This is a genomic window from Novosphingobium aquimarinum (genome assembly GCF_009746585.1).
In the GTDB taxonomy this organism is placed as follows: Bacteria; Pseudomonadota; Alphaproteobacteria; order Sphingomonadales; family Sphingomonadaceae; genus Novosphingobium; species Novosphingobium aquimarinum.
The window spans coordinates 1-56579 of sequence record NZ_WRPO01000012.1 but is presented as its reverse complement, the minus strand read 5'-3'; the positions used below and the strand labels follow the sequence as shown (position 1 = coordinate 56579).

Sequence of the window (56579 nt, the reverse complement as noted above, 5' to 3'; positions counted from 1 at the left end):
GTCGAGCCCTTCGCCGATCGCGGCGTAAAGCACTTCGAGCACATCGCCGGCCAGCGACTCTGCGGCTTCGCCATTGGGCGCCGCGCACACGGCATAGACGGGATAGCGCCGCCCCGCCTTGTCCGCAGACGGGCTGACTGCGCCCGCGTGCCAGCCGGCATCGTCGCACCCTGCGAACAACCAGGGCGCGGCGCGATCGAACCGGTCGCGCCAGTCGTCCGCGAACCGCTCCTGCGCCGCAATGAGCGAGTCCGAAAGCCATGCGTCGATTGCCGCCTGGGCTTGCCCATCGAAGCCCCGGCAGACGAAATCGCCATGCGCCGGCAGCTTGCCGAAGAGCGCGGCGCCGCTCACAGCGTCGTCGGGCAGCGGAACGACCAGAGGCCGCCGCGGCTGAACGGGTTCGATTCGCCGGGCAGAGTGATGGCGAAGCGCGCGGACTGGCCGTTGCGGTCAAAAGTGACGGTGATCCGCCGCTCCCCGTCATTGCTCATCCGGCCTGCGTCCATCAGCCGGAACAGCGCCCAGGGCCCGTCGGTCTCGATTTTCGCCGTCTCCTTGAGCGGAGCGGGGGCGCCGCCCTCGGCCCCCTCGCTTGCTTCGGGCGCAAAGAAGGTGACCGAGGCTTCGGGCAAGCTGCCGGCGCCGGCCCACACGATGTTACGGGGCGTGCCGCCGGTCTCCTTGAAACGGTAGGTCGTACCGCCCGAGGAGAACTGAACTTCGGAAACATCGGCGGATTTGCCCGTCAGTTGCACCTTGAGCGGCACGCCGGAGAGCAGCAGATCGCGCACCGCCAGCGCCTTGGCGAAGCTTTGCGGGCTGGTGGGATCGAGCGAAGCGGTCAGCGGGTCATCGCGCACCCAGCGCCAGACGGGGCCCTCGCGATCGATCAGCGGAGCCAGCCTGTCCGAAACGAAGCCGTCGATCAGGCCCCCGCTGCCGAACACGCGCTGGAGGTCGGCGAGGGAGGCATCCTCGTCCGACGATCCGAAAAAGGGTATTTGTCCGTGGCGACCTCCCGGCACGCCGGCATCACGGATTGGGTATAGGCGTCCGTGATCGCGCCCGTGGCAGCGCTGATCCGCGCGGTGCTGCCGCGCTGCGTCGCCTCTTTGACAAATTCCTGAAGTTGCGGCGGGGCGCCGGCGGCGGCGGCCTGCACTTCGGCCATCGCCGAGGCCGCGCCCGCCTGCGTCGCATCGGCCCCGCCGCCGCCGCCGATGGATTCGGCCGCGATGATCGCCTTGCCCGCCTGCTTGATTGCATCGACCAGTTCGTCGACTTCGCCGGCGCGCTTGCCGTCGCCGGTGTAATCGTGGAGCGGGCGGAAGTAGGCAGTGATCTCGCTTGCCGCATCGAGCCCGCTCGGCCCGTCGGTGCGCAAGTTGCGCGCGAGGCGGCCAGTGGAGGAACGCGCCAGCCCGCGATCGACCAGCTGCTTGCCAAGCGCGGTCGCGCCGCCTTCGAAAATGGTGTTCTTGCGCAGTTCGGACAGGACCTTCTTGAGCGGCGACGGGCTCTTGGTGATCGCACCGAAGGCGACCGGATCGGAGAAGTAGGCGCCCGGCTCGAGCGAGGTTATGGTCTTGTCCCAGGCCGCGATGTAATCGGTGGCATAGAGGTTGGCGATGCCGGGGCGCAGATCGCCGATCTCGGACAGCAAGCCTTCGTTCTTCGCGTCCGGCCCGAACATCCACAAGTCCTTGCGCAAGTCGGCGGCGACCGTGGCGAGGCCGACGATATAACGCTGCTCGTACCCGGCCCGCGTGAAGAAGAACGGAATCTGGATCGCCATGACTCGGTTCGGGTCGGCGAAGGCCAGTGCATCACCTTGCGAGAGCACGTTCGACATCCGCCACGGCGACTTGCCGGCATTGGCCTGCTGCCGCATCAGCGCATAGCCGCGCTCGGCAGCGGACAGGGTCAGGATGCTGGCGCGCGATGCGGCGACCAGTTCGCCGTCGAGTGGCGCGCTGCGTCCGGCCCATACGGTGGTGAGGTTGCGGTCGGTCAGCAGCGCCTTGAGATGCGCGTTGAGCTGCTGGCGTTCGCGCGCACGGTCGGCGCCCGGATAGACTTCGGTCGCCCAGTCGCGCATCACCCAGGCTTCCACCGCATCCTCGTCCATCGGGCCCTTGCCGCCGAGGATGAGGTAGGTCTTGAGTGGCTCGTAGAGCGCCAGCGGGTCCTGCCGGTTGCTGCGCATGTAGTCTTCGAGCCGCAGGATCAGGCGGGGCAGCATGACTCGGCGCAGCGCGTCGCGATAGGTTTCGGCGGCCTGGTCGGCGAGCCCTTCCTGGAACAGCCCGAAACGCATGGTCCAGGGCGGCCCGCCCTCCAGTTGGCTGGCATAGCCGTATGGCAGGTTGCGCAGCGCATTGAGCAGCGGCAGCGCGCTCGCGAGATCGGCGTCGCTGGCGCGGACTTGCCGCATGTCGATGCCTTGCTCGCCCTTGATCCGCTCGGCCGCCGCGGCCTGCGCGACGAGATCGTTCTGGAACGTGCGGTTCTTGGCGAAGCTGACGCCCCAGGCGACCAGCGTCAGCGCGGTGAACACGCCGATCGCGCCGAGGATCGAGGCGAGGATCGCGCGGTTCCGCGCCTGCGCCTTGGGGTCAGTGACGACCAGCCCGGCCTCGGGGATCATCACTTCGCGCACGAGCCGGTTGAGGAAGTAGGCGCGGCCCTGCTGCGGGTTCGAGACGACCTGATCGACGTCGTAGACTTCGGCCATGCTCGACATGATGCGGTCGAGCGGCGTGCCTTCCTGGACGCCACTGGCGAAGTAGAACCCCCGCAGCCGTCCGGTCTGCGCCTCGGGCGCATCGAGGAAAGCCCCGTCGATGAAGCGCATCACCCGCGCGCGGATCGATTGCAGCTGCGACGGGAATCCCAGGATCAGGCTGCGGCGGTTCTGGTCGGGTTCCTCGAGCAGGCGCTTGGGCTGGCGGTCGATCGCGGCCTGGGCCATCTCGTCGAAGGCCTTGGCGATCTGGCTGGAATTGTAGCGGCCCGCAGCATAGTCGAAGGTCGAGCCAAGCACCGCGCGCCGGCCCTCGACATCGAGATCGGCGTAGTACTCGGTCATCCCGGCGAGCAAGTCGGCCTTGGTGATAACGAGGTAGATCGGTGGCGCGACTTCCAGCGTGCGGCGCAGTTCGGCGAGGCGGCGGCGCACGGCGGCGGCGTGGCGATCGATCGCGGCGCAATCGGCACCGACCAGTTCGTCGACACCGATCGCGACGAGAATGCCGTTCACCGGCTGCAGCGGACGGTGCTTCTTGAGCAGCCCGAGGAACCGGCCCCAACCGCGGCTGTCGACCTCCTCGTCCGAATCCTGCGAGGTGTAGCGGCCGGCGGTATCGACCAGCACGGCTTCGTCGGCGAACCAGAAATCGAGATTGCGGGTCCCGCCAAGGCCCTTGGCCGATTGTTCGGCGAAGGGGAACCGCAGGCCCGAATTGAGCAGCGCGGTCGTCTTGCCGGCGCCGGGCGGGCCGATGATGACGTACCAGGGGCGGTTGTAGAGGTAATTGCGGCGCTCGCCAGTCGCTTCGCGCAGCGAGGCCAGCGCCTTGCCCATGCGCTCGCCAAGCAGCTTTTCTTCCTCGTCAGCGGCGCTTGGCGGATTGAGTTCCTGTTCCAGCGCCTTGGCCGCCGTGCGCGCCTTGCGGATGCGCAGGAACACGAAGATCAGCCAGATGCCGATCACCGCACCCGAAAGGCTCAGCCGGATCCACAGCGGCTGCATTTGCGGCAGCACCATCGGCAGCCCGACCGACAGCGTCAGGCACAGCAGCACGACGACCGTGATCGTCAGCACCCACCAGTTGGTGAAAAGCCGATGGAAGAACCCGCGGATCATTGGACGCCCTCGTTCGAGCGGCGCGGGACGACGACCTCGACGCGGCGATTGAGCGATTTGCCTTCGGCGTTGGCGTTGCTCGCGACCGGGCGAGTCTCGCCAAAGCCCTTGGGTTCGATCCTCTCCACTCTGGTGATCTCGTCGCGCAGGATCTTCGCGACCGTTTCTGCGCGCGCTTCGGACAGCGCCATGTTGTCCGGGAAGGCAAGATTGCCCGAGATCTTGTCACTGTCCGAATGGCCCTCGACCGTGACGAAGCCGCTCTTGTCCTGCTCGATCGCTTGCCCGATGCGGCGGAACAGAGCTTCGCGTCCGGGCTCGAGCTGGTCGGAACCCGATTCGAACAGCTGGCCGACGGTGGTGCGCACGCGGACGGTCTGCGAATCTTCCTCGACCTTCACCAGGCCTTGTTCGATCTCGGGCGCAAGGAAGCGTCGCAGACCGGCGGCTTGCGCGCTCGGCCCTTCGGGCGGCAGCGCGCTCGCCTCGCGGGAGAGCGAGAGCGGATCGCCTTCGTTGATGCCGCCGAGCCGATCCCACGGCGCGTCGCCCGAGAACATCAGGATCAGGCGCAAGACGATGTAGACCAGCAGCAGGAAACCCGCCGCGGCCGCCAGGCCCAGCAGCACGTAGTTCCAGAAGTTGATACGGCTTGCCGGCGCATTCTCGCCCCGCCAGCGCGGCGAGAGCTCGGTCATCGACAGCGAACGGACGTGGTCGAGCGCGCCGTTGAGCCGCGTCATGATTTCCTGCAGCCGCTGGCGACCGTCGGGCATGCGACGGAAGCGGCCTTCGAATCCGGCGGCGATGCAGGCGTGGAACAGCTCGATCAGGTCGTAATTCTCGCGCGGGCTGCGCAGCAGATCATCGACCAGTTGCCAGAAGCGGTCACCGCCGATGTTCTCGCGGAAAAACTGCACCACCATCGAGCGGCGCGCCCATTCGGCACCGTCGGTCGTCGAATAGGCAAGGTTCTGGGCGATGTCGTCGATCGTGGCGCAGACGGCGTATTTGGCGCGCTGCTTCTGCTCCTCGGTGTGGCGGGTGGAGGCCATGATCGCGCGTTCGAAGCGGGCGATCGCGGCAGTCACTTCGCGATGGAACTGCTGCATCGGCGCGCGTACGCGGCCGGCGCGGATCGAGGCGGCGAGGGACAATGCGGGCAGTGCTTCGTCGAGGATGACATTGCGCACGACGCGCGGTTCGTCGGGGAGAGGGACGTCGTCGTCGCCCAGCCGCGAGGGCGCCATGCCCGGCGGCGGCTGGTCGGGCCGCCCGGCCGGTGCCTGTGGCGGGGCGGCGGGCGCATTCCAAGGGTTCGACTGCGGCGCGGGCTGGCGGCCGAACGTGTCCGGATCGGGCGCCTGCTCGAAGCCCGCGCGCTGTGAGGCGTTGCCCCACTGGTTGTCCGCCGGAGACGGTTGCGGCGCACCCCATCCGCTCGAAGGTCCGGGGGGCGGCGGTGGCGCACCCCAGGGGTTCTGGCCGGGGGCGGGCGGTGGTGATGCGGGCGTTTGAGGTGAGGGAGGTGGCGGTGCCGGCTGCGAAGGCGACCCGCCGGGCGGGCTACCCCATCCGCCCGTTGCTGGTGCAGGCGGCGGTGGTGGCTGGGGCGGGCTGCCCCACCCACCGGGCGACGGCGGCGGTGCCGGCTGTGCCGTTCCGGACTTGGCGTTGCGCGCATTCTGCAACGGCGAGGGACGGAACACGGTCTTGTTCCGGTCGGGAGGTCCGCTCTCGTCGTTGCCGTTGCTCATCGTCCCTCACGATCCCGCACTCGTCCGGCGCAGGCCGTTTCAGCTCCTCTCGCTTTTGACACACCACAATTCGAGTTTGAGTTCGTGCCATTCTCCGGCGACGTGCATGCACAGCGCCGGGGTCTGCTGGAATTCGTCCCATTCGGGCACGCCGCGGTCGAGTTCGAAATAGACGTAGCCGGGCAGCACCCGGATCTGCGGCGGCGGGGTCGGCGCATGGCGGATCGGCACACCGACCAGCGAGGAATCGACCACCGACTGGATCTTCTGCAGCGTCGCGATCTTGACCACCGAGGGGAAGGCCGCGCGGATTTCCTCGACATTGGCAAGGGCGGAAACCGCCAGGAAGAAGTACCCGGTGCGAAACTGCGTGTGATCGGTAATCGTCGCCGCATAAGCGCCGGGGCCGACCTGCTTGAGCGGCAACTGCACCGCCGATCGATCGAACACCGCCGAAAGCATCGATTGCAGCAGACTGTAGACGACCGAGAAGCAGGTCTCCGGATTCTCGTGATCGTAGCGCGGCAGCGTCGGCGGCTTGCGATCGGAGCGGATCAGCGTCGCCAGCTCGCCCGCCATCGAGCCGAGCGACTGGTAGAGCCGTTCGGGATGAATCATCGGCATCGCTTCGAGATGCTGGAGATGCGGGATCCATCGGTTCAGCGTCTGCAGCAGCAGGAAACTGGAAAAGGTCTCCGCGCCGCCTTCGGTTGCCTCGACGGCGCGCAGGGCCAGTTCGGTGGCGCGCTGTTCGGCCCGGCCGATGATGTCGACGAGGCCGCCTTGCAGCGCCGGGGCCGAGGCGATGTCGAGCGTGGGCGGCACGTAACGATTGTCGAAGCGCAGTGCCTTGTTATCGACCTCGCGTATCCGTGCGAGCCCGAGCGTGATCCGGCCGTAGAGCTGCTCGCGCGTGACTCCGAAGCGCAAGTTGGGCCGCCCCACCTCCAAAATCTCGGACGCGCGCTCGCTCGAAAAGCTGTCGAGGATTTCGGCTTCCTCGACCAGGAAGCGGGCGTCGATCGCACGCGTCTCCTGCGCTTCGGCGAATTCGAGCGCGCCGTCCTGCCGGGCGGGAAGCGTGAGACTGACCAGCGCGTCGCGCACGTCGCCCGGAATATCGATCGGTTCGGGCGGCGGCATCGTTCCGGGAATCGAGAACGGCGTGCCGTCGGGCATGATGCCCGAACAGCGCGCGACGGCGAACTTGCCGATCCCGGCGAGTTCTTCGTCGATGACGATTTCGGTGATGCCCCAGTTCCAGGGCTGAGCGGCATTGAGGCGCATGTTGATCAGCGCCGTGAAATAACGGTCCTGTTCCTGGAAATGCTGCGGGCGCAGGAACATGCCTTCGCGCCATGCAACCCTATTGTTCTCAGACAACAGCCAACCCCCAATAGCGGCCCACCGCGAGGAGCATAGCAAGATCAGGCCCTAACGAAAGTCTCGAAACGACAAGGACTGCCAGGGAAGGGATGTTATTTTTCTCACATTGACGTGATAACTTGCAGTCATGGTTTCCTCGTCCGGTAACGACGCGAATTTCGATCCGCGCACCTGGTTGAAGTCAGGAGATGGCCTCGGCGGGGGCGCCGGACCGGATTCGAAGGAAGGGCGAGTCGGCACCTCCGACGAGGTCGCCGCCCCCGACGAGTTCGCAGCCGGGCAGGCGTCCTTCGATCCGCGCACCTGGGGCGGCGATGGTTCGCCGACCGGAGCCGAGAAGGCTACGGCAGCGACGGCCGCTTTGCACCAGTCGCGGCGGTTCGGTCTGGCGCTCGCCGGCTTGCTGGCTTGCGGGGTCATGGCAGGTGGGCTGTTGTTCTGGTCCAGTCACGCGCCGGTTTCGGACTTGCCGGCAGTTACCGGATCGGATGTGCCTCCTGCAGCGGGCAGCGAGTCCAGCAATTCAGCACCGCAACCGCAGACGTCCGGCGAAAGCCTGCGCACTCTCAAGCTCGCCTCGTCGCAAGACGTTGCCAGCTCGCTGCGAGCTGCAGGTATCGATGCCGACATGGCCGAAAAGGCCTCGGCCCTGGTCCGCGAAGCGATCGCGCCGGGAACCGAGCTCGATCTGGAGTTCGCGCTGGGAGAAGGGGAGCGGCTGCTCTGGCTGGCGGCGATGCGACCCGATGGCTCCGGCACCAGAATTACCGCGAGCGTGGCAGGCTTGCGCGCGCAGCCGCTGGCTGTGGCGGTCAAGCGCAAGGTCACGGTGGTGCGCGGTGAACTCGATACCGACAGCTTCTACAGTTCGGCGGTCTCGGCCGGCGTCGTCGACAGCCTCATCAGCGACTTCGCCAACGCCTTCGCGTTCGATTTCGACTTGCAGCGCGAGGTGTCTCCGGGCGACATTTTCGAAGTGGCCTTCGCGGAGAAGGTCAACGCGCGCGGTGAGCGGGTGGGGCGGCCCGAACTGCTCTATGTCTCGCTCGCCACGGAGGCGAAGTCCAAGGAGCTGTACCGCTTCGCGCCGCCGGGCCAGACCAAACCCGGCTGGTTCGATGCAAACGGCGTCAGCACCGTGAAAGCGTTCATGCGTACGCCGATCGACGGCGCGCGCATCACCTCGAAGTTCGGCATGCGCTTCCATCCGGTGCTCAAATATAATCGGCTTCACGGGGGCACCGATTTCGCCGCGCCGGTCGGCACGCCGATTTATGCCGCTGCGCAAGGCAGGATCATCTCGGCCTCGCCCAGCCGCTGCGCCGGCAACATGGTGATCATCGCGCACGAGAGCGGCTACGAGACGCGCTACTTCCACCTCAGCCGCTATGCCGAAGGGGCGCGCGCCGGGCAGCAAGTCGCGCAAGGCACGACGATCGGCTATGTCGGCAATACCGGTACATGCACCACGGGCCCGCACTTGCATTATGAAGTGCACATTCAGGGCAAGAAGGTGGATCCGCTCAGCATCGATACCGGCAAGAGCGAGCGCCTGGAAGGCAACGCGCTCAAGGCCTTCTTCGAGACTCGGGATGCGATCGACGTGGCGCGGGCCGACGCAGCGACCTGATCTTGAGCGTCCCTATGTGGAAGCGACCGGCCGGGTGGTTCTGTCGCGCGCGCCGGCGAGGGCGATCACGGCCAGCACGAGCACCAGCGCCGCAGTCATCGCCACGGACGCATTGAGCCCTTGAGGTCCCCCGCCGAGCCACTCGGGGCCAGCGAGGTCCAGGTCGACGAGGCTTCCGAAGACCGGCGAACCGGGATTGGGGACCAACCCAAACAGCGATTCCTCGCTCACGTTCCACACGTAGTGGAATGCGAAAGACGCCAGGATCCCGCCACTGCGAAGCGCGAGAAGCCCCATCACCAGCCCGCCGAGAAAGAGGTTCGCGATCGTCAGAAATCCCTCGGCGCCGCCCGCCAGATGTAGCAGCGCGAACGCGAGCGCGGACAGGCTGACGCCCATCGCGGGCCCCCAGGTCTCGGCGAGCACAGGCTGGACCCAGCCGCGGAAGACGACCTCCTCGGCCAGAACTTGCAGCACGCTCAGCAGCAGTGCGAGCCAGACGAAACCGGCTTGCGGCGATCCTCCACCCAGCAGAACCGCATCACCGAAGACGCAGACTGCAAGGCAGACGAGCATGCCGAACGCGCCCAGGCTCGAACCGATGGCGAGGGCGCGAGCGGGCTGGGCGCCACGATGCAGCGGCCTCACTCCGAAGAGCCGACCGCCGATCCAGCCGCACAGAAGCATTCCGCCATAGAGCAGCACGGTGAATAAGCCGACGACGGCCCGGTCGTCGTCTCCGAGCGCGCCGCTCTCGATCACGGCCGCAAAGGCGCGATTGCCCGCGAGGATGAGCAGCCATAAGGCCAATGGCGCCGCGACAAGCGTATTGATCGCGCGCCACGCGTCAGTCTCGGTCGCAACCGGCGCCGGCCCGACCTCAGGCATGATTTGCGCAGACGCCGGGCACGGTCACCCCAACCCGATGAGGACCGTGGGGTACCCGGTGACGAGCGCGCCTCCCGCGCCAGTAAGATCGGCGATGCGCGCCGCCGGCATCCCGCCGACCAGGACCGTGAACGCGCCCGTCACGATCGGATCGACGCCGGCTGTGCAGACACACACGTCGGTGATGCGAGCCTGCGGCATGCTGCCGGTGAGCACGGTCGGCCATCCGGTACTGACCGGGCCGGACGGGCAGACAGGGCAAGCGTGGATATCGGTGATCCTCGATGCGGGCATACCCACCATGGTTCTGTCTCCCCTTCAGCCAAGCGATACCGCGCGGTTCGCTTCCATCGCGCCCAATTCAGTCGATGCGTTCGACCTCGACGCGGCGGTTGCGTGGATCGTACGGCGACTTGCCGGGCAGGACTTCTTCGTAAGCGCGACCGACCGTCTCGATGCGAGAGCGATCGACGCCGACAGTCGCAAGATAGTCTGCTGCAGCATCGGCGCGTTGCTGCGACAAGCGCTGGTTGATCGCGAGACTGCCAGACTTGTCGGTATGCCCGCTGATACGGATACGTTTGTCGCGATTGGCCGGGTTATTCATCGCCGTGCCAAGATTGCGCAGATTGACCTTGGATTGCGGCGAGAGCGCATAGGACCCGAGCTTGAATTGCAGCGGCAATTCCCTCGCCTGCGCGGCGCGCGGCGTCGTGAGACCAGCCGAAGCTGGCGCAGGTCGCGCCGGGCGGGCCTTGGTGATCGCCGCCTTCGGCTGCGGTGCGGATTTCGTTTCGCCATTCGTCGGCCGGACGAATGTGAAGCCACGCGTATTGCTCGTTCGCGGGCATTTGGTCGAGGCTTCGTCGCAAGCGGAGGCTTCCTCGCCCGCCAGCAGATCTTCGGCATCCTCGGTCGAAAATTCGGCGACGTCGCGCTGGGCCGTTGCCGGGCTTGGCAAAGCCATCGATGCCGCCGCGGCGGCCAGTCCGAGAGTGATCTTGTGCATGGGCAGGTCCCATTTCTCTTCGGGGGAAAGGGACTTTAGGCATTTCGCGTGAAGTTGACAACGGCGACTTAGAATGGGGTGGGAGCGGCAACTTGCTGGATTGTACATCGCCTCGAGTTTTGTTCGCGAGTAATTCGAGCTCATGTACGCGAAGCATACTCGGATCGCGCTTTTTCCATTTTCCTACTCGCACCCAGTCCACTAAATGGTTCGGCTCCATCAGCGCGGAGCGAACTTCATGGCCATTCTCGAAACCCTGATCGGCCCTCTCGCCAGGATCCTCGACAAGATCATTGCCGATCCCGAAGAGCGCGCGCGGGCCAAGCTGGAATTGCTCAAACTGGAAAATTCGCGCGACATGGAACAGCTCCAGACGCAGCTTTCCGCGATCCTCGCGGAGGCGGGATCCAGCGATCCGTGGACCAGCCGCGCCCGCCCGAGCTTCCTCTATGTGATGTATGCGATGATCCTGTGGGCCATGCCGATGGGGCTGATCGCCGCATTCAGCCCGCACACGGCAAGCGCGATTGCGGAGGGCATGACCGGTTATCTCGGGGGACTGCCTGAACCGCTCTACGCTTTGTTCGGGACAGGCTACCTGGGCTATTCGGCGATGCGCCAGTGGGGCAAAGTGAAGGGCGCCGACCGCTGAGCGTAGGGCGGTCTTGCATCCGGGACTTTTAGCGAAACCTAACGATTGGACCTCTATAGAGCCGCAACGCGCCATGGTGGCGCCAGGCTCGAAGGGAGTGATTGCTGTGCGGCTGAACGGGGCTCGATGGCTGCTGGCTGCTTTGTGCCCGCTCGCACTGAGCGCTTGCGGCAATGAGGCTCGCGAAAAGGAATTGAGCGCGCAACTGGCCCAGGCACAGCAAGAAGCGCAGGAGGCCAAAGCCAGCGCGGCAGAGGCGCAGCGCGCCGCGGCGCAGGCGGCATCGAATGGCGCGGGCCTGTCCGACTTCTACGGTTCGGACGGCGAAGGCGACGAGGGATTCTCGCCCGAGCCGGACGATATGCCCGACGAGACCGATCCCTCCGACGGGTTCGACAGCGGCAGCGATGTCGATATTCCCTTCGCGGACGAGGCCATGAGCGACGAGAGCGTCGAGGTGGTTCCGCAAGTCTGAACCCAAATCACGTGGGCTGCGCGCTTGCCTATTGCTGGCGCCAGCGGCTAGGGCAGGGGCGCCCCAGCAGGAAAGCCCTGATGACTCAAGCTTGCGTCTACGTACTCAACGGCCCCAATCTCAATCTGCTCGGAACGCGCGAACCCGAAATCTATGGCGCGGACACGCTCGACGATATCGCGGCAAAGCTGACGGAGCGCGCCGAGGCGCTCGCCCTCACGATCGAGATGCGCCAATCCAATCACGAGGGACACTTGGTCGACTGGCTGCACGAAGCGCAGGCCGAGGATGCCGCGGCCGTGATCCTCAATGCCGGGGCCTTCACGCATACCAGCATCGCCCTACTCGACGCGATCCGCTCGATCCGCACGCCGGTGATCGAAGTCCACTTGTCGAATCCCCATGCCCGCGAGGCATTTCGCCACAAGAGCTACGTCGGGATGGCGGCCAAGGGAACGATCTGCGGGTTCGGGGCGGACAGCTATCTGCTCGCGCTCGATGCGGCGGCGAAGCTCAAATAGCGCGGGTGGGAGCGGCTCCGAAAAATGCGGAGACTGATCAGCCGAGCGGCACGCCCGGTACGTTCTTCGCGGTCCGGATCGTCAGCGAAGTCTTCACGCTGTCGACGTTTGGCGCGGGCGTCAGCTTGGACGTGAGGAATTCCTGGAAGCTCTGCAAGTCGCGGCTGACGATCTTGAGGATGAAGTCGATCTCGCCGTTGAGCATGTGGCACTCGCGCACTTCGGGAAGGCTGCCCATGTGTTCCTCGAATTGGCGCAGCGCTTCTTCGGCCTGGCTCTTGAGGCTGACGAGCGCGAAGACCGTGATCGTGAACCCCAGCTTCGAGGCATCCAGATCGGCATGATAGCCGCGAATGATGCCCTCTTCCTCCAGGCTGCGCACGCGCCGCAGGCACGGCGGCGCGGTCAGCCCGACGCGCTGAGCGAGTTCGACATTGGTGATGCGGCCCTCGCTCTGCAGCTCGGCGAGCAGCTTGCGATCGATTTCGTCAAGATTGATCATGATCTGCTATCCTAGCACCGGCGCATGTCGCACCAAGGTTTGCGATTGGAATTTCCACAGGTCATGAGCCGGGAAACTAGCAATATTATTATTTCCTAGCGAAATCGTCCCGCTTTGCAACGGCCTTTGCGCGCCATCTTCCGATCGTCGGCGGCTTTGCTAGAAGGCACGCTTGAGACAACCCACGCCCTATCGCGCTTGCCGCGTGAGAGCGGCCTGCGGAGCACTGATGCACTTCGATGATCGCCTTGCCACGGTACTGAACCTGCCGGTCCGCAGCGAGGCGCTCGCGTGGATCCAGTATCGTCAGCTGATCGACATCCTCGGCAGATGGCCCGGCGGATCGCCGGCCTCCGCCTCGCCCGCGGTCGATGCGGCCTATGCGCGGCTCGAAGCGCTGGGGCGGCGTCTGCCGTCCTCGCGCCGCGCCGCCGTGCTTGAGGAACCGGGCCTCAGCATCGCCAATCCCGAGCTGCTGGCCCGGTTAGTCCTCGATAAGCCCGAAGTGGCTGCGGCCGCCATCCGCGCCGGCGATCTCGACGAGACGCAGTGGCTGGAACTCATTCCCGCGCTTCCGGTGAGGGCGCGCGGCATTCTTCGCCATCGGCGCGATCTGCCGCCGAGAGTCGTTGCCCTGCTCGAACGTCTCGGCATCACCGATCGCGGTCTCCCGGCAGGCGAGGCAATCGTCGCGATGCCGGAACCCGAGCCGCTGGAATTGGTCGAACCGTTAGACTCTTCGATCGAGGCCGAGCCCGCTGCCGAGCCGGAGGAGATCGAACTCACGCCGCAGCCCATTCCCGCCGAATTGCGCCGCGAGAACGTCGTCGCCTTCGGCCCGCGACCCGTGGGCCGGCCGACGCTCGAACCCGGGATCGGCGACATCGTCCGGCGGATCGAGGAATTTCGCGCCAGTCGCCACAGCAAGCCCGCGCCTGTGCCGCAGTCCGATCATCCGCTGCTCCCGCTCGACGACATGCAGGCGGCGGCTTCCCCGATCGCCTGCTTCGACTTCACCACCGACGCCCACGGCCGGATCGACTGGGCGGATCCCGGGCTCGCAGCCATGGTGGTGGGCGCCGAGATCGCGCCTGCCGAAGTCTCCGCAGGCGGGATGCAGACCGGCTCTGTCCACGAGCTGTTCCGCAGGCGCCAGCCGCTGCGCAATCACTCCCTGGTCCTGGAAGGCGCGGCCGAGATCGCCGGCGACTGGCGGATCGATGCAAGCCCGCGCTTCGATGGCAGCTCGGGGCACTTCTCCGGCTATCTGGGGCGCGCCCGCCGTGCGCTTCCTGCCGTGTCCGATGCGGGCGATGCCGCGGGACGTGACAGCGAGCATGACCGGATGCGGCAGGTCTTGCACGAACTGCGCACGCCCGCCAACGCGATCCAGTTCGCGGCCGGCTTCATCCAGCAGGAAATGGGCGGCGCGATCGCGCACGATTACCGCGCGCTGGCCGCCGCGATCCTCGGCGATATCGCCCAGATCCTGGCCGGCTTCGACGAGCTCGACCGGCTGGTGCGTCTCGAAACCGGGGCAATCTCGCTGGGAGATGGGCCATGCGACATGGTGACGGTGGTGCGATCGGGCATCGCCCGCCTGGCGGCATGGTCCCAATCGAAAGGGAGCGGGTTCGAGCTGTCTGGCCGGGGGACGCTGCTTGCGGCGATCGAAGGCGGCGATGCGGAACAGCTCGTTCGCCGCATCCTGGCAGCGATGGCGTGGCACAGCGGCACGGGCGAAATCCTGCCCATTTCCTGCGAGGAATCCGAAGGCCGCGTGACGATCACGGTGGGCTTGCCGTCCGCCTTGGCCGATCCGGAAGCCTGGGACGCGGCGCTGGCCGCTGGCGGTCCGCCCTTGAACGAATCCCCGCTTACGGGCCGCTTCGGTTTCGGCTTCACGCTCCGGCTCGCGCAGGCCGAAGCGGCGGGCGCGGGCGGCACGCTCGAACGCGATGACAACACTCTCAAACTGAGCCTGCCCGGGTTGACCGCGCTGGATCACGGCCATAGCCACGCGGAATATCCGAAGTCGTCGCAGTCTGCCTGAATGGTTTGCGAGACGCGACCGCGGACGTGGGGGGCAGAGCCGTGGCGGTAACTAGTTTGCTGGATTTGCCGAAAGGAAGCGACTTCGTTTCCTTCGATCCGGCATTTGGCCAGCGCTTCGTCATCACGGTCGATGTCGAGGAAGAGTTCGATTGGTCGAAACCGATCCAGCGAGAACAGTTCGGGCTCGCGACCGTGCCGGCTTTGCGCAAGTTCCAGCAATTCTGTGAAGGTTTCGGCGTCGTGCCGATCTATATGGTCGACTTTCCGGTCGCCACATCGAAGATCGCAGCCGACATTCTCGGTGAGGCGGCGCGGGCAGGGCGCGCCGAGATCGGGGTCCAGCTCCACCCCTGGGTCAACCCGCCCTTCGACGAGGAAGTGACCGAATACAACAGCTACGCCGGCAATCTGCCGGTCGAAACCGAGCGCGCGAAGTTGCTGCATTTGCGCGATACGATCGAAAAGAACCTCGGCGTAGCACCGGTCATCTATCGCGCGGGCCGCTATGGCCTCGGGCAGCATACCGCGGGCCTGCTGCGTGAGGCGGGCATTGCCATCGACACGTCGGTCCGATCCCGGTTCGATTACAGTCAGACCGGCGGCCCGAACTATCGCAATCATCCGCTGCGGCCGTACTGGGTGGGCGAGGACCGGTCGCTCCTCGAACTGCCGCTGACCACGGTCTACTGGGGGCCGCTGCGCCAGCTCGGCCACACCATCTACCCCCAGCTGTGGCGCGCCCCGTCGCTGCGCGGCCTGCTGGCGCGTTCGGGCCTGCTCGAGCGGATCTCGCTGACGCCCGAAGGAATCACCGCGGAAGAAGCCTTGCGCGGCACCGACATCGCTCTCGACGAAGGCCTGGAAGTGCTGGTCTATTCTTTCCACAGTCCGTCCCTGGCACCCGGGCACACACCCTATGTGCGCAGCGAGGCCGATCTCGACGGCTTCTACGATTGGTGGCGCACGGTCTTCTCCCACCTCGAACGACGCGGCGCGCGCCCCGCCAGCGTTGCCGACATCATGGGTTCGGTGACGCTTGCCTAGCGAGACGAGGGGCGGTAACGGGCGTTGTCCGGCACCCGCCACGCTGGACGTGGTGTCGCGGGTCAGGGCCTGTAGCTCAGCGGTTAGAGCTGGCCGCTCATAACGGCTAGGTCGCGGGTTCGAATCCTGCCGGGCCCACCACCGCCGCGACGGCGAAGAACGGTCGGGGAGTAGCGCAGCCTGGTAGCGCATCTGCTTTGGGAGCAGAGGGTCGCAGGTTCGAATCCTGTCTCCCCGACCAACTTCGGTTTATCCTCGGCGAAGAGGCCCCGCCTGCTTCCGCATCATCAGCCGCAAAGCGTCCAAAAGCAGTGGCCGGTCGGAGGATTTCGTACCTGTCGCCTCTGGTGTGGCCCGGCTAGTTCGAGCCGGGACCGCCGTCCGAGAAGGCATCCGCGATCGAGCAGGCGGCCGGGCCGAGAATCACGATGAACAGGCACGGCAGGATGAACAGGATCAGCGGTACGGTCATGATCGCAGGCAGGCGCGCGGCCTTTTCCTCGGCGCGCATCATGCGTTCGTTGCGGAATTCGGCGGAAAGCACGCGCAGCGCCGAAGCCAGCGGGGTGCCGTAGCGCTCGGTCTGGATCATCGTCGTGACCACGCCCTTGATCGCTTCGAGATCGACGCGCCAGGCGAGATTTTCGAAGGCGGCGCGGCGTTCGGTCAGGAAGGACAACTCGATCGAGGTCAGCGAGAACTCGTCGCCCAGTTCGGGATAGGCGCGGCCCAGTTCGCGGGCGACGCGCTCGAAGGCAGCATCGACCGTGAGACCCGCCTCGGCGCAGATCACCAGCAAGTCGAGCGCGTCGGGTAGACCCTTGCGGATCGCGTCGGTGCGCTTCTTGACCAAGTTGGTGATGTAGATGTCGGGCGCCTTGTAGCCGAAGCCCAGCATCACCGCGAAGGCGGCGAACTTCTTCATCGAACCCCATTCGGGGAAATAATCGATCACGTAGATCATCAAGATCGCGGTCACGCCGAGCACGATCGGCAGCACGAGACGCCCGAAGACGACGGCGACGGCCCATTCCTTCTTGCGGATACCGGCTTGCGCCAGCCGCTGCTCGATCTGCTTGATCTGGCTGTCCTGCAGCACTTTGAGCCCGGACAGAAACTGGCCCATGCGATCGGTAGTGTCGTTCCGCCGGACGAGACTGGCGCGTTTGCGGGCGCCGACGCTAATGCCCGCCTTGAGCTGCTCGCGGCGCTCGTTGAGCGCCTTGACGCGCTTGGCCATCGGATCCTTGACGGTGACGGCTGCATAGATCGCGAGCATCGCCGCCATCGCCGCCACCATCACCAGGATAGTGCCGACGAAGATCACGTCGAAGCCAAGTAGAGTGGGGCCGGCCGGTTGGGTCGTCATGAAGTGTCCTGCCTACCCGCTCAGATCTCGAAACTGACCATCTTGGCCATGATGAAGGCGCCGATGCTCATCCAGGTGAGGCCGCCAAGCCCGGTGACGATCAGGCGATCGTCCGAAAAGAAGCCGGTGAGGTACTTGGGGTTGACCCACCAGACCATGAGGAAGACGATGAACGGCAAGGCGCCGACGATGTAGGCGGAAGCCTTCGATTCCGAGCTCATTGCCCGGATCTTGAGCTTCATCTGCGACCGCTTGCGCAGCACGTCGGCGAGGTTCGCCAGCGTCTCGGCGAGGTTGCCGCCCGTCTCACGTTGAATCGCCAGGGTAATGCAGAAGAAGTTGAACTCGGGCATCGCCAGGCGGTCCGCGGTGTCCTGCAGCGCGTCCTCCATCGTCTTGCCGATCTTGATGCGCTCGGTGATCAGCTTGAATTCCTGCCCCACCGGACCCGGCACTTCGGTCGCTACGACACTGAGCGTCTCGGTCACCGGCAGGCCCGAGCGCAAGCCGCGCACGAGCAGTTCGATCGCATCGGGAAACTTGCTGGTGAAGGTGTTGTAGCGTTTCTTGATGAGGAAGTTGACGACGAAGTGCGGGATCCCCGCGCCGCCCAGCAGTCCCACAGCCAGCGCGAGCAGCGGGGCGCCGCTCTTGAAGAAGACCACGATCGTCAGCACGGCCATGATTCCGGCCGAGGCATAGACATACTGCGTCAGTGTCCAGTCCTTGCCGGTGCGGTGGAGGCGCAGGGCCAGTGCATCGATGCGAGAGGTAGAATTGGCGGAGGCGCGCCGCTGCGGTTTGCGCGAGGCGACCGCCTTGCGCATCTGCGCTTCGACCCTGTCCTTGGCGTTGTTCGAGTGGCGAAACCGCACTGCTTGCAGGCGGCGCGCGGACTCCTTCGTGGCCGATGGGCCAGACAGCAGCACGTAACCGATGACCATGATGCTCATCACGCCGGCGGCGAACAGCAGTAGCTGGATCAGGCTCATCGGTTTCGTCCGTTACTCGTCGTTTAGCGCGGGTGGGCGGGCCGTGCGGTCGCTCACCCTTGGCGCTGTCATTCGGCCGCCTGAACGGCTGCGTTGGCGTTTTTGGCCTTGCCCTTCCGAGGCATGAGCGACTTGAGGTCGAACTTGCCCAGCAGCGAGCTCTTGGAGCTCGCGGAGATGGCGGCCTCGTCTTCGCTCGATCCCTGCACTTTGGCCGCAATCTCGCGCAGCGCGGCGGCCGCGCGTGTCGAGCGGTTGGCTTCGGCGAACGTCTGCCCCAGTTTGGCGGCGTTGCTGGCGGCCTTGAGGTCGAAAGGGATCGTCACGTCGATCGTGGTTTCGATCGAGGCCTCGAAATCGGCCTTGCTGATCTCCGCCAGGCTGGCCTGAAGCTTGTTGAGCGTGACCAGCACATGGGTTTGCGGCGCATTGGCTCTGAGCCAGGAGAGCAGGCGGATCGTATCGCGGGCGGAAGCCAGCGTCAGTTCGGTGACCAGCACCACCACGTTCACGTTGCCGAGCAGCTGCGGGAAATTGATGAGCATGTTGCGCGGCAAATCGATCACGGTCATCTCGAAGGCCTGCCGGAACTCTTCCTCGAGCTGGACGAACGCAGCGCCGTCGGTCAGCAGCGGCGAGTTGATCGGCGCTTCGGCGGAGAGGATCGCGAGATTGTCGTTCGCGCGGATCATTGCGCGTTCGATGAACAGGCCGTCGATGCGGCTGGGATTCTCGATCGCGTCGGTCAGGCCGCGCCCCGGCTCCAGGTCGAGCGAAAGTGCGCCGGTCCCGAAGTGAATGTCGAGATCGAGCAGCGCCGTCGGCAGCCGCGCGTCCTTACTGAACAGCCAGGCGAGCGAGGATGCGATGGTCGATCCGCCGACGCCGCCGCGCGTGCCGATCACCGCAGTCGTGATGTGGGTCTTGCCGCCGCCGCTGGCCTGTTCCTTCGGCGCGGCGAAGACAGCCTGGGCCTGCTGCAGCGCATCGCGCAATTGGCCCGACGAAAGCGGTTTGAGCAGATAGTCGTGAATGCCGCTGGCAATGAGGTCGCGATAGAGCCGGACGTCGTTGACCTGCCCGACCGCGACCACGATCGTGCCGGGTTCGCAGACTTCGGCCAGTCCGTTGATGTCGTTGAGCGGGTCGCCGCTCTCCGACAAGTCGACCATCAGGATGTTCGGGCTCGCCGTGATCGAGAGCGACTGGACGGCGTTGCGCAGGCCGCCCTTGTTGCACTTTTCGGGCTGCCAGCCGAGTTCGATCGCAACCGGGCGCAGCACGTCGATCGATGCCTCGTCGCAAAGGTAGGCCGCAAATTGGTCGCGTCCGCCCTGCGATCCGGGTTTAAAGGGTGCGTTCATGGATCAGTTCCCTCCGGTGCCGGTGCCGCCGCTCGCGAGCCCGCCTTCGCCGGACGGCTTCTGGCTGCGATAGCTGGTGATGGCCTTGGTCGAGCTCATCACTACGGTCTCGCCCGTGCCTTCGGCGCCGTGCAGCAGGTGCTCGGGATTGGCGACCATCGAGGCGAGGTTGGAGTTGACCGCGCAACCGTAGTTGCTGCTCGTCGCATTGCCGAGATTGACGTCGGACTTTGCCGACCAGTCCGGGCAGCCCGGCACGCTGGCCTTGTGGCGGCTGATGACGACGCGGGCGGCGCCGTTGTTGACGTATCCTGCCGTTGCCGGCGCGCCTTCGCGCTCCAGAAGAATGCCGTAGCGCGAGACGATCGTCTCGATCGCATTGCGAGTGGCGGTCGAGTTCATCGGATCGTCGATGTAGACGCGGTCCCCATAGCTCAGATCCATCGCTTCGAACCAGCCGGCGAGGCGGCGCTGCTCGCCAAAGGACATGCCGCCCGAGTTGGCGGCGACGTCGAGCGTGTAATTGACCTGCTCGACCACCGGCTGGTGGACCGAATAGAGCGAGCGGTTGCTGGGCATGCCGCCGCAACCGGCCAGCGTCAGGCCCAGCGAGAGGGCGAGGGCGATGCCCGCGATGCGCACCGTCGGCTTCCGTGCGGTCATGGTCTGGTTCATCGGCTCTCTCACTTCAGGCTGAAGCCGGGCGCGGCGGCGCTGGCGTTGCGGTCGGACTTGCGGCGCTTGGACTTGCCGGAACTGGCCTCGGGCGCAATCATGCTGACGCCGGGCGCAGGCGCGGACTGCAGCGGCGCGGCAGTTGGTTTGGGACGCTCGATATCGCCGCCTGAGCTGTCCATGTTGCCGAGGATACGCTGCAGTTCGTTAGGCGCCTTGTAGCCGTCGGTCGGCAGCTTGACGTCGTTCGCATCCACCGGATTGACGAGATACGGGGTGACGATGATCACCAGCTCGGTCTCGCCGCGGCGGTAGCTGGTCGAGCGGAACAGCGAACCCAGGATCGGCAAGTCGCCGGCACCGGGGGTCTTGTCGATCTGGTTCTGCGAATTGTTGCTCATCAGGCCCGCGATCATGAAGCTCTGGCCCGAGCCCAGTTCGACCGTGGTTTCGGCGCGGCGAATGGTCAGCGCCGGAATCTGGAAGCCGTTCAGCGTCACCGCGCCCTGGCTCGATAGCTCGGAGACTTCGGGGCGCACGCGGATCGAGATGCGGCCGTTCGAGAGCACCGTCGGCGAATAGGCCAGGCTGACGCCGTACTTGCGGTATTCGACGGCGGTGGCCCCGAGACCCTGGCTGATCGGGATCGGGAACTCGCCGCCGGCGAGGAACTCGGCGGTCTCGCCCGAAAGCGCGGTCAGGTTCGGTTGCGAGATCGTGGTGACGAGGCCCACGCGCTCGCCAAGGTCCAGCGCGGAGGAAATGTCGATCCCGGCGATCTTGCCGGCCAGATTGATTGCCGACTGCCCTTCGACAGGCTTGAAGGTATAGGCCGAACCCGAGTTGGGCAGCACGAACTGGCCCGTCGTCGTATTGAACGGCAGGCTGAGCGAGCCGGCCGGAAGGCCGTAGAGCGAAGACGCGTCGAGTTTCGGGAAGGCGCTGGTATCGAAATTACCGATCGTGCCGAAATTGCGCCCGCGCGAGAAGCCGAACTGAAATCCGCCGGTGGTGTCGCGCGTGAGGATGTTGGTCCCGATCTCGCGGACCAGCGAGCGGCTGACCTCGGCGAAGCGGACCTGCAGATTGACTTGCAGCGGCGTGGCCATGCGCAGCCGGCTGATCACGTTCGATCCCTCGCCGACATAGGCGGCAACGAGGCGCTCTGCCTCGGCGGCGTCTTCGGGCGATTTGACCGTACCGGTCAGCAGAAAGGTGTTGGTGCCCATCGACGAGACTCCGATCTGCGCTTCCGGCATCGCCAGGCGCAGCATCGAATCGACGCTGTCGAAGTTGGAGCCGACGCGCACGTTGGCCGACCAGATGACATCGCCCGAAGCGTTGCTGGCATAGACCGTCGTGGTGCCGCCGGCCTTGCCGAAGACGTAGAGCTGGCGGGTCGACTTGATCTGCACGTCCGCGATCGAATCGTTAGCGACGAAGACGTCGGCCATCGTGCCCGGCACGCTGATCAACTGGCCGTTGCCGATCGACAGCGAAATGTCGGACGCCGGCTTGATCACCGATTGCGCGGCGGCCGGGGCGGTCAGGAGAGCGCAGGGCGCGAGGGCGCAGGCCGCACTCATGAGAGCCCTGGGCAGGATCTGGGAGAGACGCGATGTCATGTTCGGGCCCTTCGTGGGGTTGGAACGCTTGATTGGGATGAGGGCCATGGTCACTTGCCCACCGGTTCTGCAGTCGTTTCCTTGCCGCGTGTCACGTTCACCACCGGTCCGCGCGGCGTCGCGGGGGCCGCCACGCCCTGCGGCGGGGTCGGGATGCCCGACGTCTGCGCCATCGCCGTCATCGCGCGGCTGACGGATTCGTCGCGCGTGCTGGGGCGTGTCGAACGCTGGAAGCGCGAGACATCGCCGCCGGTGACGTAGGTGGTCGAGCCTTCGACGGGGCGGTTGGCGGCTTCGCGCAGCAGGCGCTCTTCTTCTTCGGGCGAAGCGCCCTCGGGAACCTTGACCTGGCCGCTGGCGAGGATCTGCTCGAACTGCGCCTGGTTGTCCGCCAGCGAGCGCAGCGACAGGCTGAGCGTGCCGATGGTCTGCGCGACGGCGACCTTCTCGCCGATGCGCGGCGTCACTTCGAGCGTGACCGTGCGGAAGGCGCGGACCACCGTCTTGCCGTCGACCGATTCGGTTTCGGTCGACTGGTCGGTGGCGAGCACGCGCAGATTGCGCAGGATCGTCTCGGAAGCCTTGAGCGAATCGCCTTCGGTGCCCTTGACCTGCTGGGTCAGCACCAGATCGACATGGTCGCCCGGAAACACGAACCCGCCCACGCCGGTCTTGGCGGAGACAGGAATGGTGACGGCGCGCATGCCGGGGCCAAGCGCGGCGGCCAGGAAGCCGCGATCGCCCGGCGCGACGAGCGTCCCTTGGGTGACCGGTTGGCCGGCCGTGATCGGGAAGCGCACGACAGTGCCGAGCAGTTTGCTCATGTCGGCTTCGCCGTCGATGTAATAGGCGTCCTTGACCAGTTCCTTGGGCCAGTCCTGGAAGGAAATGGCGTCCGCCGTGATGATCGTGCCAGCCGGAAGCGCCCGCTGCGCGACGAGAACCTTGGGACCTTGCGGAACAGGAGCAACCGCCTCTGCCTTGGGGGCGGAGGCGCCCATGAATAGCGATCTGGCTGCAAGCGCCGTTCCCGCCGCAATCAGCAGCGCGAATACCAGCAGCACCAGCTTCTTCTTGTCCATGGCTTGGTCAGCCCCCTGAAAACACCGAATTTATGTGACGTACTTCGGGCAAATTGGTTAAAATCGAGTTCAACTTAAATTCGAGCCGGCAGGTCCTGCGAAAAGGAACCGGTCCGTCAGCACCCAGAGACCCGCCGCGGAGATCGCGACGCCGTAGGGAATCGACAGGTTGGATTTCTGCCGTCGCAAGATGTGCGACAGGCCAAGCGCGACGATCGCCAGGACTGCGAGCACGAGCAGCATCAGGCGCCAGCCTGCGGGTACGATCCCGGCCAGCGTGTCCGCCATGGCGGGGCTCAACCACGGCGTCCCGGTGGCAAGCCCCCAGCAGGCCGCGCCGGCGAAACCGACCCAGGCCAGGGCAGCGAAAGTCGCCGCGACTTGGCGCATCGCTTCACCGGGGCGCCGGTCCATGTTGAAGAACGCCATCGCGATCGAGGCGCCGCCGCCGATCATCGCCATCATCATGACGAGCTGGAGAAAGCTCGAAGGGACGAACCACAGCGCCAGCGCAGTGATCAGCTTGACGTCGCCGCCACCCATCTGACGCGCCGCGAACAGCGCACAGGCGACCACGAACGTGGCGAGGGCGAGGCCGATCTGGAACGCGACGCCTGCCCAGTCGAGGCCGCTCGCCAGCCAGAACAGCGGCGCGGTCGCTGCGACGGCCAGGTTGAGCCAATTGTCGATCTGCCGGCGACGAAGGTCGGTAAAGGCCGCGAAGGCGAGTGCCATTGCCAATGCCGCAAGCAGTGCGTACGAGAATAGGCCGCCGTTCATGGTCTTTGCAGTGGTCCCCCAAATAGGGAGACGATCTAGCGATCATGACTTACCAAACAGTAACCAAGCTACTGAGTCCGCAATTAAACATGGATCGAGGATCGAGCCCGGCGCCCCGCGCATTCGACCGCAGGGCGATCCCCGATGCCGCGATCGAGGGCCGCTGGAAAGCGCCTGACGGCCACGCCATCCGCCGCATCGACTGGCTGCTCCCGCGCGGTGCGCTGCGCGGTTCGCTGCTGTTCCTGCCGGGTCGCGGCGACTGCTACGAGAAATACCTCGAGGCGCTCGACGAGTGGCATGCGCGCGGCTGGCGCGTGACCGCGATCGACTGGCGTTTTCAGGCGCTGTCGGGCCGCGGCGGCGGAGATCCGTGGACCGGACATATCGACGATTTCGAGATCTGGACGACGGATCTGGTCGCGTTCTGGAAAAAGTGGGTCGCAAGCACGCCGGGGCCGCATGTGCTGATCGCGCATTCGATGGGCGGACACCTCGCGCTGCGGGCGGTGGCCGAGCGGCGAATCGATCCCGAAGCGCTGGTTCTCACCGCCCCGATGCTGGGGATCCTGCCCGATGCCGTGCCGCCCTCGCTGCTGCTGGCGACGGCGCGCCTGATCGCGCGGCTCGGCGATCCGCGCCGCCCCGCCTGGAAATCGAGCGAGAAGCCCGGTGCGTTGCCGGGTGGCCGCGAAAGCCTGCTGACCTGGGACGAAGCGCGCTACGCGGACGAGACCTGGTGGCGCGAACAGCGCCCGGATCTGGCGATGGGGCCGGCGAGCTGGGGCTGGATCGTCGCGGCCTTGCGCTCGATCCGGATGCTGGCGGAGCCGGGCGTGCTCGAAGCGGTCGAGATCCCGGTGCTGATGCTTGCGACGCGGGCCGATCGGCTGGTGTCGCACCGTGCCATCGCCGAAGCGGCGCGGCGCATTCCCCACGCGGAACTGGTCACGTACGGCCCCGAGGCCCGACACGAAATCCTGCGCGAGTCCGATCCGGTGCGCGATGCGGCGCTGGCCCGGATCGAGGAGTTCCTCGATCGCCATGCCCCGGTCGTCGACTGAAGCGATGGCGACGCGCTGCGACATCGCGGTGGTCGGAGCGGGCATGGCGGGCGCCTCGCTTGCCGCCGCGATCGGCTCGCGAGCGCGCGTGGTCATGCTCGAGGCCGAGGATCACCCCGGCTACCACACCACCGGCCGCTCCGCCGCGTTCTGGACGGAAAGCTACGGCGGCCCCGGCATCCAGCCGCTGACCACCGCCTCGGGGCCGATGTTGCACGCACTCGGGATGCTGACGCAGCGCGCGGCGCTGACCATCGGGACCGATGCGCAGTCCGACGCGATCGATGCCTTTGCCGCGCGCTTTGCCGCGCTCGGCGTCGAGGTGAAAGTTCTGGAGCGCGAGGGCCTGCTCCAATCGGTGCCCGGACTGCGTGCGACATGGACGCGCGGCGTGCTCGAACCCAGCTGCTGCGACATCGATGTCGCGGCGCTGCACCAGCATTACCTCGCCGCGGCGGGCAAGGCGGGCACCGAACTGCGCTGCCGGGCGCGACTGACGCGAGCCGAGCGCGAAGGCAGCGGCTGGCGGCTCGGCCTCGCGGACGGGACTGAGCTCACGTGCGATATCCTCGTCGATGCGGCGGGCGCCTGGGCGGATCCGGTGGCCGAGCTGGCCGGCGTGCGTCCGCTTGGGATCACACCCTTTCGTCGCACCGTGGTGCAGCTCGACGTGGAGCCCGCGACGACGGCGGACTTGCCGTTGGTGCTCGACATTGCCGAGACCTTCTACTTCAAGCCCGATGCCGGGCGCCTCTGGCTCAGTCCGCACGACGAGACCCCGAGCCCGCCGTGCGACGCGGCGCCCGAGGAGATCGACGTCGCGCTCGCGATCGAACGCTTGGGCGACGTCGTCGACTGGCGCATTCGCCGCCTCGATCGCCGCTGGGCCGGTCTGCGCAGTTTCGCTCCCGATCGTCTGCCGGTCTACGGGTTCGATCCGCGCCAACCGCGCTTCTTCTGGTGCGCGGGGCAGGGCGGCTTCGGCATCCAGACCGCACCCGCAGCGGCCGACCTGGCGGCGCGGCTGCTGCTGGGAGATGCGCCGGGCGAGGTCGATCCGGGCCCATACCTTCCGATCCGCTTCGACTGAGCAATCGCCTCAATCCGCGCTTGCCTGAACGCGCGCGACCGGGTCGGATGGCTCATCGCAAGCCTCGCGCAGATGAGATCGATGGAGAAATTGCATGGCTGAGACACATTCGACCGATGCCCACGCCGCCGGTGGTGGCGGCAACTACTGGCGCTTCATGGCGATGGTCGCGACCTCGACCGTGATCATGTTCGGGCTGATGTATCTCAACACTTACGCGCTCGATCACGTGTTCTGGAGCGAAACGCGCTTCTGGATGACCTTCGTCATGGGCGGCACGATGATGATCGTCATGCTGCTGTTCATGTGGGGCATGTACCGGGACAAGACGAAGAACGTCATTATCCTGGCGGTGGGCGCGATTGTGTTCGCCGTGGCCTTGTGGCTGGTCCGCAGCCAGGCGACCATCGACGACGAGGAATACATGTCGGCGATGATTCCCCACCATTCGATCGCCGTCATGACCAGCGCCCGCGCCAACATCAGCGACCCGCGCGTCCGCAAGCTCGCCGATGGCATCATCAAGGCTCAGGTCAAGGAAATCGCCGAGATGGAACTGCTGCTCAAGGATATCGAAGAGAACGGCAAGATGGGCGACGGCGCCCCACTGCCCGCGCGGACGACCAAGCTCACCCCGGACTTGCTGCAAGAGGCCGAGAAAGGCGTCGCGCGCTCGCTCACTCCGGGCGTCCGCAACGAAGTGACGGTGGGCCAGTGAACCACTCGGCCGCGCAACCTCGTCGAACGCTTCTTCAACCCTATCAAGCACTTCGGGGATATAGCCACTCGATGTGACAAATGTCCCGAAAACCACCTCGCCGTCGTCAGGCGCATCTGCGCACCCATCTGGTGCGCACCGTCATAACGATACGCCCTAGCCCTACAGCAATGACGCCCTTTTTGGTGTCCATTTGGGACACCGCACAGTTTGGACTTCCTTTAACGCCCACGCAGCGGCCATGCGGATGACTTCAGCAGCCACGAAGGGGAGTTCGACATGGGACTGGAGTCGTTTGGCACGCTTGTTGGCGGATCCTGCAATCCAACCGCTGTCGACGTCGCAAAAGAGTTCCATCAAGAATTTCCTCACCGGACAGTAGACCGGCGCTGCGACTGGAACAGTCGCGTGATGTTTTCCTGCGACCTGCAGGCGGTTCCGCTGCCGCTCGCCTATCGCCGCTCCTTCTATCCGCGCGTGGTCAAACCCGCCGTCGGAGCGGCGATCGCCGTCGTCATGCTGACTCTGCTTGCGCCGCTCATGGTGGCGATCGCGCTGCTGATAAAGCTGGACGACGGCGGGCCGGTGTTCTTCCGGCAGAAGCGCACCGGCTATCTCGGCCGGCGGTTCGGCATGTTCAAGTTCCGCACGATGGTGCCCGATGCAGAAGCTATGAAGGAACGGCTGCGCCAGTTGAACCAGCACGGAGCGGACGCGATCGACTTCAAGATCAAGGACGACCCGCGCATTACCCGGATGGGCCGTTTTCTGCGCAAGACCAGCCTCGACGAACTGCCGAACCTCTTCAACGTGGTGATCGGCGATATGGCGCTCGTCGGCCCGCGTCCCACGTCGTTCCATCCGCAGGAGTATCGCGAGAACCACCTGCCGCGCCTCGCCGTGAAACCGGGCATCACTGGCCTGTGGCAAGTCTCGGGGCGTGCCAACATCGATTTCGACGCGCGTTCCGCGCTCGATATCCGTTATGTCCGCTGGCAATCGCTGGGCACGGACGTAACCTTGCTGCTGCGCACCGTCCGTGCCGTGCTGAAGGGCAACGGCGCCTACTGACGAACGCGCCGGTCAGCGCGGCGACACGCGCGCTTCGAAACGGTCGAACAAGGCGCGGACTTCGGTATCGTTGCTGGTGGCGGTGATACCGAACTGCAGGCGGTCGAAACCTGCCATCCGTCCCGGCAACAGGGTGCGTCCGGTCCCCGAAAGGACCCGTGCCCCATCCAGGCGCACATCGACCGAACCCGCAGCGTCGTCTGCCGACATGACCGCATTCACGTTTATGTGATGCCAGCGGCCCTGCTGCAGGGCCGGCGCGTCGTCGTTAGCCCAGGCGTGTTCGATGCCGATCTTCGAACGGTCCACGCGCAGCCGCCCGTGGCGCAAGTACAGTCGCACGCCCGGATTGCCGGAAACGCCGCAGCTTGCGCATTCCAGATCCATGAGGTGGATCGAATTGACCGGATATCCGCGCGGCACGAACAGATCGAAGCTCGCGGTCAGCCGCGATCCCGACGGCATCCTGGCAAAGCGCGCAATCAGTCCCGCCTTCGGCACAACCGTACGCCGCGCGCCCGCTTTTGCCATCAGGACCCCGTTGCGCCCCTCCGCCTTGGCAAGAGTGATAATCTTGCCCTGGATCTGCTGCGTGTCGGCCCATGCTGCATGGGCGCAGGGCACAATGCAGGTCGTGGCAAAATCGTCCTCTATCGAGATGTCGGAGAGCGCCTCGGACCCTAGCGGCTCCTTGCCGTCGCCGGCTGCGATCCGCGCGCCTGCGGCAAGGCACGAGGTGGCAGCCAGGAGAGCCAGTCCCGACACCAAGGCCGCGCGTTTCAAGACGGCACGGCCTTGTGCGGCGTCCAAGTCGCGAAACGCCTGCCAAGGCAGAACAAGACCACTCCCGCGCCAAGCCCGAACAGATGCAGGCCCAGAACGTAGGGGATAGACAGCAAACGCGGGATCCGCCCCTCCGCCAGCCAGCCGATCAGCGCCAGCAAGGCAAGCGACAGGATCGCCGCAGCCACAGCGCCCCACAGCAGCGATCCGTTCGCCGCCAGGGCAAGCGACAGCGCGAGCACCGGCAACAGCAGCAAGGGCGACAGCCGTCGCGCGACTTTGTGCATGAAAAGCGCCGGCGCATACCATCCGGTGCGGCGGGGGTTCATCAGCGCGCGCCGCCGCCACAGCGCGGTGAGACCGCGAACCGTGATCCTGATGCGCCGCCGCAAATCCTTGCGCCCGCTCGCCATCGGCTGTTCCAGCACCTTGGCGTGGGGCGCGAAGGCAATGCGCCTCCCCGCCATCGGTGCCGCGGTGCTGATATGGAAATCGTCGGTGCCATCGGGCGGCACTTGCGGCATGAGTTCGCGCCGTATCGCATAGATGCCGCCGTCTGCCGAGACCACGCCGAACAGCCGATCCTCCGCCACGCGCAGCGCACTTTCGTATTGGCGGAAGATGCCGGCCGCACGGCCCAGCGCACCGTGCCTCCCTGCCATCACCACGTTGCCTGCGACGGCCCCCACAGCGGGATCGGCGAATGGCTGCGTCAGACGCACCAGCGTATCGTCCGCGAACAGCGGATCGGCATCAGTCAGGACCAGCACGTCCCCATCAGCCAGCATGGCCAGGCGATTGAGTGCGGCGGCTTTGCCCCCGCGCGGCAATGCCAACACCTCGACGCCTTGTCCTGTGAAACGCTGGGCGATGGCCAAGGTGGTATCGCTCGATCCGTCGTCGGCCACCATGATGCGTACCGGATTTTCGTAAACCGCCGCAGCGCGCAGGACGCTTTCGAGTTTGCCCGCCAGGTGCGCTTCCTCATTATAGGCACTGATGAGCACGCACAGCGGCGGGCGCGGACTGTCGGCTGCTTCCACCTTGTGCCACGGGCGCGGGGGCGCAAGTCGCGCCACCGCAAGCAAGGCCAGCGGAAAGCCGAGGTAAGTGAGACCGATAGCCGCGGCCAGCATCCAGGCGAGCGCTGCAATCACGGGTGCGAGCGCCTTTGCCATTTGCGCCAGGCAAATACGGCCTTTCGCGTCGCGTTCATCGCAGCGACGATCGGATACCAGTAGAAATTGCCCTGCATCAGGCGGATTTGCGCGCGCAGCAGCTGGGCATCGGCCCAGGGCCAGCGAAACCCCAGTGCCCGGTCACCCACATGCAGGCGCGAGATGACCGACGGGCTCTCGTTTGCCGTGTTGCGGCCCTTGCCTGCCGTGGTGGCGACATAGCCCGTTTGCCACGCGATTTCTCGCCCAGCCGGGCAGGCACGGTTTTCCGGCCAGCAGAATATCGCCGCGGGACGCCCCATCTCCTGCGCGACGCGTTGCCGGCTGGTGGCAAGATGATGATGCAGGCGCAGGCGCAGGTCGCTTTCGTCCTCGCGCCGCCCGTCTGTCCAGCCGCACGCAGCCAGTGCCAGCGCCGATTCCGGCACCGGGCTGCCGATGGGCACGGCAGGCGGCGCGTCGCTGCGGAACCAGTCGTGCTTGGCACCGGGCATCGCACGCCATTGCAGCCATGCATGACGGCGCCAGTTTTCCCGCGTGACCACGTCGACGGCCCGTTCGCTTGTCGGAATGCGTGAATGATCGATCCCGTGGCTTTCCACCCGCCAGCAGAATTCGTCGCGCAGACGGCGAAGTTCGCTCCAGCGCAAGTAACCGGCGGAGTCGTCATTCTGGCGCGGCGAATCCTCCGGCTCGATGAAATCCAGCGACGGGAATATGGTAGCCGAAAAACCCGCAGCCCGCGTCATCGGCGCAGCGAAAGCAAGGTTGTCGAGGTAGCCATCGTCGAAGTGAATGACGACGCAGTCCTTGGCTGGCACTTGCCCGCGCGCGCGCAAGTCCGCCATGTCCTCGTCGCCGATGGTGCGCAGATTCATCCGTCGCAGCATCGCCAGCTGCGCGGCAAAGCTGCGAGGATGCACGGTGATTTCACCCGACCACGGCAGCCATGACGGCGCATCTGTCACCGAATGATACGTGAGCACGGCCACGCCCGGCGTGCCGGTCATCGCGCGGTGCGCGGCGAACAGGAGCGCGGTGGCCAGCAGCACCTTCCCCCACAGCGGCGCGATTTCGCCCGCAAGCAGCACCGCCATCGCGGCCAGCGCTAGTGCCATGCCACAGGCAAAGCGCAGCTTGCGTTCGCGCTTACGATCGATGGTCTGACCTGGTTCGACGAGCTTCTCCATAGGCTGCGGTTCTGCACCGAATCCGACGGGTTTGGGATACGCGTGACGGGGCCGTTCCATCTTGGCACGTTAACCTCTGACCCCTCCTGACCGGCGCGATTTGGCGATAGGACACTGCGTGCAAACGGCAGGAATGGGCATGATCGAGACACGAATCGAAACAGACCTCAGCGCGGCGGACGAAGCGCGCTGGGATGCCTTCTACGGTTCGTGCCTTCATCCGGCATACCAGCAGTCGCGCCAATGGGCGCAGGCGATGGCGCGTGCAGGTCGTCACAAATACCTTTTCGCCTCGTTCGAACGGAACGGCGAACTGATCGCGACGGCCGTCATTCGCCGCAGCACACTGATCGGGCGGTACTGGCTGGCTAGTGCGCAGCGCGGCCCGCTGTTGCGCACGGCAAGCGATCTGGAGCCGGTGATCGCTTCCCTTTCCAAGGGGCTGAAGCGCCGGAATGCCGTCACCCTGCAATTCGCGCCGCGCGCCTGCAACCGCGATCTGCCCGCCCTTTCCGCAGCCTGCCGCCGCGTTGGTACGACGCCGCTCGCGGCTGATCGCCAGCCGATCCATGTCGCGACGGGCATCATTGACCTCTCCGGGACGGAGCAGGAGATCATGGCCGGGTTTGGCCAGAGCGCACGGCGCAAGATACGCAAGGCTGAAAAAGCGGGCATTTCCGTGCGCGAGGTGCGGGGCGACAAGGACATCGCCCATTTTCAGCAGACGCTGGATGCGTTTGCCGCAGCCCACCCTGATTACAGCATGGATAACCAACCCGATGCCTGCGAACAGGCCAAGCTGATCGGGGCCCTGGGCGGAGCCATCTTGCTGGCCGAATGCGACGGGCGCGTGCTTGCCGGTGCATCCTATCTTCGCAACGGGGATGAGGCGATCTGGCTCAGCCTGGCAAACACCGGCGAACGGCCGGATCTGCCCACCAATTACCTGCTGCTATGGGAAAAGATGCGCCATGCCCGCGCGGCCGGGCTCTCGGTTTTCGACATGGCCGGCATCCCGCTGGAAGAGGAAACCGCGAGCGAAGCGGAGCGCAAGCGCCTGCAGTTCAAGGCGGCATTCCGGCCTGAGCGACGCGTGCTGATGCCGCTGCAGCTGCTGCCCCTCGCGCGGCTGAGCCACGCGATCCTGTTTCCGCTGCGCCAGCATGCAAGGGCGCTGGTACGATGATGCCGGGAACGCTGGCTCGCCGCATAAGGGAACGTGGCATGACCGCCGTCGCGGCCAAGCTGTGGCGCGATCACGTCTGTGGTCGGCAGCATTTCTTCATCATGGAAAGACCGTTGCAAACAGACGGTTCCGCTTTGCCGCAACACGCCGAATCCCAATTCGTCCGTATCGACCGGGTGGGCGACCTGCCGCCACTTGGCGGCTGGCTTACTCACCGGCGGGGCGATTTCGAACGGCTGCTGGCGCGCGGTTCGCAAGGCTACATGGCGCTCAAGGATGGCATTGCGCTGGGCTGCGTCTGGTACGCACCGTCCGACACCTTCGAGGAAAGCCTCGGCGTGGAAATCCCCGTTCGCCAGGGGCAGGCCTATTTCTACGGACTGCTGATCGACCCCGAACAGCGCCGCGTCGGCCTTGGCGCGAAGCTGACCCAGTTCGTGCTGCGCGACATGGCTTCGCGCGGCTTCGACAACTTGTTCATGTATTGCGAAATCGGCAATCTCAAGAGCTTCCGCATCATGTCGTGGCTGGGCTTCCGGTGCCACGGCACGATGATCGAAGCGACACGCGTTTTCGGGCGCACCGTCGGCGTGCGCACGGTGCCTGCGATCATGGAGCATCCGAAAGGCTGGCGGGCACCGCGCAGGATCCTGGCGTGAGCACGGCGCCCAGCGCCCTTGCAGCCGGTGGATCTGTCGCCAAAGGCCATTCGAAACGGCTGGCCTTTGCTCGCTGGACCGTGGCGGTGATTGCCGCGCGGGGTATCGACGCCGTTCTCAGCTTCATGGTGGCGGTGCTGCTTGCCAATCGCTTCGGCGCCAGCGCGCAGCTTGACGCCTTCTTCATTGCTCGGCGGGCGACCACCGGGATGACCGATCTGATCCGCGAGCTCGTGCGCAAGATTGCCATGCCGTACATCGCGCCCGCCATCGACGAGGGGCGCGCGGTAAACTGGCGCACCATGCCCCGATCCATCCTCGCCATCGTGGCCGTGATGGTGGTGCTGCCCGCCCTGCTGATCGTCGAGCCCGCCTTGCTGGTCAAAGTGGTAGCGCCCGGTTTCGAAGGGGAACACGCCGCTCTCGCGACGGGGCTGGTGCGCATCCTGGTGCCGCTGCTGCCGATCGCCGTGATTACCGGCCTGTTGCTGACCTACCTGCAATCTGCCGGGGTATTTTTCGTGGGCGAGGCCAGCAAGGCCCTGCAGCGCCTTGTCCTGGTGCTCTTGCTGGTGCTGTTCGTCCCGCCGCTGGCGGTGTTCGGCGTTGCATGGACGATGTTGCTTGGCGGAATCCTTGCCGCTGGAGTTCTGGCGGGCATTGCCTTTCGCACCCACCGTCGCCGCCAGCTCGCCACCGCGCCGGAGCATCCTGCAGGCGAAGCGGAGCGGGCCGATGCGGTGCCCCCGCCACGGGGCCGGGTGCTCGCGGCGTTGCTGCTGTTCTTTTACCACCAGCTCACCGTCGTGATCGACTTTGCGTTTGCCTCGAGCTTGCAGACCGGAACGGTCGCGTCGCTGGAGTACGGCACGCGCCTCGTCTCGCTGATACCCGGCCTTGTCACGCTGAGCGTCAGCACGGTTCTTTATCCCGAAGTTGTGCGGATCATGCGCGGGAACGACGTGGGCGCAAAATCGCGGGCCATACACCAATTGATGCGCGGCTCGCTGTTCGTGCAAGTGCCCTGCTCACTGGTGCTGGCCTGCGCGGCCGCGCCGCTGGTGCAACTGCTGTTCGGCCACGGCGGCTTCGATGCGGACGCCCAGCGCGGCACCATTGTCGCGACGCAATATTACGCTGTTGCGGCGATCTTCCTGATGCCCACCAGTCTGGCGATGAACGCTATCTATTCCGATTCCGAGCATTCGCCGCTGATTGCCACGCTGGTGCTGGCCGGTGTCGGGCTGGCGCTACGTGCGGCCCTTCTGTGGGGGCTGGTGCCCGTCTATGGGCTGGCCGGCCTCGGGCTGGCGGTGGTACTGGCCACTTTCGCCATGAGCGTGCTGAGCCTGTGGGTGTGCAATCGCCGCTTCCGCGAGCTGGCCCCGGCCCGGCTGCTGCCGGAGCTGGCGCTGATCGCGGTATGTGGCCTTGCCGGGGCTAGTGCGGGCTACGGCATGGCCGGACTGATGCCGAGCAACACTACCCTTACAGAGGCGCTGGCCATCGTCGTCATTGCCGGTGCAGCGGCCGGCACGTTCACTGCGGTGGCGTTGGCGCTGCGCCAGCCGGACATGGTCGCCGCGATCGGAACGGCGCGCGAACAGTGGCTGCGCTGGAACGCGCGCTGACGATGCCAACGCCTTTGAAGGTAGCGTTCGTCCTCCCGCACCTGCGCCCCGGCGGGGCGGAGATGGCAGTGCTGAACTGGCTTTCGGCCCTGCCGCGAGACGAATTCGCGCCCGTCCTGCTTCTGAAGCGGCTGGAGGGCGCGCTGCTTTCCCGCGTGCCGGCCGATGTGCCGGTAATCGCGGTGGGCGGACGGCGGGCGGCGGGTTTCGCATGGCGACTGCAAAAAGCGCTGAATGCGCAGCAGGTTGACCTTGCCTATTCGGCCACCAGCGCGGCCAATCTGGCGCTGGCCGTCACCGGCTTGTTGCCAGGGCGCAAGGCACGTCTGTTCATCAGCGAACACACCACGCCCGCTGCTTTCACCCAGGAAGCGAAGTGGCCGTGGCTGCGCCGACTGCTTACCCGCCATTTATACCCTCGCGCCACGGCTGCCTTGGTGCCCACCGATGCGATCGCCGCAGACCTTGCCGCGATGGTCCCGCACATCCCCGTGCACGTCGTGCCGAACCCGGTCGTGGCCTTCAGGCCCGAAGAGCCCGACCGTCCGCATACCGCACAGACCGGCGGCCGGCCGTTCACCATCCTTGCCGCCGGCAGGCTGGTAAGCGCCAAGGGGTTCGACGTGCTGCTCGATGCCGCGGCCAGGCTGCGCGATCTCGGCCACGACATTCGCCTGACGATCTGCGGCGAGGGACCGCTGCGCGCGGAGCTGGAAGCGCAGGCCGAGAGCCTGCGGATTAGACCTTTTACAACGTTTGCAGGCTATTGTGCCGATCTTCCCAGCAGGATGCGCCGTTCGGATGCATTCGTCCTCTCCTCTCGCCGCGAAGGGTTCGGCAATGTCATCGTCGAAGCCATGCACGAGGGGTGTCCGGTGATCGCGGCAAACCTTCCCGGCCCCGCTGCCCTGATATGGGACAAGCGCACCGGATTGCTGGTTGAGCCTGAAGATCCGCAGTACTTCGCCGAGGCAATCGCAAGTCTCGTCAACGATCCGCAGCTGGCCCGCAGACTGGCCGTGGCCGGCAGGGACGGGACCAGGAAGTACGACATCGGAGCCTCGGCACGCATACTTGCCGAACGGTTCAGGAGCGAAGACTAGGATGACCGCACGTTGGCACACCGTTGCTCAGGCCAGGCCGCTCGCCGCAGCGCTGCTGGCGATGGTGGCCAGCGCCTGTGCGCCCAAGCTGCAGTATGATCTACCGGCATCGCTGGCGGTGGCGCAGCCTTCCGTTTCTGCTTCTGCGCAGGCCAACGCGATGCTTGATCGCTACATGAACACGCGCGGCGATTTCCATCCCAATGATCTGGTGCGGCTCAGCTTCCCCTACTTCCCGCTGCTGGACAACCAGCAGCGTGTGCAGATGTCGGGCAAGATCAGCCCCCCGCTGCTCGATCCGATCGACGTGCGCGGTCTGTCGAATACCGAATTGCAGGCCCGTCTTACCGACCTTTACAAAACAAAACTGGAGCGGCCCGCCGTCTCCATCTCGGTGCTGGAATACAACGAACCGCCGCCGCCGCGCGAAGTGTTCGTGATCGGCGAAGTTCAGAAGGCCGGGCCGATGCCGTTTCGCGAAGGGATCACCCTGCTCGAGGCCCTCTCGCGGGCCGGCGGCCGGACCAATATCGGCGATCTTTCGCAGGTCGTCGTGCTCACCCCGGCTGGCGACCGCATACAGGCCCAGCTTGTCGATCTCGAAGGGATTCTCAATGGCGCACCCGGCGCCATCGGCCAGCTCGATCCGTTCAGCATCGTCATCGTCCCCTCCACCCGCCTGGCGCGCACCGCCGACAAGGCTGAGCTGATACGTTCGATCATCGGCTTCAATGGCGTGAACCTGGGATGGAGCTTCGATCTCCTGAAATGAACGAGCCCCGCGCCATGAACCGGCCAGACGACAACATCGTCACCTATTACTGGCACGCCGCGCTGTCGCGGTGGAAACTGCTGGCGGCAGTCGTGCTTGCCGTCACGATCACCGGCTGGGCCGTCAGCGCCTTCATCCTCGCGCTCAGTCCCACCTACGAGGCGACCGCCCGGCTGAACGTGGTGCCCACCGGTGAGGAGCTGGGCTACGCTTCGCGCTTCGCGCGTGGCCAGAATGCCGATGGCGGCCTGGTAATGGCGCAAACCTATGCCGAGTCCCTGCGCTCGCGCGAGGTGCGCGAAACCGTGGTGGATCGGTGGATCGAGCGGCGCGCCTCCGCCGCCGGCATGAGCGCGGACGCTTGGCTGAAAGCCGAAGCCGCCAATGCCCCGCAATTCTCGCTCGGCTCCGTCATTTCCTATCTCAACTACGGCGCCTCGCAGGAACTGCCGCTGCGCGAGCAGCTGATCGAACACCTGGGCAAAGATACGAAGGTGGAGATCATCGAGGGCACCTTCCTGATGCAGGTGACCGTCGAGTGGGACAGCGCGCGCGATGCGGCATGGTTCGCCAATGCGCTGGCCGGCGAGGTCATCACCGAGGTCGGCGATCTTTCGGAGGAGTCTGGCGAAAGCCTGGCAGGCATCCTGCGCCAGGAACTGACCGCCAAGCAGGCCAAATTGGCCCAGCTCAAGCAGACCTCGCGCCGGCGCAAGATCGAGCTGGGCATCGTCGACATCGATGCGCAGAAGCAGGCCCTGCTCCAAGAGAAGATTGCCGAACAAAGTCGCCTCACCAGCGACCTTGCCGAAAGCCGCCGCGCCAGCGCGCAGGTTGCCGCGCTGGAGCAGCAACGCTCCGGATTGCTGGGCAAGACCCAGACTTCGATCGAGGAGCAGCTTGCGCTGACGCGCCCGACGGCCGCGGCCGCCCGCCAGTCCATTTCCGCCCGCCAGGCGCGGCTGTCGTCGATCCAGGGAGAGCTTGGACAGCTCTCGCGTGCCGAACTCGGCATCAAGACCCTGGACGACCAGATCGCGGTGCTGGAGCGCGAAGTTGCCGCTCTGCTCGATCGGCTGCGCTTCAGCGAGACGGAAAATCTCGCCAACCGCGCCACCATTCGCCTGATCGATCCGGCCCTGCCACCGCTCGTACGCGCCAGCCCCAAGGTGCTGCTGAACACCATTCTGGCGTTCGTGGCAGGCTGCGCGCTGGCGGGGATGCTGCTGCTGCTGCTCGGCCCGAAGGGTGGGCGCCCGGCAGCCGCGGCGCCGCAGACGCCCTTCGATCGGCGCAAAGGCAATGCGCCCGGTAACGGCTCCGATGGCTACTGGCGCTGGCCAGATCCGATGGCTCCGCCCACGAACCAGCCGACGTATCATTCGCCGCAGCCATTTTCCGCCAGCGGCCATGGAGACGTGCTGAACCATCCAAGCTTCCTGCGCGGCGCGCCGGACGCGGAGGGACCCCAATTTTCCCCGATGAGCACCGGTGCAAGCGTCGTCGCGCTGCGAACGCTGGAACAGGCCGTTCCGGAAGATCAGCCAAGGGTCGTCGAACAGCCCGACGTCGTCGTGGCCATGCATGAACGCCAATTTGCTATGCGCCTGCCCATGCCGGCCACCGGGCGGTTCTACGACGCGAACGAAGTCGCAGCGCACGGCCCGTCAATCCTCGCAATGCTTGCCGGGGCAGTCGCACCGGGACAGGACATCCATGTCGTATCGTCCATCGTCGAACAACAGGCCGGCCTGCGACTCACCAAGCTGCTGCTCGACACTTGCCAGAAGGCCGGAATGCCTGTGCGGGCCATCCGTGCCAATGCCCGGCGCGCCCGACAGTACCGCGCCCGGGCAGCCGATGACGCATCGCTGCGCATTTTCCTGCACGCCGATGCCGATGAAGCCCTGGTGGAGGAACTAGCCCGCAACGGCTACCGCGTGGTGGTGGCGACGATGGCAGGATCGCATGGCTTGAATGCGGCAATCGATGGAAATGCCGGACGTGTCGTTTTCTTCGGCAACGCTTGATCGGCCGGCGCCTACCGCGCGGATTGATCTGCGCCTCGTCACCAGCGCAGGCCTGATCGCTCTGGCTGCGGTGCTTGTGGCGACCCAGTTCGATGCAATCGGCAACACTTACCTCGGCTTTCTCCCGCTCTCGGTGTTCGAGCTCCTGCTCGTCGCGCTTGTCGCTCTCGGCGCGCTGGTGGTTGGCGCGACGACATCCTCTACGGCAGCCGAGGCTGCGCATGCGCCAGGCCTGCGGCTGGTTTCCGCGCTCGCCCTCTGGATGGTGATCTGCCTCGCTTTCAGCGAGCACTTGAACCAGGGTTTCGAATATCTGATCCGCGCCTGGGCCGTGATGTTGCTGGCCCTGCTGGTGCCTTTGTTCGTCCGGCGCCCCGAAGACGTGTTCGTGCTGCTGGCGGCGACAGCGGTGGCTGGCGCGATCAATGCCGGAATCGTGATTTACGAAACGCTTTTCTCCGTGCGCCTTTTCTCGACGTCGGTGGCGGCGACCGAAGCCAGCTTCGATGGCGTGATCCGGTCCGCCGGAGGATCCGATCTCAACCCGACGACCGTGGCGCAGATGGTCATGGTGTCGGCGTTGGCGGGGCTGGTTGCCGTCGTGCGCTGCGATGGCCTCGCCCGGCTTGCAGGGGTGCTGATCTTCGCGGTCTGCTCTCTGGCGGTGGTGCTGGTTTCGGCCCGCAGCGCGATCATCGGGCTTGGCGTAGGGTCTGCGATAGTGCTGTTGTCATTCTATCGCAGCCGCGCCTTTCCGCTGTTGATCCTCGGCGGATTGGTCGCGCTGGCAGGCGGCATAGCGCTGATGCCGGACGCGACTCTCGGCCGCTTTACCGCCCTTGCCGACTTTGCCAGCGACCGTTCGCTGTTCCGCCGGCTGACTTACGTCCAGATCGGCTGGGACCTGATCAAGCAGCATCCGATCTGGGGCGTGGGGCCTGGCAATTTCCCGTCGCATTACATGGACGAGGCCTATCGCTACTTGCCCGGCCGCACGCTGAACCCGCGCGAATTGCACAACACCTACCTCGATGTCATCGTCGAGTACGGGATCGTCGGCTTCGCCCTGTTCGCCGCGCTGATTGCGGCGGCCATGCATTCGGCGGTCGTCACCGCACATCGCGCGACCTCGCAGCCATTGCGCACGATCGCCTTCGCGCTTGCCACCTGCCTCGCGGCGCTGCTGGTCGCCAGCTTTTTCATGCCGCACAAGGACATGCGCTACCTTTGGCTGCTCGTTGGGCTCGCGCTGTGCTGTCGTGGCTTCCTGCAACGCGAAAGGGCCGAGCCATGAAACTGGCCATTATCGTCACCGAATTCCCCAAAGCGACCGAGACCTTCATTTATCGCGACCTGACCGCCTTCAAACAGGCGGGCTGCCAGTTGGAACTGCACCACATCGCCCCGTTTCGATCGACGCAGAAATTGCACGGGTTCGCCCGCCATCTTGTCGATAACGCACACTACATGCCTTTCGCATCAGTGGCTGCTTTCGCTGCCTTGCTGGCCGCGCTCGTGCAACAGCCGGTCTTGCTGGCAAAAACCGTCTGGCAGATAGCATGGCAGTATCGCCGTCATCCCTGGATCCTGATGAAATCGCTGGCCGTGCTTCCCAAGGCGCTGCAATTCGCCCGGCACTGCCGCGCCGCCGGGATCGACCATGTCCATGCCGAATTCGCCGGACACCCGGCGACAATGGCGTGGATTGCGCACCGCTTCGGCGGGCAGGACTATTCGGTAAGCTGCCGCGCGCACGACATCTTCCGCACGCAGGCGCTGCTGGAACAGAAACTCGGCGAGGCCAGCGCCGTTCGCACGGTGAGCAACTTTGGCCGCATCTTCCTGCGGCAAACCCTTTCCAACGGCCCGGCGCTGGATATCGAGGTCATCCACTCCAGCGTCGACACGGCCGCGATCAGAGGCGGCCCGGTCCGGATTGATCCTGCCCGCCCGCGCCTGCTTTACGTCGGTGCGCTCGAACCGAAGAAGGGTGTGGGCTATCTTCTCGACGCGCTCGGGGCGATCGACGCGCAGTTTGGCGACTGGCACCTGACAGTCATCGGTGACGGACCGAGCCGAGATGCGCTGGCGCAGCAGGCAGCAAGGCTCGGCATTGCTGCGCGTGTAGAGTTTCGCGGCGCTCTCCCGTTCGAAGATGTGGCCGAAGCCTATCGCTCTGCCGCGCTGTGCCTGTGTCCCAGCATCATCGGCCCCGGGGGGCGGATGGAAGGCATACCCAACGTCGTGATAGAGGCCTTGGCCTATCGGCGGCCCGTGGTCAGCACCGACATTTCTGGCATTCCCGAACTCGTGACCCATGGCGAACATGGCCTGCTGGTGCCGCAGCGCGATGCCGCGGCTCTAGGCAGCGCCATCCTCCAGGTGTTTGCGCAGCCGGCTGCGGCAGCGGCCATGGCTGAGCGCGGCAGGGCCAGGGTGGAGGACGATTTCGATCTTGGCCGCAATGCTGCACGCCAGCTTGCCATGTTTCGCGGCGAGCAGGCCCACTTCGGGGCGAAAGTCGTGGCGGCATGAACGCGCCCGTCACCATCGTCGCCGATCCGCTGGCAGCACTGCATCGCGAACTGGCACAGTCGCGCGCGCTTCCCTCGCTTGCTTGCTGGCGCAATCTCGTCGACGATGCGGCAGAGCCTAACGTGTTCTTCACGCCGGAAATGCTGTTGCCAGCGCTCGCCCACTTCGATCCGGCGAACGAGGTTACTCTGTTCTGCGCGCTGGAAAGGGCTGAACCGCGACCGGGCAAGCTGCCCCGGCTGATCGGTCTGGTGCCGCTCATCAGCGTTGCGCGCTACCGGGGGCTGCCTGCGCGGCATTTGGCAGTATGGCGGCACAATCACAGCTTCCTCGGCACCCCGCTGATCGCCAGGGGGCATGAAGACGATTTCTGGCAACAACTGCTGCGATTTGCGGACCAGTCCGTTCGTGCACCCTTCCTGCGCATCGAAAAATTGCACGCGGATGGATGCGTGGCCCAATCCCTGGCGAGGGTTGCCACGGGCCAGCGTCGCCCCGTCACCACGACTTCCATTGCCCAACGCGCCCTGCTGCAGAGCGACCTCGACCCGGAAGCCTACTTGGCCAAGGCCACGCGCGCCAAGAAGCGAAAGGAATTGCGCCGGATGATGCACCGGCTGCGTGATATCGGCGAGATCACCTTCCAACGCCACCGAAGCGATGATGGGCTGGACCCTTGGTTGTCGGAATTTCTCGAACTGGAGGCCGGCGGCTGGAAGCAGCGCGAAGGCACCGCGATTGCGTGCCGCCCGCAGGAGGAGCGCTTCTTCCGACAAGCGATGTCCGCCTGCGCGGATCGCGGCATGCTGGAGCGGATCGACATGCGGCTCGATGGTCGGCCCCTCGCGATGTTGCTCAACCTGCACTGCGCGCCGGGCGCATTCGGCTTCAAGACGTCATATGACGAGGAGTGGTCCCGATACTCCCCCGGCGTGCAACTCCAGATAGAGAACCTCGAAGTGCTGGCCGATCCTGCCGTCGAATGGATGGACAGCTGCGCGGCGGAAAATCATCCGATGATCGATCACCTTTGGGTGGAACGGCGAAAAATCGTCTCATGCAACATCGCGCTTGGCGGCCCTTTGCGAAGGCTTTGCGCGAAGGCGATTGCGACGGCGGAGGCCGTCGGGCGACGACTTTCAGGACGCACCACGGGGCAGGAGGACGGCTGATGGATGCAATGGTGAAGATTCGCAGCGCTTTCGATGCTGCCGCGAAAGAGACTTTCGCGGCCCTCTATCCCGAGCACTCGGGCACCTTCAGCCACGCACTTGCACAAGACCCGCGGCTGGAGATACCCGCGCTGGCGGACCTTGGCGAATGGCTTGGTCCCGCAAGCGTTGAATATAATCGCGGCAACCTGCCGACCGGCATCAAACCCGAGGATGTGCCGTCCAATGGCCTGACCATAGGCGACACAATCCGCACGATTGACAGCGCACAAAGCTGGGCGGTGCTGAAGAACGTAGAGCAACACCCCGATTATGCGGCCTTGCTCGAAGCGTGTCTGGCCGAACTGGCCCCCACCATATCGCGGACCACCGGGGATCTGTTGCGTCCGCAGGCCTATATCTTCATTTCGTCACCCGATGCGGTCACGCCCTTCCATTTCGACCCGGAGCACAACATCTTGCTGCAGCTCCGCGGCACGAAGACGATGGTAACCTTTCCCGCCGGTGATAGCATCTTCGCCCCCGATCGCGAGCATGAGCGTTATCATCGTGGCGGGCATCGCAATCTTTCGTGGGACGAGCAGTTCCGTTCCGGCGGCACCACTCACGTGCTGGAACCTGGCCGCGCGGTTTACGTGCCGGTCATGGCGCCGCATTTCGTGCGGAACGGCCCGCGCACCAGCATTTCCCTTTCGATCACCTGGCGTAGCAAATGGAGTATGGACGAAGCGAACGCGCGCGCCCTCAACGGCTGGCTGCGGGAGCGCGGCCTGAAACCGAGCACCACGCGACGCTTTCCCTCCAGCAACGGTGCCAAGTCGATGACATGGCGGCTGCTTCGCAGGACGCTGGGGTGTAGTGGTTAACGCGCTCAGGGGCTGGGACTAAACCTAGCGCAGCCCGGCGGCGAAGACGTCGACACCCTTGCGATGCAGCCGGAGGCTGCTCTTTTCGGGGGTGCTGCACCGCCTCGTCGGAAACGCTCCTGCCCGAGATTGCCAGTCCGGCGTTGCCCCGGTCACGCTCGAAAATCTCTCCGGCGAAACGGGCCGCTTTCTCGGGGCCACGGTTCAATCCGTCTGCTGGGCCTGCAGCCAGACCGTCCTGGTCGGGAAAGCGATGCCGATCCCCAGGTCATCGAGCTTGCGCATGATGGCGAACAGCAACGCTTCCTGCATCGCCAGCGATTCCGGATAGGAGCGAGTTCGGAAGTAGGCGAAAAACTCGATCTGGAGCGCACTATCGCCGAAGCCATTGAACCGGACCCTGGCATCATCATCGATGATGTTCTCGTCCGCCTGCAGGATCGCGCGCAATTCCGTGAGGAGCCTTTCCATCTGCTCCGCATCGGTGTCGTAGGTGACGCCCAGCGTCTGATTGAACAGGAAGCGATCCCGCACAGCGAAGTTCTCGATCCGGTCCGCTGCCAAATTGCCGTTGGGAATCGACACCAGCGTGCGGTTGATCGTGCGCACGAGCGTCGAGCGCATGCCGATATCCTCGACCGTGCCGAAAACGTCGCCGATCTTCGCCACATCGCCCACCTGCATAGGACGGTCCACGATCAGGGTGACGGAGCCTACGAGATTCTCGATGGTCTTCTGTGCGCCGAGTGCCAGAGCAAGCCCGCCGATGCCGAGCGCTGCGATGCCGGTCGTTACGTCGAGCCCGATCGTGTCGAGCACTGCGATGGACGCAATCGCCAGCAGCGTAACTTTTGCGCCGCGTCGCAGAAAAGTGATGGCGGCTGCTGCCTGGCGGCGTTCAGCACGGCGCATTCGAGCCGTCAGGACGCTCGCTATAGCGTCGATCAGCCGCAAAGCGAACCACGCCAATGCGATCCAAGCGACGATGCCGGCGTAGCGCAGAAAGGTCTGGCGGGCGATGATCGAGACCGGCAGATCCGCAGCGATAAGATAGAAGGTTGTGACGACCAGATAGAGCGAGAGCGGCGGCAGTGCTGCCTGAAAAAACCGGTACACGGCGCTTGCCTCGTGATCGGACAGCACCTGCCTCGAAATGAGGAGGACCAGAGCCGACGCACCGCGGAATAGGAAGAAGGCAGCGACGGCTATGCCGATAAGGAGCAGCCAGTCCGTCCACGGCGCGCCCCCGATCGCGACCTCTTCGGCCTCGCCCGCTTCGCTGACGTCCTCGGCCGGAATGAAATCTTCGACCGCCTGCGTCGTCTGCGATGAGACCAGCCACCGTGCCGGTTCATCCTCGGCCGATACTCTCTCAAGCAGGATCGGCGTCGGCTCTTCGACGCCTCCCAACATGCCGACCTGTTCTTTATCTTGCGGCAATCCGTCGTCCAAGTGGCCAACAGCGCTGTTCGAAAGTGCCGCGAAAGGTTTCAGCGAGCCGCCGCGATCGAGCGCGGCCTGAAATTTTCGGGCAAGCACCGCCGCTTCGGATTCTTCGCCGGCGACGGCGCTTTCGGCGGGCTGGTCGCCATCGTTGCTGCTTTTACCGTCCGCGAAGTAATTCGCTGCGCGCGCATAATCACCATCTGCCAGTGCCCGCAGAAGCGCAGTGACGGTCGAACGGGGTGTTTCGCGCCCGAAAGGATCGGCTTCGGCTTGAGTGGCTTCGGCAGTCGGTCCCGCGACGGGCAGCGTCTGCGCCGTGGCAGGTGGCAAGAAGGTCGCCAACAAAGAGCTGACGAAAGCCAGGACGAATGTACGATAAGCCATCATGGTTTCAGCTTGCCCGGTGATGCGTACCCGGCCGTCAGCCTCGATAAAATTCCCATCCGCTCGATGAAATTCGTTTCCGCGTCACTCAGCGTGATCTCGCGGGCGGTCATGGAATGCTCCGGCCGAAGGTATAAGTCAGGGCAAGCCCGCCAGAGAATTGGTTCCGGGAGCCGAACCGTTCGACCAGTGGCGAATCGGCAGGATCGCCCACAAGCCGATCGTATTTCGCATAGCTGTAGATGCCCCAGCGCTTAGTAAGCTGGCGAATATAGCCAGCCGTCGCGCCAACCGCCTGCACGCCGCCATCGGCGTCAAATTCCGTCAGACCCGATGCCGCGGCGTCTTCCGGGCGAACTCCGAAATAGGCATTCTGGTAGCTGCTGTCCGTCACCGTAACGCGCGGGCCGATGGAGAACAGCTGCCGGTCGCCCTCGCGCCAGACGTAATCGGCCCCCAGATTGGCGATGAAGCCATCATGGCCGGTAACGCCCTGCCGTCCTTCGGCTCGCAGACGAACGCTATCGCTCAACTGGTATTGGGCGAAGGCGCCGAGCTCGATTGAGATATCGACCTCCGGAAGCGCCCCTCCCACATCGGAAGAGGATCGCTTTCCTTCGAATCCGAGGGACGGTCCTGCCGAGAACCTGTCGCTACGCAGAAGCGCGAAGCCGAAGCCCTCGTCCGGTGCCTCGAATTCGAATTCGGCGTCGCCCCGAGCGCGCGACAAATCGAAGAACGGCCGGACGGAAACATCCTCCGAGCCCGGATAGCTCGGCACGATCTGCGGGCCCAACGCGATACGGGTCCGTCGCGGTTCTTCCTCGCCGCTTTCCTGAGCCAGCACGGGCGGCGCGGACAGACAGGCAAGCACAGCCGACAAGGCGAAAAAGGGTCTAATATGGGGCATGGCAGTGTCCTATCGGTCGCGAGCCGCACTAGCACGCTCTTCATCACGAACATCACCGACAAATTCGAGCAGGAAGGCGGTGCTGAGGCCGAACATGATGAGGCCGTTGGCCGCCACGATCGCCGACAGCAGCCGGACTTCGGGCGAAAGGATGACATCGCCGAAGCCAAGCGTGGTGAGCGAGACCGTGGCGAAATACAGGGCCGGTTCGAGCTCCTGGAAAGCGCCCAGGGCCATGAACAGACCGGCCCAGAGCCACGCGGCGGCAGTCAGTGCGAGAAGCATCCAGATCGTCGCGCTCGCAAGCAGCAGAGTTGTGCCAACACGCGATTTGCGAAACCAAGACGGGATCATGCGGTCATCGATGGCAAATGCCGTCGCGACGAAACCCGCCTGGACGATCATCGTCAGGCCGACCATCAGTGCGCCGACCAGGAGTTGCGTGGTGATTGTCATAGCCCCTCCCTTTCGGATTCAACAAGGTTTGGGAAGCACGAACGGGCTTCGCTCCGGCTTACGCCATAGGCGTAGAGATCGTTCAGGGCGAAATCCGCGGGAAATCTTTCAGGAGACCTGTCCAGAACAGAATGAGAAACGCTTCGGTGAGTTTACCGAAGAGTATATCGCTAGCGTGGAAGCGGGCAGGAAAAGCTCAACCCATCGTCAGCAGTGGAGCAATTCTTTGCGCGATCATGCTGCTGGGCTGATGGAAATCCCGCTGCGCCAGATCGACACCGACCAGGTTTCGGGAGTGCTTCAGCCTATCTGGCCTACCGTTCCAGAGGATTGTCGGACACCTCCAGCCGGAATGTTTTGACTGGACTCATGGCATAGCCCGCTGTCTGGCTCGCTACGAACAAAACCGGCGATCATCAGGTCGCTGCCTTTAACGTAGGCTGCTTTGGGAGAATTGGCTGTGGATGACTGGGGCGCGCTTTATGCCCGGCGTATGCAAAGCATGATCCCTTCCGACATACGGGAAAAGATGAAGCTGCTGGATCAGGCCCAGATCATTCATCTGGGCGGCGGTTTGCCCGACCCCGATATCTTTCCTTATGACCCTTTGGCCGAGGCTTCGGCGCGATTGTGGGCGGATCGATCGCGTGCGCGAACCGCGCTCCAATACGCGCCTAGCGAGGGGTACTTTCCGCTTCGGACGTGGATCGCGGGCTATATGACCCGGCGGGGTGTCGCTTGCGAGGCCGACAACATCCTGATCACCAATGGATCGCAGCAAGGCTTGGACTTTCTCGGAAAGCTGCTGCTGTCTCCGGGCGATAAGGCCGCGGTCGAAGTTCCCAGTTTCATTGGTGCTCTTCGTGCGTTCGATGCTTACGAGCCGAAATATCTCGGCCTTCCCGAAGATAGCGCGGACTGGGATATGCACGCCTTGGCGGGGGCGAAATTCTGCTACGTGGGGCCAGACTTTCGCAATCCGACCGGCACCTGCCTGTCGCGAAAGGATCGAATCGGCCTCCTCGACCTGGCCGACGATACGGGCATGGCGATCCTGGAAGACGGTTGTTACGAGCAGCTTCGGTACGAGGGAGAGGACATCCCATCCATCGCCGCCTTGGCCGTCCAGCGCTATGGCGGCATCGAACGCTCGCCTGTGCTGCATACCGGTACGTTTTCGAAAACGATCGCGCCTTCGCTGCGGGTCGGCTGGATTGCGGGCCCGCGCGATGTCATTCGCAGGTTGACCCTGATCAAGCAGGCTAGCGATCTTGCGACCAGCGCGCTCAATCAGATGCTGCTTCTCGATGTGGTGCAAGATCACCTGGAGGCCTCGATCGATACCGCCAGGAGCGTTTATCGCGAACGATGCGGATCGATGCTGGACGCCATGGAGCGGTTCATGCCGCGAGGCGTTTCTTGGACGAGACCGCAAGGCGGCCTCTATGTTTGGGCAGAGCTGCCGGACGGAATGGACGGACGGGCGCTTGCCAGCAGAGCGCTGCTCGAAAGATCGGTTTCGATCATTTCCGGGGCGGCCTTTTATCCAGCCGGTGCGATCAACGTCGCCCCAAAAACCAATACGTTCCGCTTGAGCTTCTCGATGATCCCGGCGCCCACAGCCCGCGAAGGGATCGAACGTCTGGGCAACCTGATTCTCGAAGGATGACGGCGAAGGAGCCAACGTCGATCGCGCTGACAGGCCCTGGGATTACGCGGCGTACCATCAAGCTCCGTCCAGGCGGACGGGCATCGCCTTGATTCCGCCGACGAAGTTGGAGCGAAGGCGGCTCACGTCTCCGGCCAGCCCCAACTTCGGAAAGCGCGTGAGGATTTCGTCGAGAACCGCGCGCAGCTCGATCCGGGCGAGATCGTTGCCGAGGCAGCTGTGTCGACCGAAACCGAACGTCAAGTGACGGTTCGGCTTTCGCTCGAAATCGAGCGAGAACGGGGCTTCGAAGACCGCCTCGTCACGATTGGCAGAAGGATAGAACATGACGACCTTCTCGCCCTTGTGAACCGTCTGATCCGCTATCTCGATATCGCGCGTGGCGGTGCGGGCCATGTAGACGATGGGCGTGACCCAGCGCAGCAGTTCTTCGACCGCCGTGGGCAGGATTGATCGATCGGCCGTGAGCTGAGCCCGCTGCTCGGGATGTTCGATCAGGGCCAGCATGGCGCCGCTCGTCGCGTTGCGCGTCGTTTCGTTGCCTGCGATCGCCAGAAGGAAGCAGAACCCGAGAATTTGCATGTCGCTTAAAGGCTCACCATCGATCCGGGCCTCGACCAGGAGGCTGACCAGATCTTCGCGCGGTGCCACTCGTCTTTGCGCGATGAACTTGGCGAAATATCCGAACATCGCTTGCTGCGCCCCCGCGACAGCCTCGCGCGGCACATCCACATTGCCGTATTCGGGATCCTCGGATCCTATGACGGCGTTGCTCCATTCGTACATCTGATCACGATCGTCCGTCGGCACGCCCAGCAGTTCGAGGATCACGTCGAGCGGCAGGCGCATGGCGATCGCCTCGACGAAATCGACTTCGGGCTCACCGCCTTTTTCGATGAGAGCGAGCCGGCGAGCCGCCACCTCGTCGGCGATCTCTCGGCAACGCTCGACGATATGCTCGTGTAACGCGCGCATGACGCTGGGTTTGAAGCGTTCGCGCAATATCATCCGGTTCTTGTGATGCTCTGGCGGATCCATCGACAGCATGAGAGGCACGCTGCGATTGGCCGCCGCGTCCACCTGGTCTTTGCGCAGGATCGTAACGCCGGGACCGCTGATGAAATTGTCGCTGTCCTTCCCGATCGCGGTGATGTCGGAATAGCGAGTGATCGCCCAGAAAGGTTCGCGCAGACCATCGTCATACCAGGCCACCGGCATGTCGCGTCGCATACGGGTCCAGACCTCGTGCGGGTAGCCCAGGTTGGCGAAGCGATCGGGATCGAAACAATCCGGGTCAGCCAGCTTGCGATTGTCGGTCAATGGACGTCCTCCTTAGTGAACGATCATTCACTAGCCTTTTCGCGAAACGCTGACTAGAGAAAACAGCGATGGCGAAAGGCTCTGGAATGGTTCGAACCCGCATGGCGCCCGAAGATCGGCGGTTGCTGATCCTGCGCGCAGCGGCGGACATGTTTCAGAAGCACGGATTTGGCGCGGCCAGCATCGACGCCATCGCTGTGGCGTCAGGGATAACGGGCCCCGGCATTTATCGGTACTTCCGAAGCAAGACCGATCTTATCATCGCACTGATCGACATGGCCGCGAGCCAGGCGGAAGATGCCTTGGCGGACCGGCTCTTGGAAAATGGCGTGTCCGTATCGGCGATGGCGGACGTGCTTGTCGATGCGGCCCTTCGCGAAGGGGCGGTTATCGGTTTGCTTCAGGCTAGCGTGGCGGAAATGGACGATTCCGATCGCAAGCGTCTCGAAGCGGTTCGTAATGGCCTCGTCTCAAGGCTGGGACAGACCCTGACATCGGCGCGGGCAGACCTTGATAGCAAAGACGCGGCGCTGAACGTTCAGGCGGCTCTGGCGATTGTCGGCCAAGTGGGGCGTAAGGCGTTCCCCGTGGCGGACAGGGCACGCCTTGTCGCCCTGATCGAAGCCGTTTTGTCCGCCTGAGAACTCGGCGGCCCTGCCAACTGGAGTACGCTCAGCTTGTCGCCGCGATCACGGCAATCTCGAGCCGATAGGCGTCGGATGCCAGGGTCGCCTGTATCGTCGTGCGCGCGGGAGCGCATCCGGATGGAAGCCATTTATCCCATGCTTCGTTCAGGCTCGCCATATCGGCGAGATCGGCGATGAAGACCTGAACGCTCAGAAGGCGGGACCGGTCGCTGCCACACTGCGCGAGAAGCGAGTCGATCCGCGCGAGGATCTCGGCAACTTGGCTCTCGGCAGGGCCACCGCGATTGTCGATCGCGACTTGCCCCGAAAGATAGCAGGTTCCTGCATGGACGGTCGCCATGCTCATGCGCGGATTACCGGCAATTCTCTGGATATCGGCCATTTGCATACCTCCGAAGTTTCCTCCGCCCTGTCATCCCAGCGAGGCGCCGCCGTCCACGCTCCACGTCGCGCCGGTCACGAAGGATGCCGCGGCGCTGGCGAGGAAGAGGACCACACGTGCCACCTCGTCGGGCTCTCCGAACCGGCCAAGCGGAACTTGAGAGAGCTGGCGACCGGCTCGCTGGGTGTCGCCCTTGGCCAGAGCGTCCATCCGGGCTTTGATCGTTTCGGTCCAGATTGGGCCAGGCGCGACGGCGTTCACGCGGATGCGCGACGGAGCCAGCTCCTTCGCCATGACTTGGGTGAGCGCGATCAGCCCCGCCTTCGACGAGGCATAAGCCGCTTTGCCCGCCGTGGGGCGCAGGCCCTGGATCGACGCGATATTCACGATCGCGCCGGATCCCGCCGCGACCATGATGCGCGCGGCGGCCTGCGCGATGCGCATCGCGCCTTTCAGGTTCACATCGAGCAGCGTGTCCCAATGCGCCTCGGTGATGTCGGGCAAGGGTGACGACGGAAACAGGCCTGCGCCATTGACCAGAATATCCACGGTGCCGAACTGGCCGACGGTATGATCGACCAGGCGATCTGCAGCCCCCCAATCCGCTACGTCGCATTCGAATGGCAGGACCGAATCTGAGCTCATGTTCGGCAAAGGGTTGGCTAGTCCGTCGCGATCCTTGTCGACCAGGACCAGCCTGGCGCCTGCCTCGGCGAACTGCTTCGCGATGGCGTGGCCGATCCCGCTCGCCGCGCCCGTGACAATCGCAACCTTGCCTTCGAGCGAAAGCAACGCACCGGGATCTAGCGTGGCCACCCCTTTGCTTTACCGTCGCAGTTCGTCTGCGATGATAGCACCGACGACGCGGATTTCCTCTTTGGCTCGGTCCAGCACATCGACGAGCGTGAAGAAACCGTGCGTCATGTCCGGATGATCGCGCAGTGTGACCTCGATGCCGGCCGCTTGTAGCTTTTCGGCATAGCGGACACCTTCATCGTGCAGCGGATCGCATCCCGCCACCACGACGATTGTCCTCGGCATGGCTGTCAGGTCTTCGGCACGGGCCGGCGCGGCGATCGGATCGTCCCGGACGTCGATCGTGGCGAACTGGTCCCAGAACCATTCGATGTCGGCAGAGGAAATCAGATGGTCGCCGTTGCCGTACATTTCGTGCGACGGTCCGGTCAGCCCGGGGTCGATAGCGGGATAGATCAGCAATTGCAGAGCAATCTCCGGCGTGCCTTCCGCCTTGGCACGCAAGGCCAGGCCAGCCGCGATGTTCCCCCCCGCGCTGTCGCCCGCCACGATCAACGGCTCCGTTGGATTACGTAGTGCCGCGATGGCGGTGCGCCCGTCGTCGTGGGCTGCCGGGAAGCGGTGCTCGGGCGAAAGGCGGTAATCGACGCTCAGCACCTCGCAGCCGCTGGCATCGGTCAATTCGCGACAGGCAGGGTCGAACCCGTCGAGGGTGCCGAAAACCCATCCGCCGCCGTGAAAGTAGAAGATCTGTCCCACCGGTTCGCCACCCAGCGGCGTATACCGGCGCACGGGGATCGGTCCGGCCGGGCCGTCGATCGTCAGGTTTTCGATAGCCTTTACCCGCGCGCCCCGGTTCGGCGGCAATGCCGCCTGCGTCACGCGGAAAGTTTCGCGCGCGTCTTGCGGGGTCCCTTCGGCGAAACCAGGCAGCTTCAATGCGGCCCGCTTATCCAGCATCGCTTGTATCTGGGGGTGAACCGCCATCGCCCGCTTCGTACCTTTGATAGTTTGGGGAGGACCGTCGCCATCGTGGCCGCACCAGGCAAATACCGGATCGGTATCGGTTCGATGTGTCTTCGGCAATCGACCTGCGGACGACGAGCGTCGATGACGGACCGCGCAACGTTGAAGTGATGATCCTGCCGCCGATGAACGACATTCTGATCGATAAAGACGAATTGAATTTTCTGCTGTGGGACTGGCTGCGTCTGGACGAGTTGCTGGAGCAATCGAGCGCTGACGTCGATCGCGAGGCTGCCGAGGCCATCCTCGACTTGTCGCACAAGCTGGCGCGGGATGCTTTCCTGCCGCTGTTCAAGTTGAGCGATGCGAACGAGCCGGTTCTGGATGCGGGCGAGGTGCGCGCGCTTCCGCAAATGCGCGAGGTCTTGCGCGAATATGCCTCGCTAGGCCTATTCTCAGCGGGTTTCCCGGAAAAATCGGGCGGTTTGGGAATGCCGGCCTTGCTCTCCAGCGGGTCGTTTTTGCAGTTCCTTGCCGCCAGCCTTTCGGTTTCGGCCTATCCGATGCTGACCGTGGCGAATGCGCGGCTGCTCACCACTTTCGGCAGCGCTGCGCAAATTGAAGCGTTTGCCAAGCCGCAGATCGCGGGCGAGTGGTTCGGCACCATGTGCTTGTCCGAACCGCAGGCAGGATCGAACCTCGCCGACGTGGCGACCCGCGCGATGCCCGATGGAGAGGACGATCTGGGGGCGCGCTATCGCCTGTTCGGCAACAAGATGTGGATTTCGGGCGGCGATCACGATCTGGCCGGAAACATCGTCCATCTCGTGCTCGCCAAGATCCCTGGCGAAGACGGGCAGATCGGTACGGATACGCGCGGAATATCTCTCTTCGTCGTGCCCAAGTTTTTGCCCGATGGCGAACGCAACGACATCGTCGTGACGGGCCTGAACCACAAGCTGGGCTATCGCGGCACGACCAATTGCGTGCTCGCCATCGGTGAAAGCGGCGCGCCGGTTGCTGGCGGCGAGGGTGCGCTCGGTTGGCTGGTGGGTCAGCCGGGGCAGGGCCTGCCGCAAATGTTCCAGATGATGAACGAGGCTCGTCTGAACGTTGGCATGGGCGCGGCGGCAGCGGGGTATCGCAGCTATCGCCATGCCAGTATCTATGCCCGCGAACGGTTGCAGGGGAGCCCGATTGGCGCACCCGACAAGGCATCGGGGCCAATCATTCGCCATCCGGATGTGCGCGATATGTTGCTGGCCGCCAAATGCTATGGCGAAGGCGCGTTGGCGCTGGTGCTGTATTGCGCGCGACTGATCGATACGGCGGAGCACGACCCCGCTGACGAGGCACTGCTTTCTCTGCTGACCCCGGCCGCCAAGACATGGCCATCGGAATGGGGATTGGCGGCGAACGATATCGCGATCCAGATTCACGGTGGCTACGGCTATACCCGCGACTTCGATGTCGAGCAGCTGTGGCGCGACAACCGTCTGAACCCGATCCATGAAGGCACGACCGGGATTCAGGCGCAGGATCTGGTCGGGCGCAAGATCCGCAAGGACAAAGTCGGGGCCTTCGAGCGTTTGGGTGGGCTGATCGCCGATACCGTCGTCGGCTCGGAGCATACGACGCTGGCAGTGCAGGGAGCACAGCTTGCCGAAGCATGGGATCGCATTGCGGCCGTGGCGGCTCGGTTGCGGGAGTGCGAAGCCGCTGCCGCTAACGAAAACGCCACCGCCTTTCTGCGTGCGTTCGGACATGTGATCGTCGCGTGGCAATGGTTGGACCGCGCATTGCTGTGCACCGATGCCGCCGCCGAGGACCGCCTTCGAGCAGCGAAGCCTTGGGCCTGCCGCTACTTTTTCGAACGGGAATTACCCAAGATCGGCGCATGGCTGGGCTCGATCGAGGCGGGCAGCCGATTGCTGAGCCAGATTACCGACGACTACCTTTAGGATATGGAACACAATGAAGATCGATCTGACAGGACAGGTTGCCATCGTCACCGGCGCGGGGGGCGGTCTGGGGCGTGAATATGCGCTTTTGCTCGCGCGGCGCGGCGCCAAGGTCGTCGTCAACGACCTTGGCGGTGGGCGCGACGGGCGCGGCGCCGGCAACGACATGGCCGATGCGGTCGTGGCGGAGATCGAAGCCGCTGGCGGAACGGCGATGGCCAACGGCGCGAACGTGACCGATTTCGATCAGGTCAGCGAGATGGTCGCCGAGGCGAAGGACGCGTGGGGGCGGGTTGATATCCTCGTCAACAATGCGGGCATCCTGCGCGACCGCACATTTGCCAAGCTCGATCTCGACGATTTTCGTGCGGTGCTGGAAGTGCATTTAATGGGGTCGACCAACTGCACCAAGGCGGTGTGGGACACGATGCGGGAGCAGAACCATGGCCGTATCGTGCTGACGACTTCGTCCTCGGGCCTCTACGGCAACTTTGGCCAGTCCCAGTACGGCGCGGCTAAACTTGGCCTGGTCGGCCTGATGAATACGCTCCGGCTCGAGGGTGCAAAATACGGCATTCGCATCAATTGCCTCGCCCCATCGGCGGCTACTCGCATGACGGAAGACATCATGGACGAAGCGACGTTCCAGGCGCTGTCGCCTGCCAGCGTCGCGCCGGGCGTACTGGCGCTCTGTTCGCGGGGGGCGCCCGATGGAATCGTCATGTGTGCGGGGGCGGGCAGTTTCGAGCGGGCCTACATCACGCTGACAAAGGGCGTTTTCGTCGGGTCGGGCGAAGACGCGGCGGAACGGTTGCTGGAGCAGTTCGATACGATGTCCGACCGTGATGGCGAAACCGTCCCCGAGACCGGGCTGGAACAGTCGATCTATGAGGCGAAGGTGTTTCAGGCCGCCAACAAGGAGAGGTGCCCGGTCGATGGATGAGCAGGATCGTGGGGCGGCGGCGATCCGCGAAGGGTTCGCGTTCGACCAGGCCCGCCTCGAAAGCTGGATGCGCGAGAATGTCGACGGGTTCGCCGGTCTGCGCGGCGTGCAACAATTCAGCGGCGGACAGTCGAACCCGACATACCTCCTGCTGGGTGAAGAGCGCGACTATGTCCTGCGTCGCAAGCCGCCGGGGCCCTTGTTGAAAGGGGCCCACGCGATCGAACGCGAGTTCCGGGTGATCAGCGCGCTGCATCCGTCGGGCTTCCCGGTGCCGCAGCCGCGCGGTCTTTGCGAAGACGCCGATGTCATCGGCACCGCCTTTTACATCATGGATCATGTGAAGGGCCGAAACTTCTGGAACACCGCGTTCCCGGAAGTGCCGCGCGAGGAGCGAGCAGCCTATTTCGACGCGATGAATGCCACGATCGCGCGGCTTCACACCATCGATCCCGATACGGTCGGCCTGGGCGATTACGGCAGGGCCGGCAATTACTTCGAGCGCCAGATCGGCCGCTGGTCGCGTCAGTACCTTGGCGACGAAGAGGCGGGGCGGGTGCCGGCTCTGGATGCCCTGATCGAATGGCTGCCCGCCAATATCCCACCCGGCGACGATACCTCTATCGTTCACGGTGATTTTCGCTGCGATAACTTGTTGTTCCACCCTTCGGAACCGCGCGTCGTCGCCGTGCTGGATTGGGAACTGTCGACGCTGGGGCACCCCTTGGCGGACTTCGCCTATCACCTGATGGTCTATCGTATGCCGCCAGGCTTCTCGACGGGGCTGCTCGGCATCGATCTGGAAGCGGAAGGCATCCCCAGCGAGAAGGACTATATTGCCGCGTATTGTCGCAGGACGGGGCGCGAAGGGATAGACGGGCTCGACTTCTATCTGGCGTTCAGCCTGTTCAGGTTTGCCGCGATCATCCACGGCATCAAGGGCCGGATGTTGCGGGGCAACGCCAGCTCTCCCGACGCGGCGAAGGCCGTCGCTCAACTCGACTCCATGGCCGAACTGGCATTGGCGCAGATCGATACGCGCGCCTGAGCCTCACATACAGATCAAAAGGAATTGCGGCCGGTCCTGATCGGGACCGACCGCATTTTTTTCGCCTCCTTGCTGGTCACCCAGTCAGAGGATCGTCTCCTTGTTGCGCGTGACGATCACACGCACGAGGTACAAGGCCGAGGCAACCACCATGAAGCCGCCAACCGCTACGAAGGCCCCGTGGATGCCAAAGGCATGTCGCAGCGGAGCTACGATCAGCGGATTGATGAAGTGGCCCATGAACATGCAGGTCATTTTGAACCCGACTGCGGTGTTGCGCTGGCGGGCGTTTACGCGATCCAGCAGTCGCGTCAGGAAGAAAGGCGAAGTGAGGCCCGCGCCAACCCCCTCGATCAAGGTCCAGACCAGGATCATTTCATAGGTGTTGGAAAGAGCGATCCCCACGAAACCGATCGCCATCGCGCTGGCCGAAAGAACCAGCGTCCCTCGCCCCAACACGCCGTAGATCCAGCCAAAAGCCATCGCCGACAGAACCGATATGAAAGCCGACAGCGCGGGAACGCGGGAAATCAATACGGCGCTTTCAATACCGTTTTCTCGAAGCAGGAACGGCACCTGAAACGATGGCATCGTATGCGCGGCGGTCATCAGCATGACGAACAGAAAAATCGGCCAGAGCTGAAGGAGCGAAAACCGCTCCGCCGATTGCGGATGATGTTCGATCACGATCGGTTTATTGAACGCGATCAGCGCGATGAACAGCGTGGTCAGTGGAAATAGGAACATCCACGAAGGTGCGCGCCAGCCGTACATGTCGGCCAGCCACCCGGCCAGAAGCATCGTGCCCACCGTGCCGGCCGAACCGACCGCTTGGCGCAGCCCAATCTGAGAACGGCGGTGCAAAATTAGACCACGGTAGCGGCGGCGAAGTGCTGCTGCGGGCGGCGTAAAAGTCGTCCACTTTTTCCCTTTCGCGATGGCGGCGAGGGGGATGAGGGATTTACACCG

The 56579-nt window shown here is 64.7% G+C and carries 53 protein-coding genes and 2 tRNA genes (1 of these 55 running past the window's edge); 28 read left to right on the top strand and 27 right to left on the bottom strand.

Annotated features, from left to right (window positions below):
- The 5 genes in view from tagF to tssK are tightly spaced (at most 39 nt apart) and all read right to left on the bottom strand, a layout consistent with a single transcriptional unit that may run on beyond the window.
- Nucleotides 1–354 carry the 5' portion of a type VI secretion system-associated protein TagF gene (gene tagF, locus GQO94_RS12875; RefSeq protein ID WP_198045959.1) on the bottom strand. 204 nt of this gene lie to the left of the window's left edge, so only the first 354 of its 558 coding nucleotides appear in the window; its start codon is at nt 352–354; its stop codon lies off the left edge, out of view.
- Entirely contained in the window at nt 351–950 is a 600-nt protein-coding gene (locus GQO94_RS21040) for a type VI secretion IcmF C-terminal domain-containing protein (protein WP_232332925.1), read from the bottom strand. The genes tagF and GQO94_RS21040 overlap by 4 nt, the downstream gene beginning before the upstream one ends.
- The gene (gene tssM, locus GQO94_RS12870; RefSeq protein WP_232332924.1) at nt 929–3868 is read right to left on the bottom strand and encodes a type VI secretion system membrane subunit TssM; all 2940 of its coding nucleotides are present in this window, start codon (nt 3866–3868) and stop codon (nt 929–931) included. The genes GQO94_RS21040 and tssM overlap by 22 nt, the downstream gene beginning before the upstream one ends.
- Complete coding sequence (icmH, locus tag GQO94_RS12865) at nt 3865–5625, bottom strand: type IVB secretion system protein IcmH/DotU (RefSeq protein ID WP_232332923.1); 1761 nt, start codon at nt 5623–5625, stop codon at nt 3865–3867. The genes tssM and icmH overlap by 4 nt, the downstream gene beginning before the upstream one ends.
- 39 nt (nt 5626–5664) lie before the next feature.
- Nucleotides 5665–7008, bottom strand: coding sequence for a type VI secretion system baseplate subunit TssK (gene tssK, locus GQO94_RS12860; RefSeq protein WP_156841948.1), 1344 nt, complete (start codon nt 7006–7008; stop codon nt 5665–5667).
- A gap of 130 nt (nt 7009–7138) precedes the next feature.
- Between tssK and GQO94_RS12855 the strand changes: the two genes are divergently transcribed.
- Entirely contained in the window at nt 7139–8641 is a 1503-nt protein-coding gene (locus GQO94_RS12855; RefSeq protein WP_156841947.1) for a M23 family metallopeptidase, read from the top strand.
- 12 nt (nt 8642–8653) lie between these two features.
- Here the strand turns inward: GQO94_RS12855 and GQO94_RS12850 are convergent, their stop codons facing one another.
- The 3 genes from GQO94_RS12850 to GQO94_RS12840 all read right to left on the bottom strand — a co-directional run bounded on the left by GQO94_RS12850 (nt 8654) and on the right by GQO94_RS12840 (nt 10538).
- Entirely contained in the window at nt 8654–9529 is an 876-nt protein-coding gene (locus GQO94_RS12850; RefSeq protein WP_156841946.1) for a CPBP family intramembrane glutamic endopeptidase, read from the bottom strand.
- Between the two features lie 24 nt (nt 9530–9553).
- Entirely contained in the window at nt 9554–9823 is a 270-nt protein-coding gene (locus GQO94_RS12845; RefSeq protein ID WP_232332922.1) for a PAAR domain-containing protein, read from the bottom strand.
- Nucleotides 9824–9890: 67 nt separating this feature from the next.
- A complete protein-coding gene (locus tag GQO94_RS12840) occupies nt 9891–10538 on the bottom strand; it encodes an OmpA family protein (RefSeq protein WP_198045958.1) in 648 nt (215 codons plus the stop codon).
- A gap of 238 nt (nt 10539–10776) precedes the next feature.
- Between GQO94_RS12840 and GQO94_RS12835 the strand changes: the two genes are divergently transcribed.
- The 3 genes from GQO94_RS12835 to aroQ all read left to right on the top strand — a co-directional run bounded on the left by GQO94_RS12835 (nt 10777) and on the right by aroQ (nt 12186).
- Nucleotides 10777–11190 (top strand): holin family protein, encoded by a 414-nt coding sequence (locus tag GQO94_RS12835; RefSeq protein WP_156841945.1) that lies wholly within the window; start codon nt 10777–10779, stop codon nt 11188–11190.
- A gap of 106 nt (nt 11191–11296) precedes the next feature.
- Nucleotides 11297–11665: a hypothetical protein gene (locus GQO94_RS12830; RefSeq protein ID WP_156841944.1), complete on the top strand. Its 369-nt coding sequence runs from the start codon at nt 11297–11299 to the stop codon at nt 11663–11665.
- Between the two features lie 80 nt (nt 11666–11745).
- Nucleotides 11746–12186: a type II 3-dehydroquinate dehydratase gene (aroQ, locus tag GQO94_RS12825; RefSeq protein WP_156841943.1), complete on the top strand. Its 441-nt coding sequence runs from the start codon at nt 11746–11748 to the stop codon at nt 12184–12186.
- 37 nt (nt 12187–12223) lie between these two features.
- Here the strand turns inward: aroQ and GQO94_RS12820 are convergent, their stop codons facing one another.
- Nucleotides 12224–12688, bottom strand: coding sequence for an Lrp/AsnC family transcriptional regulator (locus GQO94_RS12820; protein WP_156841942.1), 465 nt, complete (start codon nt 12686–12688; stop codon nt 12224–12226).
- 229 nt (nt 12689–12917) lie between these two features.
- On the opposite strand from GQO94_RS12820, the gene GQO94_RS12815 reads away from it, so the two are divergent.
- The 4 genes from GQO94_RS12815 (at nt 12918) to GQO94_RS12800 (ending at nt 16028) form a co-directional block, all read left to right on the top strand.
- Nucleotides 12918–14741 carry an ATP-binding protein gene (locus GQO94_RS12815; protein ID WP_156841941.1) on the top strand — a complete coding sequence of 608 codons (1824 nt, stop codon included), beginning with the start codon at nt 12918–12920 and terminating at the stop codon, nt 14739–14741.
- A gap of 41 nt (nt 14742–14782) precedes the next feature.
- Nucleotides 14783–15787, top strand: a complete 1005-nt coding sequence (locus GQO94_RS12810; RefSeq protein ID WP_156841940.1) for a polysaccharide deacetylase family protein — start codon at nt 14783–14785, stop codon at nt 15785–15787.
- 65 nt (nt 15788–15852) lie between these two features.
- Nucleotides 15853–15928, top strand: a tRNA-Ile gene (locus GQO94_RS12805).
- A gap of 23 nt (nt 15929–15951) precedes the next feature.
- Nucleotides 15952–16028, top strand: a tRNA-Pro gene (locus tag GQO94_RS12800).
- Between the two features lie 117 nt (nt 16029–16145).
- On the opposite strand, the gene GQO94_RS12795 is transcribed toward GQO94_RS12800, so the two are convergent.
- From GQO94_RS12795 to GQO94_RS12765, 7 genes are all read right to left on the bottom strand, one after another.
- Nucleotides 16146–17156: a type II secretion system F family protein gene (locus GQO94_RS12795; RefSeq protein ID WP_156841939.1), complete on the bottom strand. Its 1011-nt coding sequence runs from the start codon at nt 17154–17156 to the stop codon at nt 16146–16148.
- A 20-nt stretch (nt 17157–17176) separates the two neighbouring features.
- Nucleotides 17177–18148 carry a type II secretion system F family protein gene (locus GQO94_RS12790; RefSeq protein WP_156841938.1) on the bottom strand — a complete coding sequence of 324 codons (972 nt, stop codon included), beginning with the start codon at nt 18146–18148 and terminating at the stop codon, nt 17177–17179.
- 68 nt (nt 18149–18216) lie between these two features.
- Nucleotides 18217–19512, bottom strand: coding sequence for a pilus assembly protein CpaE (locus GQO94_RS12785; protein WP_156841937.1), 1296 nt, complete (start codon nt 19510–19512; stop codon nt 18217–18219).
- 3 nt (nt 19513–19515) lie between these two features.
- The gene (locus GQO94_RS12780; RefSeq protein ID WP_156842008.1) at nt 19516–20175 is read right to left on the bottom strand and encodes a CpaD family pilus assembly protein; all 660 of its coding nucleotides are present in this window, start codon (nt 20173–20175) and stop codon (nt 19516–19518) included.
- A 20-nt stretch (nt 20176–20195) separates the two neighbouring features.
- A complete protein-coding gene (locus tag GQO94_RS12775; protein ID WP_156841936.1) occupies nt 20196–21812 on the bottom strand; it encodes a type II and III secretion system protein family protein in 1617 nt (538 codons plus the stop codon).
- Nucleotides 21813–21862: 50 nt separating this feature from the next.
- Entirely contained in the window at nt 21863–22894 is a 1032-nt protein-coding gene (gene cpaB, locus GQO94_RS12770) for a Flp pilus assembly protein CpaB (RefSeq protein ID WP_156841935.1), read from the bottom strand.
- A gap of 69 nt (nt 22895–22963) precedes the next feature.
- Entirely contained in the window at nt 22964–23674 is a 711-nt protein-coding gene (locus GQO94_RS12765; protein WP_156841934.1) for an A24 family peptidase, read from the bottom strand.
- Between the two features lie 89 nt (nt 23675–23763).
- On the opposite strand from GQO94_RS12765, the gene GQO94_RS12760 reads away from it, so the two are divergent.
- The 4 genes from GQO94_RS12760 (at nt 23764) to GQO94_RS12745 (ending at nt 27617) form a co-directional block, all read left to right on the top strand.
- Nucleotides 23764–24738, top strand: coding sequence for an alpha/beta fold hydrolase (locus tag GQO94_RS12760; RefSeq protein ID WP_232332921.1), 975 nt, complete (start codon nt 23764–23766; stop codon nt 24736–24738).
- A gap of 4 nt (nt 24739–24742) precedes the next feature.
- Nucleotides 24743–25828: an NAD(P)/FAD-dependent oxidoreductase gene (locus GQO94_RS12755; protein ID WP_156842007.1), complete on the top strand. Its 1086-nt coding sequence runs from the start codon at nt 24743–24745 to the stop codon at nt 25826–25828.
- 94 nt (nt 25829–25922) lie between these two features.
- The gene (locus GQO94_RS12750) at nt 25923–26546 is read left to right on the top strand and encodes a DUF305 domain-containing protein (RefSeq protein WP_232332919.1); all 624 of its coding nucleotides are present in this window, start codon (nt 25923–25925) and stop codon (nt 26544–26546) included.
- 411 nt (nt 26547–26957) lie between these two features.
- Nucleotides 26958–27617, top strand: coding sequence for a sugar transferase (locus GQO94_RS12745; RefSeq protein ID WP_156842005.1), 660 nt, complete (start codon nt 26958–26960; stop codon nt 27615–27617).
- Between the two features lie 12 nt (nt 27618–27629).
- Here GQO94_RS12745 and GQO94_RS12740 read toward each other — a convergent pair whose 3' ends face one another.
- The 3 genes from GQO94_RS12740 to GQO94_RS12730 are packed head-to-tail and all read right to left on the bottom strand — an operon-like array spanning nt 27630 to nt 30768.
- Complete coding sequence (locus GQO94_RS12740; protein ID WP_156841932.1) at nt 27630–28400, bottom strand: hypothetical protein; 771 nt, start codon at nt 28398–28400, stop codon at nt 27630–27632.
- Nucleotides 28397–29578 (bottom strand): glycosyltransferase, encoded by a 1182-nt coding sequence (locus GQO94_RS12735; RefSeq protein ID WP_156841931.1) that lies wholly within the window; start codon nt 29576–29578, stop codon nt 28397–28399. Before GQO94_RS12735 ends, GQO94_RS12740 begins: the two co-directional genes overlap by 4 nt.
- The gene (locus GQO94_RS12730; RefSeq protein ID WP_198045957.1) at nt 29554–30768 is read right to left on the bottom strand and encodes a polysaccharide deacetylase family protein; all 1215 of its coding nucleotides are present in this window, start codon (nt 30766–30768) and stop codon (nt 29554–29556) included. The genes GQO94_RS12735 and GQO94_RS12730 overlap by 25 nt, the downstream gene beginning before the upstream one ends.
- A 139-nt stretch (nt 30769–30907) precedes the next feature.
- Here GQO94_RS12730 and GQO94_RS12725 point away from each other — a divergent pair, with 139 nt between their 5' ends.
- The 10 genes from GQO94_RS12725 (at nt 30908) to GQO94_RS12680 (ending at nt 42722) form a co-directional block, all read left to right on the top strand.
- Nucleotides 30908–31954 carry a lipid II:glycine glycyltransferase FemX gene (locus GQO94_RS12725; RefSeq protein ID WP_198045956.1) on the top strand — a complete coding sequence of 349 codons (1047 nt, stop codon included), beginning with the start codon at nt 30908–30910 and terminating at the stop codon, nt 31952–31954.
- 38 nt (nt 31955–31992) lie between these two features.
- Nucleotides 31993–32613: a GNAT family N-acetyltransferase gene (locus GQO94_RS12720; RefSeq protein WP_198045955.1), complete on the top strand. Its 621-nt coding sequence runs from the start codon at nt 31993–31995 to the stop codon at nt 32611–32613.
- On the top strand, nt 32610–34244 hold the full coding sequence (gene murJ, locus GQO94_RS12715) for a murein biosynthesis integral membrane protein MurJ (protein WP_156841927.1): 1635 nt from the start codon (nt 32610–32612) through the stop codon (nt 34242–34244). Before GQO94_RS12720 ends, murJ begins: the two co-directional genes overlap by 4 nt.
- A 2-nt stretch (nt 34245–34246) precedes the next feature.
- The gene (locus GQO94_RS12710) at nt 34247–35347 is read left to right on the top strand and encodes a glycosyltransferase (RefSeq protein WP_156841926.1); all 1101 of its coding nucleotides are present in this window, start codon (nt 34247–34249) and stop codon (nt 35345–35347) included.
- A gap of 1 nt (nt 35348) precedes the next feature.
- The gene (locus GQO94_RS12705) at nt 35349–36119 is read left to right on the top strand and encodes a polysaccharide biosynthesis/export family protein (protein ID WP_156841925.1); all 771 of its coding nucleotides are present in this window, start codon (nt 35349–35351) and stop codon (nt 36117–36119) included.
- A gap of 14 nt (nt 36120–36133) precedes the next feature.
- Nucleotides 36134–38149: a Wzz/FepE/Etk N-terminal domain-containing protein gene (locus GQO94_RS12700; RefSeq protein ID WP_198045954.1), complete on the top strand. Its 2016-nt coding sequence runs from the start codon at nt 36134–36136 to the stop codon at nt 38147–38149.
- On the top strand, nt 38124–39443 hold the full coding sequence (locus GQO94_RS12695; RefSeq protein ID WP_198045953.1) for an O-antigen ligase family protein: 1320 nt from the start codon (nt 38124–38126) through the stop codon (nt 39441–39443). Before GQO94_RS12700 ends, GQO94_RS12695 begins: the two co-directional genes overlap by 26 nt.
- Nucleotides 39440–40684 carry a glycosyltransferase family 4 protein gene (locus GQO94_RS12690; RefSeq protein WP_156841922.1) on the top strand — a complete coding sequence of 415 codons (1245 nt, stop codon included), beginning with the start codon at nt 39440–39442 and terminating at the stop codon, nt 40682–40684. Before GQO94_RS12695 ends, GQO94_RS12690 begins: the two co-directional genes overlap by 4 nt.
- Nucleotides 40685–40806: 122 nt before the next feature.
- On the top strand, nt 40807–41856 hold the full coding sequence (locus GQO94_RS12685) for a GNAT family N-acetyltransferase (RefSeq protein WP_198045952.1): 1050 nt from the start codon (nt 40807–40809) through the stop codon (nt 41854–41856).
- Nucleotides 41856–42722: a cupin-like domain-containing protein gene (locus GQO94_RS12680; RefSeq protein WP_156841920.1), complete on the top strand. Its 867-nt coding sequence runs from the start codon at nt 41856–41858 to the stop codon at nt 42720–42722. Before GQO94_RS12685 ends, GQO94_RS12680 begins: the two co-directional genes overlap by 1 nt.
- 204 nt (nt 42723–42926) lie before the next feature.
- Here GQO94_RS12680 and GQO94_RS12675 read toward each other — a convergent pair whose 3' ends face one another.
- The 3 genes from GQO94_RS12675 to GQO94_RS12665 form a co-directional block, all read right to left on the bottom strand.
- Nucleotides 42927–44498 (bottom strand): mechanosensitive ion channel family protein, encoded by a 1572-nt coding sequence (locus GQO94_RS12675; RefSeq protein WP_198045951.1) that lies wholly within the window; start codon nt 44496–44498, stop codon nt 42927–42929.
- A 163-nt stretch (nt 44499–44661) separates the two neighbouring features.
- Nucleotides 44662–45462 carry a MipA/OmpV family protein gene (locus tag GQO94_RS12670; protein WP_156841918.1) on the bottom strand — a complete coding sequence of 267 codons (801 nt, stop codon included), beginning with the start codon at nt 45460–45462 and terminating at the stop codon, nt 44662–44664.
- A 9-nt stretch (nt 45463–45471) separates the two neighbouring features.
- Nucleotides 45472–45918: an ion channel gene (locus GQO94_RS12665; protein WP_156841917.1), complete on the bottom strand. Its 447-nt coding sequence runs from the start codon at nt 45916–45918 to the stop codon at nt 45472–45474.
- On the opposite strand from GQO94_RS12665, the gene GQO94_RS21400 reads away from it, so the two are divergent.
- Together GQO94_RS21400 and GQO94_RS12660 are read left to right on the top strand one after the other, a co-directional pair.
- Complete coding sequence (locus tag GQO94_RS21400; protein WP_408636627.1) at nt 45815–46279, top strand: phage integrase central domain-containing protein; 465 nt, start codon at nt 45815–45817, stop codon at nt 46277–46279. The genes GQO94_RS12665 and GQO94_RS21400 overlap by 104 nt on opposite strands.
- 99 nt (nt 46280–46378) lie before the next feature.
- Nucleotides 46379–47587 (top strand): aminotransferase-like domain-containing protein, encoded by a 1209-nt coding sequence (locus GQO94_RS12660; RefSeq protein WP_156841916.1) that lies wholly within the window; start codon nt 46379–46381, stop codon nt 47585–47587.
- 57 nt (nt 47588–47644) lie between these two features.
- Here GQO94_RS12660 and GQO94_RS12655 read toward each other — a convergent pair whose 3' ends face one another.
- The gene (locus GQO94_RS12655; protein WP_156841915.1) at nt 47645–48907 is read right to left on the bottom strand and encodes a cytochrome P450; all 1263 of its coding nucleotides are present in this window, start codon (nt 48905–48907) and stop codon (nt 47645–47647) included.
- Nucleotides 48908–48993: 86 nt separating this feature from the next.
- On the opposite strand from GQO94_RS12655, the gene GQO94_RS12650 reads away from it, so the two are divergent.
- Entirely contained in the window at nt 48994–49548 is a 555-nt protein-coding gene (locus tag GQO94_RS12650) for a TetR/AcrR family transcriptional regulator (protein ID WP_198045950.1), read from the top strand.
- A gap of 31 nt (nt 49549–49579) precedes the next feature.
- On the opposite strand, the gene GQO94_RS12645 is transcribed toward GQO94_RS12650, so the two are convergent.
- Genes GQO94_RS12645 through GQO94_RS12635 form a run of 3 tightly spaced genes read right to left on the bottom strand, consistent with a single transcriptional unit; the run spans nt 49580 to nt 51652 of the window.
- Nucleotides 49580–49936 carry a RidA family protein gene (locus tag GQO94_RS12645; RefSeq protein WP_156841913.1) on the bottom strand — a complete coding sequence of 119 codons (357 nt, stop codon included), beginning with the start codon at nt 49934–49936 and terminating at the stop codon, nt 49580–49582.
- Between the two features lie 30 nt (nt 49937–49966).
- A complete protein-coding gene (locus tag GQO94_RS12640; protein ID WP_156841912.1) occupies nt 49967–50752 on the bottom strand; it encodes an SDR family NAD(P)-dependent oxidoreductase in 786 nt (261 codons plus the stop codon).
- A 9-nt stretch (nt 50753–50761) separates the two neighbouring features.
- Nucleotides 50762–51652, bottom strand: coding sequence for an alpha/beta hydrolase (locus GQO94_RS12635; protein WP_198045949.1), 891 nt, complete (start codon nt 51650–51652; stop codon nt 50762–50764).
- Nucleotides 51653–51765: 113 nt separating this feature from the next.
- On the opposite strand from GQO94_RS12635, the gene GQO94_RS12630 reads away from it, so the two are divergent.
- Genes GQO94_RS12630 through GQO94_RS12620 form a run of 3 tightly spaced genes read left to right on the top strand, consistent with a single transcriptional unit; the run spans nt 51766 to nt 55610 of the window.
- Nucleotides 51766–53619, top strand: a complete 1854-nt coding sequence (locus GQO94_RS12630) for an acyl-CoA dehydrogenase (RefSeq protein ID WP_198045948.1) — start codon at nt 51766–51768, stop codon at nt 53617–53619.
- 13 nt (nt 53620–53632) lie between these two features.
- Nucleotides 53633–54562 carry an SDR family NAD(P)-dependent oxidoreductase gene (locus GQO94_RS12625; RefSeq protein WP_156841910.1) on the top strand — a complete coding sequence of 310 codons (930 nt, stop codon included), beginning with the start codon at nt 53633–53635 and terminating at the stop codon, nt 54560–54562.
- The gene (locus GQO94_RS12620; protein WP_156841909.1) at nt 54555–55610 is read left to right on the top strand and encodes a phosphotransferase family protein; all 1056 of its coding nucleotides are present in this window, start codon (nt 54555–54557) and stop codon (nt 55608–55610) included. The genes GQO94_RS12625 and GQO94_RS12620 overlap by 8 nt, the downstream gene beginning before the upstream one ends.
- A gap of 84 nt (nt 55611–55694) precedes the next feature.
- On the opposite strand, the gene GQO94_RS20815 is transcribed toward GQO94_RS12620, so the two are convergent.
- A partial coding sequence (locus GQO94_RS20815; RefSeq protein WP_198045947.1) for an MFS transporter occupies nt 55695–56579 on the bottom strand: 885 nt, incomplete at its 5' end.

Coding starts and splice junctions, on each gene's coding strand:
- tssM (WP_232332924.1), bottom strand. CDS start 3,868: ATGATCCGCGGGTTCTTCCATCGGCTTTTCACCAACTGGTGGGTGCTG.
- icmH (WP_232332923.1), bottom strand. CDS start 5,625: ATGAGCAACGGCAACGACGAGAGCGGACCTCCCGACCGGAACAAGACC.
- GQO94_RS12855 (WP_156841947.1), top strand. CDS start 7,139: ATGGTTTCCTCGTCCGGTAACGACGCGAATTTCGATCCGCGCACCTGG.
- GQO94_RS12850 (WP_156841946.1), bottom strand. CDS start 9,529: ATGCCTGAGGTCGGGCCGGCGCCGGTTGCGACCGAGACTGACGCGTGG.
- GQO94_RS12845 (WP_232332922.1), bottom strand. CDS start 9,823: ATGCCCGCATCGAGGATCACCGATATCCACGCTTGCCCTGTCTGCCCG.
- GQO94_RS12840 (WP_198045958.1), bottom strand. CDS start 10,538: ATGCACAAGATCACTCTCGGACTGGCCGCCGCGGCGGCATCGATGGCT.
- GQO94_RS12835 (WP_156841945.1), top strand. CDS start 10,777: ATGGCCATTCTCGAAACCCTGATCGGCCCTCTCGCCAGGATCCTCGAC.
- aroQ (WP_156841943.1), top strand. CDS start 11,746: ATGACTCAAGCTTGCGTCTACGTACTCAACGGCCCCAATCTCAATCTG.
- GQO94_RS12820 (WP_156841942.1), bottom strand. CDS start 12,688: ATGATCAATCTTGACGAAATCGATCGCAAGCTGCTCGCCGAGCTGCAG.
- GQO94_RS12815 (WP_156841941.1), top strand. CDS start 12,918: ATGCACTTCGATGATCGCCTTGCCACGGTACTGAACCTGCCGGTCCGC.
- GQO94_RS12795 (WP_156841939.1), bottom strand. CDS start 17,156: ATGACGACCCAACCGGCCGGCCCCACTCTACTTGGCTTCGACGTGATC.
- GQO94_RS12790 (WP_156841938.1), bottom strand. CDS start 18,148: ATGAGCCTGATCCAGCTACTGCTGTTCGCCGCCGGCGTGATGAGCATC.
- GQO94_RS12785 (WP_156841937.1), bottom strand. CDS start 19,512: ATGAACGCACCCTTTAAACCCGGATCGCAGGGCGGACGCGACCAATTT.
- GQO94_RS12780 (WP_156842008.1), bottom strand. CDS start 20,175: ATGACCGCACGGAAGCCGACGGTGCGCATCGCGGGCATCGCCCTCGCC.
- GQO94_RS12775 (WP_156841936.1), bottom strand. CDS start 21,812: ATGACATCGCGTCTCTCCCAGATCCTGCCCAGGGCTCTCATGAGTGCG.
- cpaB (WP_156841935.1), bottom strand. CDS start 22,894: ATGGACAAGAAGAAGCTGGTGCTGCTGGTATTCGCGCTGCTGATTGCG.
- GQO94_RS12765 (WP_156841934.1), bottom strand. CDS start 23,674: ATGAACGGCGGCCTATTCTCGTACGCACTGCTTGCGGCATTGGCAATG.
- GQO94_RS12760 (WP_232332921.1), top strand. CDS start 23,764: ATGGATCGAGGATCGAGCCCGGCGCCCCGCGCATTCGACCGCAGGGCG.
- GQO94_RS12755 (WP_156842007.1), top strand. CDS start 24,743: ATGGCGACGCGCTGCGACATCGCGGTGGTCGGAGCGGGCATGGCGGGC.
- GQO94_RS12750 (WP_232332919.1), top strand. CDS start 25,923: ATGGCTGAGACACATTCGACCGATGCCCACGCCGCCGGTGGTGGCGGC.
- GQO94_RS12745 (WP_156842005.1), top strand. CDS start 26,958: ATGTTTTCCTGCGACCTGCAGGCGGTTCCGCTGCCGCTCGCCTATCGC.
- GQO94_RS12735 (WP_156841931.1), bottom strand. CDS start 29,578: ATGGCAAAGGCGCTCGCACCCGTGATTGCAGCGCTCGCCTGGATGCTG.
- GQO94_RS12730 (WP_198045957.1), bottom strand. CDS start 30,768: ATGGAGAAGCTCGTCGAACCAGGTCAGACCATCGATCGTAAGCGCGAA.
- GQO94_RS12725 (WP_198045956.1), top strand. CDS start 30,908: ATGATCGAGACACGAATCGAAACAGACCTCAGCGCGGCGGACGAAGCG.
- GQO94_RS12720 (WP_198045955.1), top strand. CDS start 31,993: ATGACCGCCGTCGCGGCCAAGCTGTGGCGCGATCACGTCTGTGGTCGG.
- GQO94_RS12710 (WP_156841926.1), top strand. CDS start 34,247: ATGCCAACGCCTTTGAAGGTAGCGTTCGTCCTCCCGCACCTGCGCCCC.
- GQO94_RS12705 (WP_156841925.1), top strand. CDS start 35,349: ATGACCGCACGTTGGCACACCGTTGCTCAGGCCAGGCCGCTCGCCGCA.
- GQO94_RS12700 (WP_198045954.1), top strand. CDS start 36,134: ATGAACCGGCCAGACGACAACATCGTCACCTATTACTGGCACGCCGCG.
- GQO94_RS12690 (WP_156841922.1), top strand. CDS start 39,440: ATGAAACTGGCCATTATCGTCACCGAATTCCCCAAAGCGACCGAGACC.
- GQO94_RS12680 (WP_156841920.1), top strand. CDS start 41,856: ATGGATGCAATGGTGAAGATTCGCAGCGCTTTCGATGCTGCCGCGAAA.
- GQO94_RS12670 (WP_156841918.1), bottom strand. CDS start 45,462: ATGCCCCATATTAGACCCTTTTTCGCCTTGTCGGCTGTGCTTGCCTGT.
- GQO94_RS21400 (WP_408636627.1), top strand. CDS start 45,815: ATGCGGTCATCGATGGCAAATGCCGTCGCGACGAAACCCGCCTGGACG.
- GQO94_RS12665 (WP_156841917.1), bottom strand. CDS start 45,918: ATGACAATCACCACGCAACTCCTGGTCGGCGCACTGATGGTCGGCCTG.
- GQO94_RS12650 (WP_198045950.1), top strand. CDS start 48,994: ATGGTTCGAACCCGCATGGCGCCCGAAGATCGGCGGTTGCTGATCCTG.
- GQO94_RS12645 (WP_156841913.1), bottom strand. CDS start 49,936: ATGGCCGATATCCAGAGAATTGCCGGTAATCCGCGCATGAGCATGGCG.
- GQO94_RS12635 (WP_198045949.1), bottom strand. CDS start 51,652: ATGCTGGATAAGCGGGCCGCATTGAAGCTGCCTGGTTTCGCCGAAGGG.
- GQO94_RS12625 (WP_156841910.1), top strand. CDS start 53,633: ATGAAGATCGATCTGACAGGACAGGTTGCCATCGTCACCGGCGCGGGG.
- GQO94_RS12620 (WP_156841909.1), top strand. CDS start 54,555: ATGGATGAGCAGGATCGTGGGGCGGCGGCGATCCGCGAAGGGTTCGCG.